We start from the raw sequence: 56,371 nt of genomic DNA, 5'->3' as shown, positions 1-56,371 counted from the left end.
ATGGTGCAAACCGCAGCACTTCGCTGACCAACGCCAGCGTCCACCAACCCGCACCCCACACCAGCAGCACGTCGGACAGCCGCTGCAAACTCAACGCCTCGAACACCGGCGCATGAGGCCGACGCTGCAAGCGCCAGGCACCGACCAGCGCCGCCAGCCCGAGCACCATTGGCGTCCAGAAACCGCTATGGCCCAAAGGACGCAACCCCTCGCTGGCCAGCGGCCCGAGCAGGTCCGGCACCGCGATCAGGAACGAAGCGCCGCCGATCACTTGCAGCAACAACCCGAAGACAAAACTGACGCGCTGTTGCAGGTACAGGCTCAGCCAGATGATCAACAAACCACTGGCCGCCCACACGCCGCTGGCGGTCTCCCACGGCAGCACAAACAGCACCGCCAGGTTGATCAGCACCAACCCGGCGAGCAACACCACCGACAGGCCACGCAACAACCGCACATCGCTGCGCACCATGGTGTCCCGCGCGGCCAGCAGCATGCCGCCGATCAATGCCAGGCCAATCAGCGATGCGGTGAGCAAGCCGCTCCAGCCCGCACTGAACACCGCGCCTGAATCGGCACCCGCTTGCAGGCGCAGCAGGAACAGCGCGCCACCCAGCAGTTGCACGGCAAACGCGGTGAAGAGGAACGTACGCGAGCCGATGCGCAGGCCCACCAGCAAGGTCGCAAGACCGGCAAGCGCCCAACTGATGGCAGTGCCTTGGGTCCACAGCAGCAACGGTGCGAGCAGGTACAAGAAGCCAAGGCCGACGCAGGCCAATACCGGCAAACCTCGACGCTCCCACTGCGCCGCGTGCTCCACCGGCACCTTGCGCAATTGGTCGAAACTGAACAGCAAGGCCGCCCCCAGCAACAACGCACCCAAGGGTGCACCGTCCAGCAGGCTGGTCTCGCCAATCCGCAATTCGCTGAGGAACGCCAGCGCCGAACCGACTTGCAACAGCAAGCCAAACGCCCGTGCCAAAGGCCGCTGCTGACGCAGGCCGAGCCAGAAAATCCCGGCGCCTTCCACGGCCCAGGCCGCCGCGGTCCAGCGTGCGTCGAGGCCCAACGGAATCGCCAGGCTGGCGAAGATCACACCCAGCGCCAGGCAAGTTTCCGCCAGCAGCAAGGCGCGCCCGCCACTCAGCAAACGAGCCAGGCCCATATAGATAATGCCCAGGGCCAGCGCGCTGAACGCAGCGGCAAATTCCAGGTGCTGCACCAGCGCAAACTGCAAACCGAAGCCCACCAGCGGCGGACCGAACAGCATGCTGCCGTCGACATAATCGCCCTTGGCCGCCGACCAGCGCAGCAACGCGCCACGGCTGTCATCGTCCGGCGCGTCGCGCATCTCCAGCAACTTGCGCCGGGCGAACAACAGGCCGATGCCCAGGTACATCAGGAAAAATAGAATCAGGAACGGCTCGGTGCTCCACAGCAGCTCCGGTGTATAGGAGCGCATGCCCCAGGCGAAGCCGATGCCGAAGGTGCCGACAAAACCGATCAAATTGAGCAGGCGCCAGGCCTTGAACCAGGCGATGGCGAGAATGCCTGCGTTGAGCAGGGCGAAATAGCTGAACAGCGCCACATGGTTGCCGGCGCCGGTGGACGTGAGGATCGGTGCCGCAAAACCGCCGAGTGCAGCGGCGCAGGCCAGGCCGAGGGCGTCCTGGGTAATCGCCAGGATCGCCGAGAAAACGGTGACCGCCACCAGCAAGCCGAGTGCCGCGCCGGGGTCGAGCAGCGGGTGCAGGCGCATCGCGGCGAACACCGTGAGGTACAACACCGCAATGCCGGTGCCTTGCAGCATCAACCCGTAATTACTGTTGCGCAGCCGCAGCCACCAACCCAGACCCAGCAGTGCCAATGCGCAACCGGCGACACCTGCGTAACGCAACTCGATTGGCACCACCATGCCTTCAGTGGCATAGCGCAGCAGGAAGGCCAGGCCGAGGAACAACAACACCACGCCGACCCGCAGCACGGTGTTGCCACCGAACAGCCAGTTGCGGGCACCGCTGATTGCGCGCTCGATAAAGTTGGGGCCGCGAGGCACCGCAGGCGCGGCAGGTTGTTCAGGAATTTTCGCGCTCGGTTCGGCCCGCCACACATCAGCCGGCAATGGCTGGCTGGGTTCGGCCACCACACTTGAGTAGGCAGGTTCCAGTTCGGCGGGTAATTCCCAGACGAGTTCAGGCGGCGCCGCTACCGGCAGCGGCTCTTCGACAAACACAGGTCCGGCGGTTTCAACGGCGGCAGGCCTTTCCAGCAAGGCCAGGCGTTGCTCGACCACTTTCAGGGCGTTGCGGGCAGACTCCAGCTGACGGCCTTGTTCCTCCGTACGCGAGGCGAGCATCGACAGGCGAATCGCCTGGCCAATGCCCAAACCGAGCAGCGCACCAATGCCCGCATCACTGAACGACTCGTCGAGTGTCCAGCCGAGCACCAGGCCAATCAGCATGAAAATCCATTGCATGGTCGATATCCCTAAGCAGCCCGAAGCGGGCAAAGGCGATGCTCAGTATATCGACACGGACCCCATGTGGGAGCGGGCTTGCTCGCGAAGGCGGTGGATCAGTCACAAATTTGTCGACTGACGCTGCGCTTTCGCGAGCAAGCCCGCTCCCACATTTTTTATTGCAGTGTCTAATCCAACGCTTTCCAGATTTCCGTCGCGTATTCGCGGATGGTCCGGTCCGACGAGAACCAGCCCATGCGCGCGGTATTGAGCACCGCCGAACGCCACCATTCCTTGGAGTCGTGCCAATGGGCCTCGACCCGCGCCTGGGCATCCCAGTAGGAATCGAAGTCGGCACAGACCAGGAAGCGGTCGTAGTCGATCAGCGAATCCACCAACCCGGCATAACGGCCCGGATCATCCGGTGAGAACACCCCGCCACGAATCGCTTGCAGCACATCATTCAAGCGATGGGACGCGGCGATCTCTGGCCCGGCGTTGAATTCGCCCGCGTGTTTGCGCGCTTCCACCTGCTGGGCGCTGAGGCCGAAGATGAACATGTGGTCGGCACCCACGCGCTCGTGCATCTCGACGTTGGCGCCGTCCATGGTGCCGATGGTCAGCGCGCCGTTGAGGCCGAATTTCATGTTGCTGGTGCCCGAGGCTTCAAAGCCGGCGGTGGAAATCTGCTCCGACAAGTCGGCCGCCGGAATGATGCTTTCCGCCAGGCTCACGTTGTAGTTGGGCAGGAATACCACCTTGAGCAACCCGCGCACGGTAGGGTCGTTGTTGACGGTACGGGCGATGTCGTTGGTCAGCTTGATGATCAGCTTGGCCTGGTGATAGCTGGCCGCGGCCTTGCCGGCGAAGATCTTCACCCGCGGCACCCAGTCGGTGCCCGGCTCGGCCCGGATCGCCTGGTACAGCGCGACGGTGTGCATCAGGTTCAGCAGCTGGCGCTTGTACTCGTGGATCCGCTTGACCTGCACATCGAACATCGCCGCCGGGTTGACCGAAATCCCCAGGCGCTCGTGAATGATGTCGGCCAGTGCCCGCTTACTGTGCAGGCGCTGTTCGGCGAAGGCCTTGCGAAAGGCTTGCTTCTCGGCAAACGGTTCCAGGTCTGCCAGGCGCTGTTCGGGGTTATCCAGCACGTCCGGGCCCAGTGCCTCCACCAGCATCGCCGTGAGCTTGGGGTTGGCCTGGTACAGCCAGCGGCGGAAGGTAATGCCGTTGGTTTTGTTGTTGATGCGGTCCGGGTAGAGCTTGTGCAGTTCGGAGAACACCGTGCTGCGCATCAGTTGAGTGTGCAGGCCGGATACGCCGTTGACACTGTGGGAGCCGAGGAACGCCAGGTTGCCCATGCGTACGCGGCGACCGTTGTCTTCTTCGATCAGCGAGACGGCACGCAGCACGTCGAAGTCATGGATGCCCTTGGCCCGCAGCGAGTCGATATGCTGGGCGTTGATCAGGTAGATGATCTGCATGTGCCGCGGCAGCATGCGCTCCATCAGGCCGACCGGCCAGGTTTCCAACGCCTCGGGGAGCAAGGTGTGGTTGGTGTACGAAAGGGTTTCGACGGTGACGTCCCAGGCGGCATCCCACGGGATGTCGTGCAGGTCCACCAACTGACGCATCAACTCGGCCACCGCGATCGACGGGTGAGTGTCGTTGAGCTGGATGGCCGCGTGCTCGCCCAGGCTCAATACCGAGCCGTGCATGTTCTTGTGGCGACGCAGCAGATCCTGCAACGAGGCGGAGACGAAGAAGTACTCCTGGCGCAGGCGCAGCTCCTGCCCTGCTTCGGTGCTGTCGGCCGGGTAAAGCACTCGGGAGATGCTTTCGGCGCGGGCCACCTCGGCGACGGCGCCCAGGTGGTCACCGGCGTTGAAGCGCTCCAGGTGCAGGTCTTCGACGGCCCGGGCGCGCCACAGGCGCAAGGTGTTGACGCTTGCGCCGCGCCAGCCGACGACCGGGGTGTCATACGCCACCGCGCGTACGGTTTCATTCGGCGACCAGACCTGGATCGACTTGCCGGACGCGTCCAGCACGGTTTCCACACCACCGCCAAAGCCGATCGGGTAGATCACTTCGGCGCGCTCGAACTCCCAGGGGTTGCCGAAATCCAGCCAGCGTTCGGTTTGCTCCTGCTGCCAGCCATCGACAATCGCCTGGCGAAACAGCCCGTGCTCATACCGAATGCCATAGCCATGGCCGGCAATACCCAGGGTCGACATGCTTTCCATGAAGCAGGCCGCCAGGCGGCCAAGGCCACCGTTGCCCAGGGCCGCGTCGGGCTCCAGCAGGCGAATGCGCTCCATGTCCACACCCAACTCGCTCATGGCCTCACGGGCCACGTCCAGCAAGCCAAGGTTGCTCAGGCTGTCGTAGAGCAGACGGCCGATCAGGAATTCCAGCGAGAGGTAATAGACCCGCTTCTGTCCCTTGCGGTAGATGTGCCGCGTGTGGTCCATCCAGTGGTCGACCATGTGGTCGCGGGCGGCCAGTGCGATGGCTTCGAACCAATCGTGGTCGAAGGCGTGGTCGGGGTCCTTGCCCACCGCATAGGTAAGTTTGGTCAAGACGGCATCGCGAAATGCGGCTACCTCTGCTTCTCGTACAAGCGGTTCCTGAGACATCGATGCGACCTCGGGCGAGATAGAAGGAGTTGCTAGAGCCTAGACGGTCTGACAGACGGTAGACGCTCTGGTTCGGCAGTTTTTTAACTCATTCACCTTTGCGGGAATTTGATGCAGGGGCCGTGCCCGTTTGTGGCCCGGCACAGCCTTCGAGCTGAAAGCTGGAAGATATTGTTCAAAAAACCACCAGTTCCGGTATGATCCCGCGCCGGATAACACCCCTCTTGGAAACCTGATGAAGCCTCAACTGATCGCCGCCGCGGAACTCGACCGTCTCGAGACCTGGCAGAAATACTCAAGCCATATGTGTGGCGGCTGTGTGTCGAGCTGCTGCACCCTGCCGGTTGAGGTGAAGATCAAGGACCTGATCCGCATCGGCATCGTCGATGAGTTCGAGCGTGGCGACCCGCCGAAGAACATCGCCAAGCGCTTGCAGAAGGAAGGCATCGTCGAGCGCTTCAACGCCAAATCCGAGATCTTCACCCTGCAGCGCATGAGCAACAACGATTGCCTGTACCTGGATCGTAAGAGCCGCTTCTGCACTATTTATGACAAGCGCCCGGATACTTGCCGCAATCACCCGAAAATCGGGCCGCGCCCGGGGTATTGCGCGTACAAGCCGAAGGAAGTGGTGCGCGAGACCAGGTTCAAGACCCTCGACAAGTTCTGATCCAGATTTTTTATTGCTTGAACTACCGCTTTCGCGAGCAAGCCCGCTCCCACACTTGACCTCATTCATCCTGAAAAAACGCGGTCGAATGTGGGAGCGGGCTTGCTCGCGAAGGGGCCCGCACAGTCACTACAGATATTGCAGGCATAAAAAAACGCCCCCGGCCTTTCGACCGGGGGCGTTTTTCATTCAGCCTGAGTTAACTCAGTTCTTGGCTTTCTTGGCAGCGCGGGTACGCTCGCCTTCGTCCAGGATCTTCTTACGCAGGCGGATCGACTTAGGCGTAACTTCGCACAGCTCGTCGTCCTGGATGAATTCCAGAGCCTGTTCCAGGGTGAAGCGAACAGGTGGAACCAGAGCGATGGTTTCGTCTTTACCCGAAGCACGCATGTTGTCGAGCTTCTTGCCTTTGGTTGGGTTGACGCCCATGTCGTTGTCACGGCTGTTCAGGCCAACGATCTGACCGTTGTAGATCTCTTGACCGTGCTCAACGAACAGCTTGCCACGCGCCTGGAGGGTTTCCAGGGAGTAGGTCAGCGCCTTGCCGGTTTCTACCGATACCAGAACACCGTTCTGACGACCGGACATGTCGCCGGACTTCATGGTGTCGTAGCGATCGAAGATCGAGGTCAGGATGCCAGCACCGTTGGTCAGGGTCAGGAACTGGTTACGGAAACCGATCAGACCACGAGCAGGGATGTTGTATTCCAGACGCACACGGCCTTTGCCATCCGGCACCATGTTGGTCAGGTCGCCCTTACGCAGGCCCATCTCTTCCATGACCTTGCCCTGGGATTCTTCAGGGGTGTCGATGGTGACGTTTTCAAACGGTTCCTGCTTCACGCCGTCAACCTGACGGATGATCACTTCAGGACGACCAACGCCCATTTCGAAGCCTTCGCGACGCATGGTTTCGATCAGTACCGAGAGGTGCAGCTCACCACGGCCGGAAACCTTGAACTTGTCAGCCGAGTCGCCTTCTTCAACGCGCAGAGCAACGTTGTACAGCAGCTCTTTGTCCAGACGTTCCTTGATGTTACGGGAAGTCACGAACTTGCCTTCTTTACCGCAGAAAGGCGAGTCGTTTACCTGGAAGGTCATGGAAACGGTTGGCTCGTCAACGGTCAGAGGCTTCATCGCCTCGACGTTGTCCGGCTGGCACAGGGTGTCGGAGATGAACAGCGAGTCCATACCGCTCACACACACGATGTCACCGGCAAACGCTTCTTCAACGTCGATGCGGTGCAGGCCGTGGTGACCCATCAGCTTCAGGATACGACCGTTGCGCTTCTTGCCGTCGGCGCCGATGGCGACCACCGGAGTGTTCGGCTTGACGCTACCACGAGCGATACGGCCAACACCGATAACACCCAGGAAGCTGTTGTAGTCCAGTGCCGAGATTTGCATCTGGAACGGGCCTTCACGGTCAACTTTCGGAGCCGGTACGTTGTCGACGATCGACTGGTACAGCGGGGTCATGTCTTCAGCCATGTCGGTGTGTTCCAGACCGGCAATGCCGTTCAGGGCCGAGGCGTAGACGACTTTGAAGTCCAGCTGTTCTTCGGTGGCACCCAGGTTGTCGAACAGGTCGAAGATCTGGTCCAGAACCCAGTCCGGACGCGCGCCTGGACGGTCAACCTTGTTGATGCACACGATCGGACGCAGGCCGGCTTCGAAAGCCTTCTTGGTCACGAAACGGGTTTGCGGCATAGGGCCGTCTTGAGCGTCAACCAGCAGCAGAACGGAGTCAACCATCGACATTACGCGTTCAACTTCGCCGCCGAAGTCGGCGTGGCCCGGGGTATCCACGATGTTGATGTGGTAGCCGTTCCAGTTGATGGCGGTGTTTTTCGCCAGAATGGTAATACCGCGCTCTTTCTCCTGGTCGTTGGAGTCCATCACGCGCTCGTCGTTGAGCTCGTTGCGCTCCAGGGTGCCGGATTGACGCAAGAGTTTGTCTACCAGGGTGGTCTTACCATGGTCAACGTGAGCAATGATGGCGATGTTGCGTAGATTTTCGATCACTTGTGTATCTCGATCAGAGGATTCGGTGTGCTGACAGGTCGTGGCAGCGATTAACAGTAGAGTCAGGCCTTGCCGTTACAGCTTGACGGCAGAGTCGGGGGGCCGGTGACGCAGGCCACAGGCAAACAGCCCCGGGCTCTTAGCTCGGTCGATAAACGCGCACATTGGCATGCCCCTCACTGAGCAAATGGTGGGCATGCAGGCGACTCATCACGCCTTTGTCGCAATACAACAGGTACTGACGGCTGTCATCCAGTTCCTTGAAACGCGCATTCAATGCATAGAACGGCAGCGTTTGTACGTCGATGCCAGCAATTTCCAGCGGCTCGTCTTCAGCGGCATCCGGGTGACGGATGTCGATGATGATCTGACCGGCCAGAGCCTCGCTGACTTCTTCGATCTGCAAATCCTGGCCCAATTCGTCGATAACCCGATCGATCGGCACCAGCTTGGCGTTCTCAAGCGCACGCTCGAGCACCGCCATATCGAACTGTTGTTCTTCGTACTCCACGCGGTTGCGTTTGGCGTGGGTCTTGGGGTTCACCGAGATGACCCCGCAATATTCCGGCATGTGCTTGGCGAAATCCGCCGTGCCGATCTGGGTCGCCAGGTCGATGATGTCTTGCTTGTGACTGGCGATCAGCGGGCGCAGTACCAGCTTCTCGGTCACAGAGTCGATCAACGACAGGTTCGGCAGGGTCTGGCTGGACACCTGGGAAATCGCTTCACCGGTGACCAGTGCGTCGATTTCCAGCCGATCCGCGATTCGGGACGCAGCGCGTAACATCATACGCTTCAATACTACGCCCATATGACTGTTATCGACTTTCCCGAGAATTTCTCCCAGGACTTCCTCGAACGGTACGCTGACAAACAGCACCCGTTGCGAGCTGCCGTACTTCTTCCAGATGTAATGCGCGACTTCCATCACGCCCAATTCGTGTGCACGCCCGCCCAGCTTGAAGAAGCAGAAGTGGCTCATCAGCCCGCGGCGCATGATCTGGTAGGCCGCGACAGTGGAATCGAAACCGCCGGACATCAATACCAGGGTCTGTTCCAGGGCACCCAGCGGGTAGCCGCCGATGCTGTCGTGCTGGCTGTGGATCACAAACAACCGTTGGTCGCGAATTTCCATCCGCACTTCAATTTGCGGCTCTTTCAGGGAAATTCCGGCAGCGCCGCACTCGCGACGCAGCTTGCTGCCCACATATTTCTCGACATCCATGGAGCTGAACGGGTGCTTGCCGGCGCGTTTGCAACGCACTGAAAACACCTTGCCTGCCAGCACATCGCCGTAGTGCTGCTTGCACTTTTCGGTGATGTCGTCGAAGTCGCCCAGCGGGTACTCGTCGACCTGCAGGAAATGCGCGATGCCCGGCACGCAGCTCAGGCGCTCGGTCATGTCCTTCAGGGCCTTGGGGTCTGTGAGGCGGGTTTCCAGCTCGAGATTGTCCCACACACCATTCACCACCACAGCCGGGTCCAGATCGCGGAGCACGGCACGGATGTTCTTGGCCAATTGACGGATGAAACGCATCCGTACCGGTCGGCTCTTGATGGTGATCTCGGGGAAGACTTTAACGATTAATTTCATGAAAACAGCGCGCGCAGGCCCAGCCGAAAAAGGGGGGCGCGGATTATAGCGGAAATCGCTCAAGGTTTAACCAGTTAATATGCAACTGACCTTTCGCGCACCAAAACGGGTCATAAACCAAAATAAGCGCTACATTGCGGTGCGCAATTTCTTCCGTTTCAGCGGATTGCACCTTTATAGGGGCGTTTTTGTGGCAAAAAACCCATGTCGGGGCACTGGCATGCAATTTGCTCTCTTGTGAGGCAGGTTGCCTTGGTCGAGTATTCGCGCCGGCATCACCCACATTCTAAGGGCTACTCCACTACCCCAGCCCGAAGCCACCCGGAGGACACTATGTCGAAGTCGGTTCAACTCATCAAAGATCATGACGTCAAATGGATTGATCTGCGCTTCACGGACACCAAAGGCACTCAGCACCACGTGACCATGCCGGCTCGCGACGCGCTGGATGACGCCTTCTTCGAAGAAGGCAAAATGTTCGACGGCTCCTCCATTGCCGGCTGGAAAGGCATCGAAGCTTCCGACATGATCCTGATGCCGGACGACAGCACTGCCGTACTCGACCCGTTCACCGAAGACCCAACCTTGATTATCGTCTGCGACGTGATCGAGCCTTCGACCATGCAGGGCTACGACCGTGACCCACGTGCGATCGCCAAGCGTGCCGAGGAATACCTGAAGTCGACCGGTATCGGCGACACCGTATTCGTAGGTCCAGAACCAGAATTCTTCATCTTTGATTCGGTCAAGTTCAAGTCCGACATCTCTGGCTCCATGTTCAAGATCTTCTCCGAACAAGGTTCGTGGATGTCCGACCAGGACGTGGAAGGCGGCAACAAAGGCCACCGTCCAGGTATCAAAGGCGGCTACTTCCCGGTTCCTCCGTTCGACCACGACCACGAAATCCGTACCTCCATGTGCAACGCCATGGAAGAGATGGGCCTGGTCATCGAAGTTCACCACCACGAAGTGGCGACTGCCGGCCAGAACGAAATCGGCGTGAAGTTCAACACCCTGGTTGCCAAGGCTGACGAAGTTCAGACCCTGAAGTACTGCGTACACAACGTGGCTGATGCCTACGGCCGTACCGCTACCTTCATGCCTAAGCCTCTGTACGGCGATAACGGTTCGGGTATGCACGTTCACCTGTCCATCGCCAAAGAAGGCAAGAACACCTTCGCTGGCGAAGGTTATGCCGGCCTGTCCGACACTGCCCTGTACTTCATCGGCGGTATCATCAAGCACGGTAAGGCCCTGAACGGCTTCACCAACCCGTCGACCAACTCCTACAAGCGTCTGGTCCCAGGTTTCGAAGCTCCGGTAATGCTCGCCTACTCGGCTCGCAACCGTTCCGCTTCGATCCGTATTCCTTACGTGTCCAGCCCTCGCGCTCGCCGTATCGAAGCCCGTTTCCCGGATCCGGCAGCCAACCCGTACCTGGCCTTCGCTGCTCTGGTCATGGCCGGCCTGGACGGTATCCAGAACAAGATCCACCCTGGCGATGCCGCCGACAAAAACTTGTACGACCTGCCGCCTGAAGAGGCCAAAGAGATCCCACAAGTATGCGGCAGCCTGAAAGAAGCCCTGGAAGAGCTGGACAAGGGCCGTGCGTTCCTGACCAAAGGCGGCGTGTTCAGCGACGACTTTATCGATGCCTACATCGCCCTGAAAAGCGAAGAAGAAATCAAGGTCCGCACCTTCGTACACCCACTGGAATACGAGCTGTACTACAGCTGCTGATCCGGTAGCGCTGCGTAACGTGGCGTGATGAAAAAGGCCTCCTTCGGGAGGTCTTTTTTTTGCCCGCAAAACCCTGTGGGAGCGGGCTTGCCCGCGAAAAATTCAAAGGCGCCGCATTTCTTCAATATTTACGCGTTATCGTTAACGACCTTCGCGAGCAAGCTCGCCCCTACAGAAGAGGGATCTGCCTTGAAACTCAAAACTGGGTTCATCTTGCTGGCCATCAGCGCCAATGTATTCGCAGCACCACCCACCCTCGCCCCGCTGCTCGACAGCATTGCCGAACGCCTGGCGATTGCCGACCAGGTGGCCCTGAGCAAATGGGACAGCCACAAGCCCGTCGAAGACCGCCCACGGGAGCAGGACGTGATCGCCAGCGTCGTCGCCCAGGCGCCGAGCTACAAACTGGAACCGGCCCAGGCCGAGCAGTTTTTCTTGGCCCAGATCGAGGCGAACAAACTGGTGCAATACGCCCACTTGTCCGATTGGCAGCTGCAAGGCAAGGCGCCGAATGACCCACGCCCGGATCTGGTCGGCCAGATCCGCCCTAAACTGGACCTGCTGCAAAAACGCCTGCTGCAACAGCTGGCGGACTTCACCCCGGAGCGCACCAACCCGCAATGCCCGCAATGGCTGGCCCAGGCCAATCACGCACCTGCCAAAGACGCGCTGCACCAGCTGGCAATGATCCGCGCCACTGCCGAGCTGTGCCTCTATAAAATCTAAAATTGCGAACGCCATCAAAAATGTGGGAGCGGGCTTGCTCGCGAAGGCGGTGTGTCAGTTGATATATGCATGACTGACACGCCGCCTTCGCGAGCAAGCCCGCTCCCACAATTTAGATCCGACCCATTCAGCCAATCAGTCGCTGCCACCAGCTTCCTGAACAGACTTTTCAAAACCGCACTATATTGGTGCGATACGCTGCACCCTTCCCACTTACGCAACCCATTTTGGTTCGAAACTTCCCGTCCAAGCTGGCAGAACGCCACAGTTTCGCGCCTTAAGCCCCCATTTCAGGGCTTTAACGCTTCTTTTCGGAGCTTTGGTTTGGTTTTTGCATTTTCCTTGTATCAGCGTGTGCCTCAAGCCCGCGCCTTGCTCCAAAAGAGGTCCTAATGACCATCAGCGACGCACTGCACCGCCTGTTACTCGACAACCTGACCACCGCGACCATTCTGCTCAATGACGAACTGCGCCTTGAGTACATGAACCCGGCGGCGGAGATGCTGCTGGCCATCAGCGGGCAGCGCAGCCATGGGCAATTCATCAGTGAGCTGTTTACTGAGTCGGCCGAGGCCTTGAGCTCGTTGCGCCAGGCCGTGGAGCAGGCGCACCCGTTCACCAAGCGCGAAGCGATGCTCACCGCCCTCACCGGCCAGACCCTCACCGTCGACTACGCGGTTACACCAATCCTCAGCCACGGCGCCACCTTGTTGCTGCTGGAGGTGCATCCTCGCGATCGCCTGCTGCGCATCACCAAGGAAGAGGCGCAACTGTCCAAGCAGGAAACCAGCAAAATGCTGGTACGCGGCCTGGCCCATGAGATCAAGAACCCCCTGGGCGGGATTCGCGGTGCCGCACAGCTGCTGGCCCGCGAGCTGCCGGACGAAAACCTCAAGGACTACACCAACGTCATCATCGAGGAAGCCGACCGCCTGCGTAACCTGGTAGACCGCATGCTCGGCTCCAACAAGCTGCCGTCGCTGGCAATGACCAACGTGCACGAAGTGCTGGAGCGGGTTTGCCAGTTGGTGGAAGCCGAAAGCCAGGGCTGCATCACCTTGGTGCGCGACTACGACCCAAGCATTCCCGACGTATTGATCGACCGCGAGCAGATGATCCAGGCGGTGCTCAATATCGTGCGTAACGCCATGCAGGCCATCAGCAGCCAGAACGAGCTGCGCCTGGGCCGCATCAGCCTGCGCACCCGTGCCCTGCGCCAGTTCACCATTGGCCACGTGCGCCATCGCCTGGTGACCAAAGTCGAGATCATCGACAACGGCCCCGGCATCCCTGCAGAACTGCAGGAAACCATCTTTTTCCCAATGGTCAGCGGCCGCCCGGACGGTACCGGGCTCGGCTTGGCCATTACCCAGAACATCATCAGCCAGCACCAGGGTTTGATCGAATGTGAGAGCCATCCCGGTCACACCACCTTCTCGATCTTTCTGCCACTGGAACAAGGAGCCCCATCGACATGAGCCGTAGTGAAACTGTCTGGATCGTCGATGACGACCGTTCTATCCGCTGGGTCCTGGAGAAAGCCTTGCAACAGGAAGGCATGACCACCCAGAGCTTCGACAGCGCCGACGGGGTGATGAGCCGCCTGGCTCGCCAGCAGCCCGATGTGATCATCTCCGACATCCGCATGCCCGGCGCCAGCGGCCTGGACTTGCTGGCGCGGATTCGCGAGCAGCACCCGCGCCTGCCGGTGATCATCATGACCGCGCACTCGGACCTGGACAGCGCTGTCGCGTCCTATCAGGGCGGCGCCTTTGAATACCTGCCAAAACCGTTCGACGTGGACGAAGCGGTGGCGCTGGTAAAACGCGCCAACCAGCACGCCCAGGAACAGCAGAACCAGGAAGCCCCGCCGGCCCTGACCCGTACCCCGGAAATCATCGGCGAAGCGCCGGCGATGCAGGAAGTGTTTCGCGCCATCGGGCGCTTGAGCCACTCCAACATCACCGTGCTGATCAATGGCGAGTCGGGTACCGGTAAAGAGCTGGTGGCCCACGCCCTGCACCGTCACAGCCCACGGGCGGCGTCGCCGTTCATTGCGCTGAACATGGCGGCGATCCCGAAAGACTTGATGGAGTCGGAACTGTTCGGCCATGAAAAAGGCGCGTTCACCGGTGCGGCCAACCTGCGCCGTGGCCGTTTTGAACAGGCCGACGGCGGCACGCTGTTCCTCGATGAAATCGGCGACATGCCGGCCGACACCCAGACGCGCTTGCTGCGGGTCCTGGCCGACGGCGAGTTTTATCGGGTAGGCGGGCACACCCCGGTCAAGGTCGACGTACGTATCATCGCGGCGACGCACCAGAACCTGGAAACCCTGGTGCACGCCGGGAAATTCCGTGAAGACTTGTTCCACCGCCTGAACGTGATCCGCATCCACATCCCACGGATGTCGGACCGTCGCGAGGACATCCCGACCCTGGCCCGTCACTTCCTCAGCCGCGCCGCCCAGGAGCTGGCCGTCGAGCCGAAGCTGCTGAAAAGCGAGACCGAGGAATACCTGAAGAACCTGCCATGGCCGGGCAACGTGCGTCAGCTGGAGAACACCTGCCGCTGGATCACGGTGATGGCTTCGGGGCGCGAAGTGCATATCAGCGACCTGCCGCCTGAGCTGCTGAGCCTGCCGCAGGATTCGGCACCGGTGACCAACTGGGAGCAGGCGCTGCGCCAATGGGCCGACCAGGCCCTGGCACGTGGCCAGTCGAACCTGCTGGACAGCGCTGTGCCGGCTTTCGAGCGAATCATGATCGAAACCGCCCTCAAGCATACTGCTGGACGTCGTCGCGACGCCGCCGTGCTGCTGGGCTGGGGCCGCAATACGCTGACACGCAAGATCAAGGAGCTGGGGATGAAGGTTGACGGTGGGGATGATGATGAGGGCGATGAAGGCTGATTGATCCCTCAAGTACACCGAAGATCCAGTGTGGGAGCGGGCTCGCTCGCGAAGGCGATGGTTCAGTCAACATACGTATCGACTGACGCGCCGCCTTCGCGAGCAAGCCCGCTCCCACATTTGGATCTCCACAAGGTTTCAGCACTGTGCACCGCTTCAATGCACCACGAACCGGCATCGCGCACTTATCCAACGCCTGAAACCCATGCCTTGTTAAGAAAATATTAAAACCCAAAAAAGCCAAAGCCCCGTATTCCGGGGCTTTGCGCTTTCTGAAGAAATTTTTTGGCGCCACTTCGCAATTCTGGCACGCGCCCTGCAATAACCCTGTCACTACCCAGTTTCGGGGACCTTGGTACAGGCAGGCCGAGAATCCCCTCTTTAACACCCGGGGTGCTTGATGCGGATCGCGTCGCGCCCCACACCCGTTTCGGGAACCTCGGTACAGGCAGGCCGGGGATTCCCTCTTTAACACCGAAGCCTTTGGCTTCACCCCGTTTTGGGAGCCCTGGTACAGGCAGGCCGGGAACTCCCTTCTTTACACCCGGGGCTTATGAGGCAACGCGCCCATAGCCCCAGCCCGTTTTGGGAACCTTGGTACAGGCAGGCCGGGGATTCCCTCTTTTATTGCTCCTGGAGATGGATCTCCACCCGCCAGCGTCCATCGGCCTTCTCTCCCGACCACTCCCCGCGCAACGGCCGAGCCGCCACCAGGTTCAGCAGCAAGCCGCCATCGGTCTTGCGTACGCGCCAGTTCACATCCTTGTCATTGACCTTCAATTGGCCGCCCTGGGCCTTGCCAAGCGCGTCGAACAGCAGCGCCACGGTGCCGTCGATATGCTCGCCGTGCAGCTTGGGTTCGCTGTTGAACCACACCACCAGGCCATCGGCGGCGGGCTCTACCTGCTGCAGCTCAACCGGGTCTGGCGTGGTCAGCCGGCCGATCATCAGGCCCACCATCAAGCCGACAATCGCCAACGAGCCTAAAACCCGTGGCAATAGCTTCGGCCTGGGGTCTTCTTCAGGGGTAGAATGCAGCGCATCTTTGCCTTCGGAGCCGTGCATGTTTCACGTCATCCTTTTTCAACCAGAAATTCCGCCGAATACCGGCAACGTTATCAGGCTGTGCGCCAACAGTGGCTGCCACCTGCATTTGATCGAGCCCTTGGGTTTCGACATGGACGACAAGCGCCTGCGCCGCGCCGGGCTGGACTACCACGAGTACGCCACCCTGCAACGCCACGCCGACCTTGCCAGCTGCCTGGAAAGCCTGAACCACCCACGGTTGTTCGCGTTTACCACCAAGGGTTCGCGGCCGTTCCATGATGCCAGCTTTGCCGAAGGCGACGCCTTCCTGTTCGGCCCGGAAAGCCGCGGCCTGCCGGCAGACGTGCTGGACGCCCTGCCAGACGGCCACCGCCTGCGCCTGCCGATGCGCGAAGGCTGCCGCAGCCTGAACCTGTCCAATACCGTGGCCGTCGCGGTTTACGAAGGTTGGCGGCAACTGGGGTTCAAGTAACACTGCATAACGAATGTGGGAGCGGGCTTGCTCGCGAAAGCGGAGTGCCAGTCAACGAAGATATCGACTGAAGTACCGCTTTCGCGAGCAAGCCCGCTCCCACATTGGATCGGCGTCGTTGCTCAGAACAGCTTACTGAACCGTTGGCGAGCCTTCCTGTTGCATGCGCTGCAGCTCTTGCGCATACAGGGCATCGAAGTTCACCGGGGCCAGCATCAGCGCCGGGAACGAGCCACGGGTGACCAGGCTGTCCAGGGTCTCACGGGCATACGGGAACAGGATGTTCGGGCAGAACGCGCCCAGGGTGTGGCTCATGGACGCTTCGTCCAGGCCCTGGATCAGGAAGATACCGGCCTGTTGCACTTCAGCAATGAAGGCCACTTCTTCGCCGTTCTTGACGGTGACCGACAGGGTCAGCACGACCTCGTGGAAGTCACCTTCCAGTGCCTTCTGACGGGTGTTCAGGTCCAGCGCAACGCTCGGGGTCCATTCCTGACGGAAGATGGCCGGGCTTTTCGGCGCTTCGAACGACAAGTCACGTACGTAAATACGCTGCAGGGAAAATTGTGGGCCTTGAGCTTCTTCTGCTGCCGCTTCGGTGTTCTGTTGGTCAGTCATCGCAGATCCTTCGTGATCTTGGGGTCTTTTAGGGGTTAGGAGTCAGACGTGAAGCAGCGCATCCAGTTTACCGGCGCGCTCGAGTGCGAACAGGTCATCGCAACCACCGACATGCTTGTCACCGATCCAGATCTGCGGCACGGACGTGCGTCCCGCTTTCTTGGTCATCTCGGCGCGCACCTGGGGCTTGCCATCAACCTTGATCTCTTCGAAGGCAATGCCCTTTTTCACAAGCAGGGCCTTGGCCCGCATGCAATAAGGGCAATAATCGCTGGAATAAACGACAACCTGGCTCATATCACTTCACCAGCGGCAGGTTATCGCCACGCCAGCTGGAAATACCACCCGACAGTTTGGCGGCGTTGAAGCCGGTTTTCAGCATCTCGCGGGCGTGGGTGCCGGAGTGCTGGCCCTGGGCGTCGACCAGGATAATGGTCTTGGCCTTGTGCTTTTCCAGCTCGGCCAGGCGCGAAATCAGTTTGTCCTGGGGAATGTTCAGCGCGCCGACAATGTGACCGGCGGCGAAATCCTTGGCGGGACGAATGTCCACCACTACGGCCTCATCCTTGTTGACCAGGGCGGTCAGCTCGGACGTGCTGAGGCTGCGGCCACCGCGGCTCAATTCGTGAGCGATCAGCAGCGCCAGCAGTACGACGAACGCACCAGCGAGCAAATAGTGGGTAGTGGCAAATGCAATCAGGTGATCAACCATCAAGGAGGTTCCAGGGCGTTAAAATGGCGGTAAGTATACACAGCCGTCATGGTCGGCCAACCCCCGTAAAGCGGTGACGTGGTCGGAACTTCGCTTTAAACTGCCACTCCCTTTTCTATTCCCTTCATTCATTACCGCCGCGAGAGGATCTATGACTACTACGCCTAAACCTTTGGTCCTGATAATTCTCGATGGCTTCGGACACAGTGAAAGCCACCACGACAACGCCGTGTACTCGGCCAGCAAGCCAGTACTGGACCGTCTGAGCGCTACCGTTCCGAACGGCCTGATCTCGGGCTCGGGCATGGATGTTGGCCTGCCGGACGGCCAAATGGGCAACTCGGAAGTCGGCCATATGAATCTCGGTGCCGGACGAGTGGTCTATCAAGACTTCACCCGCGTGACCAAAGCGATCCGCGACGGTGAGTTTTTCGAGAACCCAAACATCTGCGCGGCAGTGGATAAAGCGGTCAAGGCCGGCAAGGCCGTGCACTTCATGGGCCTGCTGTCGGACGGCGGCGTCCACAGCCACCAGGACCACCTGATCGCCATGGCCGAACTGGCCTTCAAGCGCGGCGCCGAGAAGATCTACCTGCACGCGTTCCTCGACGGCCGCGACACCCCGCCGAAAAGTGCCCAGTCCTCCATCGAACTGCTGGATGAAACCTTCAAGACCCTCGGCAAAGGCCGCATCGCCAGTCTGGTTGGCCGCTACTTCGCCATGGACCGCGACAACCGCTGGGACCGCGTGGCACAGGCCTACAACCTGATCGTCGACGGCCAGGCCGAATTCAACGCCGCCACCGCCCAGGAAGGCCTGGAGGCCGCCTACGCCCGTGGCGAGAGTGACGAGTTCGTCAAGGCCACCACCATCGGCGAACCGGTCAAGGTCGAAGATGGCGACGCCGTGGTGTTCATGAACTTCCGCGCCGACCGTGCCCGCGAGCTGAGCCACGTATTCGTCGATGCCGGCTTCAAGGACTTCGAGCGCGCCCGCCAGCCGAAAGTCGAATTCGTGATGCTGACCCAATACGCCGCCAACATCCCGGCCCCGTCGGCATTCGCCCCGGGCAGCCTGGAAAACGTACTGGGGGATTACCTGGCGAAAAACGGCAAGACCCAACTGCGCATTGCCGAAACCGAGAAATACGCCCACGTGACCTTCTTCTTCTCCGGCGGTCGTGAAGAACCGTTCCCGGGTGAAGAACGCATCCTGATCCCGTCGCCGAAAGTCGCCACCTACGACCTGCAGCCGGAGATGAGTGCCCCGGAAGTCACGGACAAGATCGTCGACGCCATCGAACACCAGCGCTACGACGTGATCGTGGTCAACTACGCCAACGGTGACATGGTGGGCCACAGCGGCAACCTGGAAGCGGCGGTAAAAGCCGTGGAATGCCTGGACCTGTGCGTCGGCCGCATCGTCGACGCGCTGGACAAGGTGGGCGGCGAAGCGCTGATCACCGCCGACCACGGCAACTGCGAGCAAATGTCCGACGAATCCACCGGCCAGGCCCACACCGCCCACACCACCGAGCCGGTGCCATTCATCTACGTAGGCAAACGTGACTTTAAAGTACGTGATGGCGGCGTGCTGGCCGACGTGGCACCGACCATGTTGATGCTGATGGGGCTGGAGAAGCCGAAAGAGATGACTGGCACTTCGATTCTGGTCTGACACAGTTCAGGGGTTGCTCAAAACAGGCAGCCCGTCAATAATGGACTTGAGCGCGAAACCAGTTGCCTCCAGCGGCGATAACTGGCGTAGGAACCCCGCAGATGGCTGGATATCCGCGTAGGGTGAGACCTCCACACCCCTGCTTGAGGGTGTGTATATGAATATCAAGCAAGCACTACTTAGGGCAGTTCGAAAGAGCTGCCCTTTTCTTTGGGCGTCACAAAAGCTCGTAACGCTTGTAGAGCAACTCACCATGACGATACTTGTTCAAGGCCTTGGCGTCTGTCTGCATGAAGTTCCACAGCACATTGCCAGCCTGAATATTGACCACCACCAGCATCTGCCTCCTGGATTCATAAGCCCCAATGAATGCTAAACGGGCGGAGCAATCGCTATAAGCAACACGCCATATTTCCAGAGGCCCCGTCAATGTGTCCAAGGCGAACCTGACATAACGCTCTCTGGCGTCCTGCCGCTTTTCAACAATGTGCTGCAGACAGCTACGCCCGATCGCTATTTGCCCCAAAGGCGAGGCAACTTCCACTTCCGAACAGCTCGAATGGGCAATGCCAAAATGCATTGCGACTATATCGATGGCCGCTTCGACGTCATTGCCGGCGGCCACTTCCTCAAGTGGACGCGCTCGCAAGGCCCGATCCAGACTACGAAGATCGGGAAGCCCATAATCAAGCCACGTATGCTGGCCTTTTGACTCGTGAATACAAGGCATTACTGACTATGCCGACCGTCGGATTAACAGGGCCGAAGAGTCTATTCCGAGCGCAAATGCACCGTCAGGGTGGAGCATTTCAAGGCATTTCGCGAAGCACACAAAACAACTGCAGAAGCACGACACGACGCTCTCTACCGCTCGTCGCCTTCAAAGGGCTATGGGACTTGCCCACAATTGCTTGCAGAATGCGGCCACTGGGCACCTAACTTGCCTGCCAAGCCGAATTGGGCGTTTTTTTTGCAGCGCTTGGCGGGCATACTAGGCCGTCCCTTTCCCTGGTGTCGCCCGCCTCTATGCTTCGCGCCTTGATTACCCTTGCTCTTGTCTGCCTGCTCCAACCGGCGTTTGCCGATGAGCGCGCACAAACCCAACAACAGTTGGACGCTACGCGTCAGGACATTACCGAGCTGAAGAAGCTGCTCGGCAAGCTCCAGGAAGAGAAGTCCGGCGTGCAGAAAGACCTGCGCGGCACGGAAACCGAGATGGGCAAGCTGGAGAAGCAGGTCCAGGAGCTGCAAAAAGAACTAAAGAAGAGCGAGTCGGAACTGGAGCGACTCGACGCTGAGAAAAAAAAACTCCAGAGCGCCCGCGTTGAACAGCAACGCCTGATCGCGATCCAGGCCCGCGCCGCTTACCAGAACGGCCGCCAGGAATACCTCAAGCTGCTGCTCAACCAGCAGAACCCGGAAAAATTCGCCCGCACCCTTACCTATTACGACTACCTGAGCAAGGCCCGCCTGGAGCAACTGAAAAGCTTCAACGAGACCCTGCGCCAGTTGGCCAACGTCGAGCAGGAAATCGCCAACCAGCAGTCGCAGCTGCTCGACCAGAAAACCGCCCTCGACAGCCAGCGCGACGAGCTGGACAAGGTCCGCAAGGAGCGCCAGCAGGCGCTGGCCAAGCTGAATGACGACGTGAAGGCCCGTGACGCCAAGCTCCAGGCCCGCGAGCAAGACCAGGCTGACCTCGGTAAAGTCCTGAAAACCATCGAGGAAACCCTCGCTCGCCAGGCCCGTGAGGCAGAGCAGGCGCGGCAAAAAGCGCTGCTTGCCCAGCAGGAAGCCGAAAAAAAGCGCGAGCGTGAAGCCGCCGAGGCAGTCGCCAGCGCCACTACCGACGCCCCGGCCCCGCGTAAACCGGCGCGTGCAGCGCCTGGCCCGCTGGTTTCCAGCGCCGGCGAATCCTTCGGCGGACCTTTTGCTTCAGCTCGGGGCAAACTTCCATGGCCAGTTGATGGTCGATTACTGGCACGCTTTGGTGAAACCCGTGGCGATGACACCCGCGCCAAGTGGGACGGTGTGATGATCAGTGCCGGTGCCGGCACCCAGGTCCACGCTATCCACGGCGGCCGCGTGGTATTCGCCGATTGGCTGCGTGGTGCAGGTTTGCTGGTGATTCTTGACCACGGTAATGGCTATTTGAGCCTTTACGGCCACAATCAAACTTTGCTTAAAGCGGCAGGTGATGTTGTAAAAGCCGGTGAATCCATCTCCACTGTCGGTAACAGTGGTGGCCAGGACACCCCGGCGCTGTACTTCGCTATTCGTCAGCAGGGCCGCCCGAGCGACCCGGCACAATGGTGCCGTACCCAAGGATAAGGGTCGCATCTACATTAGGAGTTCGTTCGACATGCTGCATTTGTCCCGCCTCACATCGCTGGCCCTGACGATCGCTCTGGTGATCGGCGCGCCTTTGGCATTCGCCGACCAGACCGCCCAGTCGGCCACGGCCGCGACCACCAAGGCCCCGCTGCCGCTGGACGAGTTGCGCACCTTTGCCGAGGTCATGGACCGGATCAAGGCCGCTTATGTCGAACCTGTGGACGACAAGACCCTGCTGGAAAATGCCATCAAGGGCATGCTCAGCAACCTTGACCCGCACTCCGCCTACCTGGGCCCGGAAGATTTCGCCGAGCTGCAGGAGAGCACCAGTGGTGAATTCGGTGGCCTGGGCATTGAAGTCGGCGCCGACGACGGCAACATCAAGGTCGTTTCGCCGATCGATGACACCCCTGCGTCCAAGGCCGGCATCCAGGCCGGTGACTTTATCGTCAAGATCAACGGCCAGCCGACCCGCGGCCAGACCATGACCGAAGCCGTCGACAAGATGCGCGGCAAGATCGGCCAGAAAATCACCCTGACCCTGGTGCGCGACGGCGGCACGCCGTTCGACGTGACCCTGACCCGCGCCACCATCACGGTCAAGAGCGTGAAGAGCCAGCTGCTGGAGTCGGGCTACGGCTACATCCGTATCACCCAGTTCCAGGTCAAGACCGGCGACGAAGTGGCCAAGGCCCTCGCCAAGCTGCGCAAAGACAACGGCAAGAAACTCAGCGGCATCGTGCTCGACCTGCGCAACAACCCGGGCGGCGTGTTGCAGGCCGCTGTGGAGGTGGTCGACCACTTCATCACCAAGGGCCTGATCGTCTACACCAAGGGCCGTATCGCCAACTCCGAGCTGCGCTTCTCGGCCACCGGCAACGACCTCAGCGAAGGCGTGCCGATGGTTGTGCTGATCAACGGCGGCAGCGCCTCGGCTTCGGAAATCGTCGCCGGCGCCCTGCAAGACCAGAAACGCGGCGTGCTGATGGGCACCACCAGCTTCGGCAAAGGCTCGGTGCAAACCGTGCTGCCGCTGAACAACGAGCGTGCCTTGAAGATCACCACGGCGCTGTACTACACGCCGAACGGTCGCTCGATCCAGGCCCAGGGCATCGTGCCGGACATCGAAGTGCGCAAGGCCAAGATCACCAACGAAGCCGACAGCGAGTTCTACAAGGAAGCGGACCTGCAAGGCCACCTGGGCAATGGCAACGGCGGCGCCGACCAGCCGACCGGCAGCGGCTCGAAAGCCAAACCGATGCCGCAGGACGACGATTATCAGTTGGCCCAGGCGCTGAGCCTGCTCAAGGGCCTGAGCATTACGCGCAGCCGTTGATATGCGCCGTGGACTGATCATCGCTTTGCTGTGCTGTCTGGCGGGAGTCGCCCAAGGCAACCCCGCCAGTGCAGCCCCCGCTGAACACAAAGCCTACCTGACCCTGATCATCGACGACCTTGGGCAAAACCTGCCCCGGGATCGTCGTGTGCTCGCCCTGCCCGGCCCGGTGACCACGGCGATCATGCCCGACACACCCCACGCCGCCGAATTCGCCCGCGAAGCCCACAAGGCCGGCAAGATCGTCATCCTGCACATGCCCATGGACCCGGCCACCGGCCCGTTCGCCTGGCACCCCGACCTGCCTATCGAAGAGCTGGGCAAACGCCTGGACGCGGCCTTCAAGGCAGTGCCCTACACCGCCGGCATCAACAACCACATGGGCAGCCGCATGACCGCCCAGCCGGAGGCCATGGCCTGGTTGATGGGTGAGCTGCAACGACGCCACAAGTTCTTCGTCGACAGCCGCACCAGCGCTAAAACCGTCGCCGCCGCCGAGGCGCAAAAGATTGGCCTGGCCAGCGTCTCGCGGGATGTGTTCCTCGACGACGAACGCACTGAAGCGGCCATCACCACCCAGCTGCAGACCGCGATCAAGCTGGCCCACAAACAGGGTTCGGCGGTGATGATCGGCCACCCTTATCCACAGACCCTGGCGGTACTCGAACGTGAGCTGCCCAAGCTCAAGGCCCAGGGCATCGAGTGGATCGACATCAAGTTGATGATCAGCCTGCGCAGCAACCAGGCCATGGCCGGGCACGGAAAAAACGGCACTTACCGCTAGTGCTATATAGCTACCGCGCCTGACCGAGCGGACTCTTCGATAGTGGATCTTCGTATCCACTGGAGAGTCTGTAGATGAACTCACTGCAATACAAAGACCTGCTGATCAACTTCACCACCGAGTTCGTTCCTGTATGGAACGACAAAGGCACTCGCGCCGAAAAACCCGTGACCTTCTGGCGCCCGAGCACATCCTCCGACGCGCTGGGCAACTTCGTCCCGCTGGGTGATGTGGCGGTGGCGGGTTACCACAACATCAATCAACTGAACATCGTCGCTGTTGTCAGCGAAGTTGACCGGGAGAATGGCACCGCCTTGCGGCCCCCCGTCGACTTCGAGAGAGTCTGGGAACACTCGGGACCAAGGGCACGCGCCAATTTCTCAATCTGGCGGCCCACCGCTCCAGAAGGTTATGTGGCGATGGGGCTGGTCTGTGGCCTCGGTAACGACAAACCACCACGCAATACCATCCGCTGTGTCAGAGAAGACCTGGTGACTCAGGCCTATGTCGACCAGTTGATCTGGAGCGACCAAGGCAGCGGCGCCCACCGGGACTTCAGCGCCTGGGGTGTCTCCCCGTCGCAAGCAGCTCCTGGCCAAGCCTACCTGGCACCGGGCACCTTTACCGGCGCCGAGGGCTATGCCAAGCCAACCAGGCAAAGCCCGGTGCACGCCCTGCGGCTGGACCTTGCGCTTCATTCCGAAGATTTGCCGCCACTTTCACCCGAAATGGCACCAGGACGCACGATGCCGGAGCAGGTAACAGAGGGCATTCATGTGTGCGAACTGCCCTGGTTTACCGTGAACGACCCGACCCTGACGCCCCTGGAAAAACTGCAAACCTGCCCGGTATATCGGTTGAAAAGAATCGACCAGTACAGCTTGGTGGCCAGCGGTCAAAACACCACGCCAGCAAGCCAAACCTTCAGTTGGGTATTCGCAAAAGGAGAGATCAGTGACTTCTCCATGGGCCTGCGCTCCTTGACCGGCGTCGATATAAAGGCTGCCTGGGCACCCCGGCATCCGTTGAGTATCAGTGCCAACCTCAATCGCGACTTCACGCATACGGGCTTGACCGCACAAGGCTGGGAACGGGAGGGCGTGGCGGATGTGATGGCTTACATCCCGGCGAATAAATCCATCGCTGCCTACCTGGTCAAAAGCCGATACGAGCTATTGCGGGCTGACGGCAGCCAGCTCGGGCCAACCCTGACCTATGCCAGCGGAGATAACGTCTACTTCAGCGAGCTGCTGCAACCTGAAGCGGCGGTTACTGCTGTTGAGGAGCCAGAGGAAGTACCAGCAGCGGTGCCCGAGCCCACAGAAAACAACCTAGAGATAACGCCCCATGATTTCATCGACGACACCCTCCTGCCGTAACTGATCGAGGGCCGCCTGGAGTTTCGCCACTACGTCATCCGGCACGTTTTTGTTCAGCGCCAGGTACAGCTCCGCGCTGTTGAAACGCAACACAGTCTTGAGCCCGGTCACCCCGACCTGGCGTGCCAGATAACGGCCCGCCGGGTCCCCGGTGGCCCACAGGTCGATCTGGCCATCCACCAGCTTTTTCGCGTTGTCCTGATCCCGCAACACGATCACCGGCTTGAGCCCCTGCTTCTCCAGGCTCTCGGCGATGGCGTCGCCCTTGTAGGCGCCGATCTTGTAGCGCCGCGCCTGCTCAAGGTCGCTCAGCTGGATCTTGCTGTCAGCCTTGGCCAGCAGCACCCAATCGTCCGGGCCGATGGGGCCGACCCATTTGAACAGCGCCTCACGGTCCGGCAAGCGCGCCATCACGAACACGCCGTAACCGGGTTTTTCCAGGGCGAGTTTGTAGATCCGGTCCCAAGGGAACCGCAGGGTCAGGTTGTAGGAAATACCGGCACGCTGGAACGTCTCGCGGACGATGTCCACGGCAATGCCTTCGATGTTCTCTTCCTTGGCGAAGTTCTTGCCGTTTTTCGCCATGTTGTACGGCGGGAAGTTTTCCGTCAGCAACACCAGGGAAGCGCCGTCGGACGGTTCATCAGCGTAAGCCGAACCCGTCAGCAGAACGGTGGTACTGGCGAGGGCGAGCAGCAGGTCTTTGAACATGAAAGTTACCGGAATCCATGGCAAGCCCAGAGAGTGCCGCGAGCCTGCCATGGTGTCCAGTGACGTTTAGCGTACGACGATACCGCGCGCCGCCATGTAGGCCTTGGCCTCAGGCACGGTGTATTCGCCAAAGTGGAAAATACTCGCCGCCAGCACTGCGCTGGCGTGGCCTTCGATCACGCCGTCGGCCAGGTGCTGCAGGTTGCCGACGCCGCCGGAAGCAATCACCGGGATGCCCAGGGCATCGCTGATGGCGCGGGTCACGCCCAGGTCGAAGCCGTTTTTCATGCCGTCCTGGTCCATGCTGGTCAGCAGGATTTCACCGGCACCCAGGGCTTCCATCTTCATCGCCCACTGCACGGCATCCAGCCCGGTCGGCTTGCGCCCGCCGTGGGTGAAGATCTCCCAGCGCGGGGTTTCGCCCGGGCCGGAGACTTTCTTGGCGTCGATGGCAACCACGATGCATTGCGAACCGAAGTGCTGTGCGGCTTCGCCGACAAATTCCGGGTTGAACACCGCGGCGGTGTTGATCGAAACCTTGTCCGCGCCGGCATTCAGCAGGTTGCGAATGTCCTGCACGGTGCGCACGCCACCACCCACGGTCAGCGGGATAAACACCTGGCTGGCCATGCGCTCCACGGTATGCAGCGTGGTGTCGCGACCATCGACGCTGGCGGTGATGTCGAGAAAGGTAATCTCGTCAGCACCCTGTTCGTCGTAGCGACGGGCGATCTCCACCGGGTCGCCGGCGTCACGGATGTTCTCGAACTTGACGCCCTTGACCACGCGACCGTTGTCGACGTCCAGGCAAGGGATGATGCGTTTGGCCAGCGCCATGGTCAGTCCTCAGCCGTTGTAGGCGTCGCAGTAAGCCTGGGCTTCAGCGACGTCCAGGGTGCCTTCATAGATCGCCCGGCCGGTGATGGCGCCGATGATCCCCGGCGCCTTCGCGTCCAGCAGCGACTTGATGTCGCCGAGGTTGTGGATACCGCCGGAAGCGATCACCGGGATCTTGGTGGCAGCGGCCAGCGCAGCGGTGAACGGTACGTTGCAGCCCTGCATCATGCCGTCTTTGGCGATGTCGGTATAAACGATGGCGGAGACGCCGTCGGCTTCAAACTGCTTGGCGAGGTCGATCACCTGGACGGTGCTGATCTCGGCCCAGCCGTCGGTGGCGACGAAACCGTCCTTGGCGTCCAGGCCCACGATCACTTTGCCGGGGAACGCACGGCAGGCTTCGGCGACGAAGGCCGGGTCTTTCACGGCCTTGGTGCCGATGATCACGTAGCTCACGCCTGCTTTCACGTAGTGTTCGATGGTTTCCAGGGAGCGGATGCCGCCGCCGATCTGGATCGGCAGGTTCGGGTAGCGCTTGGCGATCGCCGTCACCACTTCGCCGTTGACCGGCTGGCCTTCGAACGCACCGTTCAAGTCCACCAGATGCAGACGACGGCAACCGCCTTCCACCCACTTGGCAGCCATGCTCACCGGGTCATCGGAGAACACCGTGGAATCTTCCATGCGGCCCTGGCGCAGACGTACGCAGGCGCCGTCCTTGAGATCGATAGCGGGAATAATCAGCATCTGGCAAACCTTATTCGATATTCAGCGTTGCTCGGGAAATCAGGGTTTCTCGAGCGCCCACAAGTCGCTTTCGATGCTTTCGAACCTTTCTTTAAGGTGCGTCTGCACATCGAAAATCGCCCTGTTGTAATAGTGCGGAGCAATTTCAGTGGTGAACAGTTCGAGGATTTCTGCAACCTCGAACGAGCCGAGCTTGAGCTCGAAGCGGTCTTCCATGAAACGCTTGATCTTGTCGGTGGCCTCACTCTCCTGCTGGGGAGTGAGGTTCAAGATCGGCGGCTTGACCTTCTTGGCCATTACCAGCGCCCGTCCCACGCGGCGAAGTTCTGCAGCAATTGCAGGCCATGGGTATGGCTCTTCTCCGGGTGGAATTGCACGGCAAAGCGCGAACCGTCGGCCAGGGCCGCGGCGAAGTCGACGCCATAGTGCCCGCCACCCACCACCTGGCGCGGATTACCGGCGGCGATGTAATAGCTGTGTACGAAATAGAAACGCGCCAGGTCCGGCACTTCGTGCCACAGCGGGTGATCCACGGTCTGGCGCACTTCGTTCCAGCCCATGTGTGGCACCTTCAGGTGCTCGCCGTCTTCGTGCAGGTCCTTGCCGAAAAACTTCACCTGGCCCGGAAACAGACCGATGCAGTCGACGCCGTCGTTCTCTTCACTGCTGTCGAGCAAGGCTTGCATGCCCACGCAGATGCCGAGGAACGGCCGGTCCTGGCTGACTTCACGCACCAGGCTGTCGAAGCCCAGGCGACGAATCTCGGCCATGCAGTCGCGAATCGCGCCAACCCCCGGGAACACTACCCGGTCGGCTTCGCGAATCACGTCGGCATCGCTGGTGATCAGCACCTTGCCGGCACCTACGTGCTCGAGGGCCTTGGCCACCGAGTGCAGGTTACCCATGCCGTAGTCGATAACCGCGACCGTCTGCATTACAGGACGCCCTTGGTCGACGGCATTTGCCCGGCCATGCGGTCATCCAGCTCCACGGCCATGCGCAGGGCACGGCCGAAAGCCTTGAACACGGTCTCGATCTGGTGGTGGGTGTTGGTGCCACGCAGGTTGTCGATGTGCAGGCTGACCAGGGCGTGGTTGACGAAACCCTGGAAGAATTCCTGGAACAGGTCGACGTCGAAGCCGCCCACGGTGGCGCGGGTGTACGGCACGTGCATCTGCAGGCCCGGGCGGCCGGAGAAGTCGATGACCACACGCGACAGCGCTTCATCCAGCGGGACATAGGCGTGGCCGTAGCGACGGATGCCTTTCTTGTCGCCGATGGCTTTGGCAAATGCCTGGCCCAACGTGATACCGACGTCTTCCACCGTGTGGTGGTCGTCGATATGCAGGTCGCCCTTGCTGACGATATCCAGGTCGATCAGCCCGTGACGGGCGATCTGGTCCAGCATGTGCTCAAGAAAAGGTACACCGATATCAAATCGGGCCTTTCCGGTGCCATCCAGGTTGATCGAGGCTTTGATCTGGGTTTCCAGAGTGTCGCGCTCGACGGACGCCTTACGTTCGGCCATCACCAGCTCCGCAAAATCATTGGGCGAAAAAGGCAGCCATTATAGGGGCGCGGGCGCTAAACAGAAACATCGGAGGGGATAAGACTGATGGAGTGTCGGGGATAGACATGTCAGTACAAGTGTGGGAGCAGCTTTGTGCAGGAGCGGGCTTGCTCGCGAAAGCGGTGTGTCAGCCAACATGGGCTGACTGGTCCATCGCATTCGCGAGCAAGCCCGCTCACACACAAGCCCGCTCCCACAAGGGTTACGCGGTGTTAGTGGAACAGTACTGCGGTTTTCTGCAGGGTGACCCACACGCCCCACGCCAACGGAATGCCCACCGCCAGCCAGGCGGCAACCGCCAATGGCACGCTGCCGGAGGAGGCTTTCCACTCCAGCACGGTGCTGGAATCGGCGCCCTTGTCATGGCCCAGCGCCTGCTCGGCAGCCAGTTCGGCGTCGGTCATGAAGTACTTGTCTGCCACCGGCCGTACCAGCAGGTTGCAGATAAAGCCCAGCACCAGCAGGCCGGCGAGGATGTACAAGGTGATGTCGTAGGCGGCAGCGCGTTCAACGCCGATGCTCAACTGATACTCACGCAGGTAGTTCACCAGCACCGGGCCCAACACGCCCGCCGCTGCCCATGCGGTCAGCAGACGACCGTGGATCGCGCCCACCATTTGCGTACCGAACAGGTCCGCCAGGTAAGCCGGGACGGTCGCAAAGCCACCGCCGTACATCGACAGGATGATGCAGAACGCCGCCACGAACAGCGCGACGTTGCCCAGGTGACCCAGGTTCGGGATCAACGCGTACAGGGCAAAGCCCAATGCGAAGAACACGAAGTAGGTGTTTTTACGGCCCAGGTAGTCGGAGAACGATGCCCAGAAGAACCGGCCACCGATGTTGAACAGGCTCAACAGGCCGGTAAAGCCGGCGGCGATGGCCGCGATGGAAGCCAGTTGGCCGGCATCCAGTTGGCCAAATGCCAGGCCGTTACCCAGCAACTTGCCGCCGAACACTTCCTGCAGCAGCGGCGAAGCCATGCCGAGGATGCCGATGCCGGCAGACACGTTCAGGCACAGCACCAGCCACACCAGGCGGAATTGCGGGGTTTTCCAGGCCACGTTCACGTGCACGTGACGATGGGTGATCATCGCGTTGCTGGCTTTTTTCGCCGGGGCAGTCCAGCCCTCAGGCTTCCAGCCGGTAGGCGGAACGCGGTAGGACAAGGCGCCGCCGATCATGAACACGAAGTAGATCACGGCCATGACCACGAAGCTCTGCCACACGCCCACGCTGGTCGGCGAAGCGAAGTGGCCCATCAGGGCGGCTGCCAACGGAGCGCCAACCATCGCGCCGCCGCCGAAACCCATGATCGCCATGCCGGTAGCCATGCCGCGCTTGTCCGGGAACCACTTGATCAGGGTCGAGACCGGCGAGATGTAACCCAGGCCCAGGCCGATACCACCAATGACCCCGGAGCCGATCCACATCAGCCAGATCTGGTGGGTATAGATCCCCAGCGCGGAGATCAGCAGGCCGCCACACCAGCACAAGGCCGAAACGACACCAGCCTTGCGTGGCCCGGCGTGTTCCAGCCAGCCGCCCCAGATCGCTGCGGAGCAGCCGAGGAAGATGAAGAACAGGGTGTAGATCCAGCCCAGCATGGAGATGGGCCAGTCGCATTGCGACGAGAAGACCTGGCTGATGAAGCTCATGTCCGGCGCGCAGGCGACCGGTGCGGTGATCCCCAGCGCCTTGGACAACGGCAGCCAGAACACCGAAAAACCGTAGGCCATGCCGATACACAGGTGGATCGCCAGGGCGGCCGGTGGTACCAGCCAACGGTTGAACCCGGGCTTGGCGATAATGCGTTCCTTGGACAGGAACGCAGGCTGTGCAGCAGTATTACCCGCCGCAGTGCTAGTGCTCATTGATGTTTCCCCCAGTTATTAGTATGTGTCCGTCGGGCGCTCTCTCCCTCGGCCTTACACGCAAGGCGTGGCCGTTTTGTTGAGTAAAGCTCCTTTTAAACGCGACGTTTAGTCGCAGACGGCAGACGAACATGCGCAGATTAGCATCTGTGGATGACAGAAAAACCAAACTGATATCACCTTTCTGGAGTTATCTGATTTGTTTGACGCCATGTAACGATCCCTAAACAGCCATAGGGCTACGAGCGTTATACTCTTCGGCTAAATTTTAAAATCGACATACAAGGACTCGCCCATGAAAGCGTTCGGCAAAATCCTGGGTCTGGTACTTCTCGGGCTGTTGCTGATCATTGTGGCTCTAGGCTTTGCCCTGACCCATCTCTTCGATCCCAACGACTACAAAGACGAGATTCGCCAGATTGCCCGCGACAAGGCCCACATCGAGCTGACGCTCAATGGCGACATCGGCTGGAGCCTGTTCCCCTGGCTCGGTCTTGAATTGCACGAGGCCAGCGTTGCGACCCTGACCAATCCGAGCCAACCGTTTGCCGACCTGCAGATGCTCGGCCTGTCGGTGCGTGTACTGCCGCTGCTGCGCCGTGAAGTGCAGATGAGCGATGTACGTGTCGAAGGCCTGAACCTGCGCCTGAACAAAGACGTGCATGGCCACGGCAACTGGGAAGACATCGGCAAGAATGTGCCGGACCCGGCTACCGCCGCCACCACGCCTGCCGTGGCTGAAGCGGCCACACCGCCCAAGCCTGAAAAGCCGCCGCAGCCGATCCGCCTGGACATCGACAGCCTGACCATCAACAACGCCCGCGTCGAATACAACGACGAGCAGACCGGCAAGCAGTTCAGCGCCGAAAGCATCCAGCTGAGTGCCGGCGCCGTGCACGAAGGTGCAAGCATCCCGGTCAAACTCACCGCGTTCTTCGGCACCAACCAGCCGCTGATGCGCGTCAAGACCGAGGTCAATGGCAACCTGCGCATTCAGCGCGCCCTCAAGCGCTACCAGTTCGAAGACATGAAGGTCACTGGTGAAGCCACCGGCGAGCCGCTGCAAGGCAAGACCGTGACCTTTTCGACCCAGGGCCAATTGCTGGTGGACCAGTCTGCGAATATCGCCGAATGGACCGGCATGAAGCTGTCGCTGAACCAACTGCGCGCCCTGGGCGAGCTGAAGGTCAACGACCTGGACAAGACTCCACAGCTCAGCGGCGCCCTGTCGATTGCCCAGTTTGACCTGGCCAAGTTCCTCGACAGCGTCGGCAACCCGCTGCCACCGATGGCCGCCGGCAGCCTGAGCAAGGTCGAACTGGTCAGCCGCCTCAAGGGCACGCCGACCAGCCTGGCGCTTGAAGACCTCAACCTGAAACTCGACGACAGCACCTTCACCGGTCGCGTGGCCGTGGATGATTTCGCCAGGCAATCCCTGCGGGTGCAGCTCAAGGCCGATACGTTCAACGCCGACAACTACCTGCCGGCCAAGTCCGAAGCCGCCAAGGGCGCCGCGGCCGCACGCCAGGCTGAAGTGCAGAACAGCGAAGCCGGCGCCATGGCGGCCGGTGGCACCACACCGTTGCCGGACGCCCCGACCAAAGCCGCGTGGAGTACCGACAAGCTGCTGCCGCTGACCCGCCTGCGCACCCTGGACGTAAACGCCGACCTGTCCTTTGGCCAACTGACCCTGAGCAAGCTGCCGATCCAGAATGCCGCCCTGAAAGCCTCCGGCCTCGATGGCCAGCTCAAGCTCGAAACCTTGAGCGGCGGCCTCTACAACGGCACCTTCCAGGCCAACGGCAACCTTGACGTGCGCCAGGACATCCCGCTGCTGGCGCTGCAAACCCGCATCAAGCAGGTACCGGTCGAACGCATCCTGCAAGCCCAGGGGCAGAACCCGCCGGTGAAGGGCCAGCTCACCCTCGACGGCAACCTCAACGGCCGCGGCAATAGCCAGAAAGCCCTGATCGACAGCCTCAACGGTACCGCCAGCTTCGCGATCAACAACGGCGTGCTGCTCAACGCCAACATCGAGCAACAGCTGTGCACCGGCATCGCCCTGCTCAACCGCAAGACCCTCAGCGGCGACCAGCGCGGCAAGGACACCCCGTTCCAGGAACTCAAGGGCAACCTGACCTTGCGCAATGGCGTGGCCAGCAACCCCGACCTGAAAGTGCGCATCCCGGGCCTGACCGTCAACGGCGACGGTGACGTCGACCTGCGCGTGCTGGGCATGGACTACCGCGTCGGCATTATCGTCGAAGGCGACCAGCGCGACGTGCCGGACCCGGCTTGCCAGGTGGGCTCCAACTTCCAGAACATCGAAGTCCCGCTGCGCTGCCGTGGCCCGCTGGAACTGGGCGCCAAGGCCTGCCGCCTGGACAAGGACGGCTTGAGCCAGGTCGCCATCAAGGCGGCAGGCAACAAGCTCGGCGAGAAGCTTGAACAGAAGCTCGACAAGGTCAATCCACAGCTGAAAGACGCGCTTAAAGGCCTGTTCAAACGATGAGAAACGAGCAGTTTTCAACGGCGGTGCTCGACTGGTACGACCGCCACGGTCGCCATGACCTGCCCTGGCAACAGGGCATCACGCCATACCGGGTGTGGGTCTCGGAGATCATGTTGCAGCAGACCCAGGTCAGCACCGTGCTGAACTACTTCGACCGGTTCATGGCGTCCTTGCCAACGGTCGAAGCCCTGGCTGCCGCGCCGGAAGACGAAGTGCTGCACCTGTGGACCGGGCTGGGTTACTACACCCGGGCGCGCAACTTGCAAAAGACCGCGAAGATCGTCGTTGCCGAATATGGCGGCGAGTTTCCCCGTGACGTCGAAAAACTCACCGAACTGCCCGGCATTGGCCTGTCCACCGCGGGTGCGATTGCCAGCCTGAGCATGGGCCTGCGAGCGCCGATCCTCGATGGCAACGTCAAACGCGTGCTGGCGCGCTTTACCGCGCAAGAGGGTTACCCGGGCGAGCCGAAGGTCGCCAAACAGCTGTGGGCCACCGCAGAGCGCTTTACGCCCCATGACCGCGTCAACGCCTACACCCAGGCCATGATGGACATGGGCGCCACCCTCTGCACCCGCAGCAAGCCCAGCTGCCTGCTGTGCCCGCTGGAAAAGGGCTGCGAAGCGCACCTGCTCGGCCTGGAAACCCGCTACCCGATCCCCAAGCCACGCAAGACCGTGCCCCAGAAGCGCACGCTGATGCCGATGCTGGCCAATGGCGAGGGCGCGATCCTGCTTTACCGTCGCCCCTCCACAGGCCTGTGGGGCGGTTTGTGGAGCCTGCCGGAGCTGGATGACCTGGCCGACCTGGAACACCTGGCCAACCAGCACTCGCTGGCGCTGGGCAAACACCAGGAGCTGCCGAGCCTGATCCACACCTTCAGCCACTTCCAACTGGCTATCGAACCCTGGCTGGTCCAGGTCCAGGAGTCTGCCCATCACGTGGCCGAGGCTGACTGGCTCTGGTATAACCTCGCCACCCCGCCGCGCCTGGGCCTTGCCGCCCCGGTCAAGAAACTGCTGAAGCGCGCGGCTGAAGTATTGAACGCAGGAGTTCCGTCATGACCCGCACCATCATCTGCCGCAAGTACCACGAAGAACTGCCCGCCCTGGAGCGCGCCCCGTTCCCTGGCGCCAAGGGCCAGGACATTTTCGACAACGTCTCCGCCAAGGCCTGGGCTGACTGGCAAAAGCACCAGACCCTGTTGATCAACGAAAAGCGCCTGAACATGATGAACGCCGAAGACCGCAAATACCTGCAGGACGAGATGGACAAGTACTTTTCCGGCGAGGATTACGCCAAGGCCGACGGCTACGTGCCACCTGCTGAATAATTGATCAAATTTGGGGGTTGGCCCGTAAGCGACGGTAATAATTAAATATTTTTTGAAAACTTGCTTGACGACCCCCTGAAAAACCCGTTTAATGCGCCCCGTTGCCCAGATAGCTCAGTCGGTAGAGCAGGGGATTGAAAATCCCCGTGTCGGCGGTTCGATTCCGTCTCTGGGCACCACCTTTAGTTTTCAGGTGATGCCAAGCACACCTGAAAGCACCCAAGAAACCCGCCTAGTGCGGGTTTTTTGCTTTCTACGGTTCCCAACCGTTCCCTTGTAAGCCCAAACATATGTGAGTAGATTTGTGAGTAGATCCAGTTCGGTCTAGAAATCTACTCACACCAGGACGGCAATACGCCCGCCTGGTGCGGCCTGCAAGGAGGCTGCGTGCCACTCTCAGATACCACCATCCGTACTGCCAAGCCGAAGGACAAGCTGTACCGGCTGACTGACGCCAATGGCCTGTGCCTAGAAGTGACCCCGACCGGCTCCAAGCTGTGGCGCTATCGATACCGCTTCAACGGCAGCGCGAAGATGCTGGCGCTCGGCGCATACCCATCGGTCACCCTGCTGAAAGCTCGTCAGCTTCGCGATGGGGCACGCCAGCTACTAATTGAGGGCACAGACCCCGGCGAGCAGAAAAAAACCGCCAAACAAGCACAGAAGGTCGAGGGACTAACTTTCGAGACACTGGCTCGCGAATGGTTTGCCTATAACGCCCCTCGGTGGGCAGAAAGCACAACCTACAAGGCCAAGCTGTACCTGGAGAATGATTTGATTCCAGGTATTGGTTCTCGCCCTGTAAAAGCGATCACCCGGCCAGACCTGGTAGAGCTGGTGCGTAAGGTAGAGGCAAGAGGCACACTCAATGCCGCTGGCAAGATCCGTCAATGGCTACACCAGATATTTCGGTACGGGCTGGCCAAGGGCGTCGTTGACGCCAACCCAGCTACGGATCTGAGCGTGGTAGCAGCACCACCGAAAGCTGCCCGCCATCATCCGCACGTCACCTTTGCTGAACTCCCTGAAATGTTGGCCAAGAGCGAAGCTGCGAATATCCATTCGCTTACCCGGCACGCCATCCGCCTGCTGACGCTAACGGCCGTTCGACCGGGCGAGCTTCGCCAAGCTCCCTGGACAGAGTTCGACTTGGAGCGCGCAACTTGGACAATTCCAGCCGAACGCATGAAAGCCCGCCGCCCTCACGTTGTCCCCCTGCCCCGTCAGGCTGTTGCAATCCTGCGCCAGCTTCAAGAGGTCACTGGACGCTATGAGCTAGTTTTTGCAGGCGCCAACCCTCAGCGCCCCATGAGTGAAAACACCGTCAACAAAGCGCTTCGCCTCATGGGCTACGAAGGACGTCAGACCGGCCACGGGTTCCGGCACTTGCTCAGTACCGAGCTAAATGGCCGTGGGTACAACAAGGATTGGATAGAGCGACAGCTTGCCCATGGCGATACCGACGAAATACGCGGCACCTACAACCACGCAGCCTATGTAGAGCAGCGCCGGGAAATGATGCAGGCTTGGGCCGACTCGATTGACGCCCAGTGCGCTGGCGCCAATGTGGTGAATATCAAGCGAGCTTGAAACGTTGAATTCTAATTAATCTTTCCCAGTGAGCACCAAGGGCTCCTTTTTCAAGTCTTGGGCGGTTAACATATTGGTCACGGCTGGATATTCATACAGCGGACACTATGCGAGCTAGTCAAATGGCGGGAGCCGACGGAGATGATCAGATATTACCGTTCGGGCGAATCAAGCTCGACGGGATCTATCCTGGGTGGGTGTCAGGCCATCACCTCAACCCTCGCTTACTTGCATCCGAACTCGCCGCTGCTCTCGAAACATTGGCACCATCAAATCAACCGGTTCAGCCCTTACACGTTAGCGTCTTTACGAAGGGCAGATCCGACAGAAATATCCAAATCACGTACGGCGCTCTGACGGACTATTTTGAAGCCGCTGGCAACGGCAGACCAGCAGCAACTATTTCAACTAGCTCCGGCCAGATACCCGCCAATAACATAGTCGTATGGCGTAAATGGGTTGAGAGCCTTGTCGACGAGGTCACAGCCCGAGCGGAGCTAGCAGTTGGTTTCGCCCAACCTGCAAACGATCACGGGCGACTCTCCATCGCCTTCGGCGGCTCTGCTGAAGCCAAGCTTGAACCACCAACGCACCTCTCTGGCAGCGCTCCAATCGTTCTGAAAGCGCTGCAAGTCCAATTACGCCGTGAGGGTGAGAAGACTGCTAGCGAAAAACTCGACGAGGCTTTAACTGACAGGCAGCGTTTAGAGCAGGAGAACATTGAACTCAAGGCACAGCTTTCAATTGAGAAAGCACGGTCACAGCAGTTCATGGAAGAGGCTGAAAACTTCCGAAGAGAATCAAGCGATGAACGTCGGACCAGGCTAGAACTCTCGGAGTCTCTTCTGTCCATGGAAGAGAGGCTAGAGGAAGTTATGGCCCTGGCCGAGATAATGCGTGTCGATAACGAATTCTCCCCACCCGAGTTGCGCCTCATGGTTCAGTGCTGCCGCGAGCTCAGCAATGATTGCTCCGTCGATGCTGTGGCCGAAAAAGGCATTGGGCTCCGTGAGCAGGTCAAACGATGGCTCGAAAAACGAGTGGAGAAGCTCGCAGAAATTCAAATTGATCGGTTTGCCACAGCGCTGACGATCCTTTCACGTAAAAAAGGCGGCGCTCCGAGCCGTAACTCTCGAAAAAAGGGGTGACCCGTTGTAAGCCTTCTGATTCAAGGCTTACGTTCTTTATCCGAATCTAGATAGGGTAACCCCTCACCCCTTGAGTGCAACCCCTCACCTATTCCCTCCAATATTCGATAGCCAATCTATGCCCATGTTCTCAACGCCACCCAAGGAGGCGCTAGCATGGCAAACACAACCCACCCAATCCGCAAGCAAACCGAACAACCCTCAACTCCACAGGAGAGGCCACTTCGTTTCATAAAACTGGGTGAGGTCAAGGCTCTGACCACCCTCTCCACATCCGAGATCTATCGCCGTATTGCCGCTGGGCGCTTCCCCAAACAAGTAATGCTTGGGCCAAAGTCCGCCGTCTGGATCGAGGCAGAAATTATTGCCTGGTGCGACTCGTTGGTCGCTCTGCGAGTGGAGGCTGCATAAATGGCCGACCAAAAAAAAGGCCAACCCAATAAGGCCAGCCCAGAAAAAACTCACGTAGAGAATACCAGCGGAACGGCACAGCGCGCTCGCCTTTTGGAACGCCTGCAAGCTGGTCCGGTTGATACCTTCACCGCAATCCGCGAACTAAACATCGTTCGCCCTGGTGCCCGCATCAATGAACTGCGCAGCCTGGGCCACAAGATCCTGACTCACCGCCTCACCCTGACCGACGATCAAGGGCGCACTCACCAGGGCATGGCGCTCTACTACCTCAGCACCAACCCGCCGGTGGGGGTGACAGCATGAACACAATCATAGTGACTCAGATCGGGGGCGAGCCTCGCGTGGATAGCCGACAACTCGCCGAGCAGTTGGACAACAAACACAAGAACTCCATGGCACTGATTGAGCGCTACTCCGAAAAATTCAAAGAGTTCGGCTTGCTCGCGTTTGAAACGGAGGCAAGGCCGGCGGGCCAGCATGGCGGTGGTGATGTGCGCTTCGCCCTGCTCAATGAGGATCAAGCGTTCTTCCTGCTGTCGTTGTCCCGCAATACCGATCGTGTTGTGGAACTGAAAGCGAGCCTCATCATGGCGTTCCGCGAAGCACGGTATGGACACGCCTGCCAGACGCTGGAGGCTCGCAAGAAGGAAGCTAGCAGCAGTGGTCGACGCCTGGCCCACTGGCGCTATGACAAGCCAGGCGTATACGCGCACGTCGCTCATTTGAGGGAGCAACTGAAGCTGCCAATCGATTCTGAGGACTTCCGCCCATGACAGCTATGCTCATGATCAGCGATAAACGGTCGATAACTTTTGTTGCAAGCAGTCGTGCTCATCGGTATGGTTTGCCCGTCGCTGCAAATTCAGCGACCGGGCGTAGGAACCCGATGAGCAAAAGGCGCAACAGCGCCCAGATCACCACTGCCGGCGTTTTTTTTCGCCTGCAGTTTTGTGTTATGGCGGCTGTGTGCGGGCAGGCTTCGGCCTGGCCGGGTTCCTTTTGCCCCGGTATTCCTACCCCGTGCACAGCTGCCACCCAATCCCGTAGGAAGGATCGTGGCAGCTCCTCCAAAGCAAAAGGAGCTCCACGTATGCCCGCCCTAAATCCGTCTGCGATTCGCGCATTTGCTCACCGCCGCATGGCACTGAGCGCCCTCCGCGCAAACTCATCACTTTCCGTACGTCTCGCCCGTTACAACTCCCACATGGCAATCGCTCGTACCCTGGAGTCTGCCGGGAGAGCGCAATGAATACTCCCGCCCGCACCATCCAAGAAATCGCCCACGACACGCTTGAGGATCTCGAAAGCGCCCAGATCGCCCTGCGCAAGGTTGAGGCCGTTCTCTATGCCGCATTGGCAGACGAGGGCACGAGTCAGCACGTCCGCAATCTGGTAGATGTCGCGTGGAACCTAGCCGCTGACGGCGCCAACACCGCCGACTGCAACCGCGAGCAAATCGTCGCCGCGCTGTCCGGGTGTGTTGCGCTGGGCGCCGGGGGTGATCAATGAGCCGCTCCTACAAGGCAATCGCCGAGACTGCCGTCCAGGATCTGTACGAAGTGACCAGCGCCTTCGATAGCGTGAGCGCAATATTCACGCTGATGCTTGAGACCTACCCCGAAGACAGTACACCTCACGCGTTCGCGCAACTGGGCACCCTCGGCCTAAAGGACTGGTACGCCAAGGTTTATCAGTGGTGCGAGTGCATGGAAAACGAACTGGATGATGCGAACGCGGAGGCGCAAAAGGCACCGCCATTGCCTCATTACCTACTGGACCAGCGCAGCAACGATGTGGCCGAGGCGATTTCTGCCGAGCGCTCACACGCTACCCGGTGGTGGACGCACTTGAACGAGATGCGGCGCCGCAAAGAACTGCCTGACTGGGTGGCGACGGGTGTCGGCACGCATGATGAACACGATCTGATGCTGGAAAGCCGGAAGGCCGTCAATCAAGCCCTATTCGGATCGGACGACCTGGGCGGCGCTCAGCAATACCGCGAGGTCGCTCTATGAGCCAGCACATGCGTTCACATTCGATCCTTTTTATCAGCCCCACATTTTGTCCACCGCGTACTCACGCGACCGCCGACGCACTGACCTAAGAGGTTAAGCATGAAAATTCAAAACGGCGCATCTGCGTCGACGGGATCGGCTTGCCTGAAAAAAGCCGCCGAACTGTTTTACGTCACGCACCCGAAGGTGCCCAAGGCATTGCTGGGACCGTTCTTGACCGAGGCCGACGCCGAGTGCGGGCGCGTTGTTATGCGAAGTGCTGGCGCTCAGGTGACGGCCTGTCTGGTTGACTCAATCGACGACATTACCCGCTGGCACGGTGTGAACAACGGTCAAGTTTGCCGGGCCTTTTCTGGCGCTGATCGCCGGGAGGTCGGCCATGGGTAACGTCACCCCCATCAAGCGCAAGGGCAGCAGCGTGCCGCCCACTACGGGCGCCCACATCGACAGCGCCAGCTATGTGCTGCTGGTGGAAACCCTGGTTGGCTTCCTGGAGCTGCGCATCTCGGAAGGCGATCAAAGCCGCCACTGCGATGAGCTGGAGCGCCTGACTCAGAAACTGGAGAACTTGGCCAAGCGGTTTACCCCGCCGAAGGGGGCCGCATGACAGACGCAACGATCCAATTCCGTGATGCGCTCCAGGCCGTCTATGGCCCTCTCGACTGGCTACCAGAGCCCGACGGTGCAATCCACCGATTCCGTGTGCCGGAGGATAAGCCTGGCTCGCTCAACGGCTGGTATGTGCTGTACCTGGACGGCATTGCATCCGGCGCTTTCGGCAGTTGGAAAGCCGGTGGCGCCAGCACCTGGTGTAGTCGCGAACCGGTGGACGCTAGCGAAGCCGCACAAATCCGCGAGCGGGTTGATCGAGCCCGGCGCCAGCGCGAAGCCGAGCAACACCAGCGCCAGCAGCAGGCCGCCGAGAAGGCCAACCACTGGTGGCGCAATGCGCGCCGCGCCTCCCCCGACCACCCGTATCTGGTAGCCAAGGCAGTTCGCTCCTACGGCCTGCGCCAGCGTGGCGCTGACCTGCTGATCCCGCTGTACCTGGATGGGCGCTTGGTCAACCTGCAAAAGATCGGGCCGGACGGCGACAAGCGCTTCCTGTTCGGCGGCCGGATCAAAGGCACCTATTCGCCGCTGGGCATCATCGAGCCAGGTTCTGTGCTTTGCATCTGCGAAGGTTGGGCGACGGCCGCCAGCCTCCACCAGCACGGCGGCTATGTCGTTGCCGCTGCCATGAACGCGGGCAACTTGATCCCGGCGGCGATGGCCCTTCGCGCTCGATACCCGGGCCAACCAATCGTCATCGCCGGCGACGACGACCGGCTCACCGATGGCAACCCGGGGCGCGCAGCGGCAAACGCAGCGGCGGCGGCCGTGGGTGGCCAAGTGGCTTTCCCCGAGTGGCCCGAAGGCGCCCCCGATGACCTCACCGACTTCAACGATCTCGCCAACTGGAAAATCGCCCATGTCCAAGCCTGACACCAACGTGATCAACCTTCGGCCGGACGCCGCGACCATTGCGCCAGATCGTCCCTGCTGGGCGGTGTATGAGCATTGGGTGATCAATGAGAAGGGCCGCAAGCTGCGCCCGGGCGTCTACTGGCACAGCTTCAAGCGCGCCGCCGCTGATCAGGATGACACCGAAGCAGACACCGGTGACCGACCTATCACCGATGAGTGGATCTCCAGCCCCGTCACAGTCGTCGCCCGCACCACCAACAGCGACGACGGCAGCGAGGGCCGGTTACTGCGCCTGGTCACTGAGGGAGGCATCAAGGAATGGATCATCGCCATGGAGGTGTTCGGCGGCAGCGGCGAGGACGCCCGGCGCGCCTTGTTCGGGATGGGCGTAATTATCGCCCTCAAGAAACGCGGCACGTTCATGGAATACCTGCTCGACCAGCATCCTGCAGAAGTGTTTGCCACCACCAGCCGGCCGGGATGGCATGAGTCGGGCGCGTTCGTGCTGCCTGGGAGAACCATCGGCAGCGCCAATGTGCGGTACCAGGCCAGCAACAAGGCTCAGGTACTTTTCAGCCGGCGCGGCGAGCTGGCGCTGTGGCAATCGGAGGTGGCCGCTAAGTGCGCGGGCAACCCGGTGCTGACACTGGCGATCGGCTGTTCACTGGCTGGCCCACTGCTGAGTTTGGTGGGCGTGCTGGGCGGTGGTGTTCACCTGGTGGGCGACAGCTCGAGCGGTAAGTCGCTGGCGCAACTGATCGGATCGTCGGTATGGGGTGACCCGGGCGTGTTCGCCGCCAGTTGGGACATGACCAAGGGCGGCCTGGAGATCGAGGCATCGAGCCGCAATGACACCATCCTGCCCTTGGATGAGATCAAGCGCGCCGACCCCAAGCGCGTACAGGAAATGGCGTATTCCCTCGCCAACGGCCAGGGCAAAGGCACCATGACCCGCGAGCGCGAAGGCCGCGCCAAATTGAGCTGGCGCCTGCTGACACTCTCCAGTGGCGAGCGCTCACTCTCTGAACACGCGGCCATATCCGGTAATGCCGCCCACGCTGGCGCCGAGCTGCGCATGGTCGATGTGAACGCCGGTACACGTACACACCGGGCCTTCGACGAATTGCACGGGCTTGAGGGAGCGGACTTTCACCGACAGCTCACCGTGGCGGTCGGAGCCCACCACGGCCACCTCGGGCCAGCGTTTGTGGAGCGCCTGGTCGCCGACGACGATAAGCCCGGGCTGCTCAGTGACTTTGACGGCATCCGCGCCCAGTTCGTCGAGGACAACGCCCAGGCCGGCCGCGTGGCTGACCGGTTCGCCGTGATCGCACTGGCGGGCGAAATGGCCATCGCCTACGGCTTGCTCCCTTGGGCGCCCGGCACCGCCCTCTCCGACTGCCGTTTGCTCTACGGGGAATGGCTCTCCCGTATCGGCGGGGGCAACGCAGAAGACCGCCAGATCCTGGCCGGCATCATCGACTTTATCGACAAGCATGGTAGCAGCCGATTCTCCGATGTCGACGCAGCAGAGGTGGACGCCAAGGTATTCAACCGCGCCGGGTACTGGGAGCTGGTGGCCGGCAAACGGTTGTACCTGTTCAACAAGTCCGCGCTGATCGAGGCAGCCCATGGGTTCGGCCTCACCCGCGTGGTCAAGGCACTGGAGGTTGGCGGAGCCCTGGCCAAACGCGACACCGACCGCGATAGCCGCAAAACCAAAAAGTACCGCATCCCTGCCGGCGGATCGGCGCGCCTGTACGTGATCGACCCAGAAGCCATGGACAGCGAAGGGGGCGGCGCATGACCACCATATCCATCAAGTATGAATGCCCGAGTTCACAGGAACCTATAAACGTGGGGAACAGGGGGAACGGGGGAACAGCCAGTAAAACCGTGGGTTGTGGCCGTTCCCCCTTATTGAATGTATGGGGAACAGGGGGAACACAAACATGTTTTTGAATATAAACGTGTCCGCGTTTCCGAGTATTTGGTTATCACTGTTCCCCACAAAAAAACGCGGGGAACAGAAACCCCCTCTGAAAGGCCCGGAAACATTGGCTGTTCCCACTGTTCCCCCGTTCCCCCGATTTTTTTCTAGAAACACATATGGGCAATGGAGCAATCAGGCCGAGGTGACGCCATGAGTCTCCTTTCCGGCTTGCTCGATCACATGCCGCCAGCCATTGCCAGTACCACCGCGCCAAAAATAAATAGCCGGCCTCGCCCGCGCCTGGTGCTGGCCAGCCCTGTCGAGCGCACTCCCCGGCTCATCACAAGCCCACACGCAAGCGCCGCCACCGCCACGCCCGAATGGCGGCAAGCCCGAGACTTGTACCTCAACCACATCATGGTTTGTCGGAGCTGCTACGCGCCAACCGGCCGCTACTGCACGGCTGGCGCCCACCTGCGCGCCAGCTACGACGCCACACCTATGGAGGCGCACCAATGACGCCCAGCCTTATCACCCGACTGTGCAACATCGGTATGAAACCCGGCATCAGCACCGCCACGCAGCTCATCACCACACGGCGAATATGCCGCGCCATTGCTGACCAGCTCGACGTTATCCGTAGCGAACGGCGAGCCCTACGCCGGCAAGCGGGAAAGTTGAAAGCGTTTCTCCCATTCACCCGGCAGGCCATTGCTGAATTGGAGGTGCGAGCCCAGGAACACCAAGAGGCTATCCGCAGCGGAGCATGGAGCGCACTTGCTGGGTTTGGCCAATCACTGATGTTCGACCGTGAGGGGCTGGCGCAGGCGCTGGGCTTCGACCAGGTGTGCGACCTGCTTGGCGTCAACCCAGTACATCGCGATCGGGCCAGCACAGACGGTGACATCAGCCTTCGCGGACTGGCCTACCTATCCCAGCTGGAGGACAGCGCCGACCGCAAGAGCGACGAATGGGGCGCCGGTGGCCCGCTGTATCGCGCCTGCCACGCCGCCATGATCAGGTTCATCAGGGAGTGCCCAGAAGACCAACTACCCGACCCATTCGCCCCTGGTGCGTCGTTCGGCCCAAAGCTGCCACCAGCCCTCAGCATTGTCGGCAACTGACTATTTTCCGCGCCACGTTTTGCGAATCACGAAAACGTGGCGCGACACAGAGCAACAACACCGGGCACCAGCCCATGATCAGCGCCAGCGGCGCACAGAGGAAACCATGACAGATCAAGACACCAACACCGCGGAGCATAAACCCACGTACCAGGAGCGATTCACCCTTGCGTGCGACACGCAGAAATTCAAACCCTACGAACTGATTCAAGGGCCAGACGCAGGCTACTTGGTATGGGAGGTCCAGCACGTACGCAATGGCCAGCAAGTGACCATCGACGGTCCCTACTTCACCGAGGAAGAAGCACGGGTTTCGGCGGACCTTATGCGGGGAACATTCCGCGGCGCCAAGGCAAGCGAAACGATCTACAACCGGGTGTGGAACTACGATCCGCGCCAGGAACAACTGACCATCGACCAGGCGCATATGTCGCGCGCAGTGCTCGCCATTCGCCTTGGGCTATCTGCCCCGTCGATCACCGTATAGGAGGCCCTATGGCCGCTACAGCATTCGATAACTCCCCTATGACCACCATCAAACTTTACGGGCAGCTCCGGCAGTTCGGCAGGTCCTACGACCTTGCTGTGCGGACGCCAGCGGAAGCCTTGAAAGCGCTGTGCGTGCAGATTCCCGGCCTTGAGCGATTCATCTCAAACGCCAGGTCGCGCGGACTTGTGTTTGCTATTTTCCGAGGAAAGAAAAACATCGGGGAGAGTGAACTCAATTACCAAGGCCAGGGCGACATCATCATCGCTCCCGTGATCGTAGGCAGTAAGCGGGCGGGCATCTTACAAACGATCATAGGGGCTGTACTGATCGTTATGAGCCCTTTCACTAATGGTGCGACTCTTGCGCCAGGCATCGCCTTGGCCGCCGGCGGCGTAATTCAGATGTTGAGCCCGCAAGCCCAGGGCTTGAAGTCTAGCGCCGCGCCCGAGAACACTCCTGGATATGCCTTTGGTAGTGCAAAAAACACCGTGGCATCAGGCTTGCCCGTACCTCTTTGCATCGGCCATCGCCGCTGGGGTGGCGCGATCATCAGCGCTGCTATTTACGCTGAGGATCGGGTATGACTGCCATCGAGTACACCCCAAAAACAACCATCCTTCTCAGCGGCTCTTTGGCCAAAAAGTACGGAAGGAGGCACACATACGCGCTATCTGCTCATGGCGATACCAGGGAGGCCCTGAGGGCAATCGATGTGAATCACCCGGGCTTCCTGAGCGATATCGCGCGGGCAAGGTCTGTCGGCCTGGAGTTCGCAGTTTTCCGCGACAGGAATAACGTAGGCGAATCCGAGTTGACTCTCGGCGGGGCCAGGGAAATACGGGTGGTTCCAGTGATCACCGGGAGCAAACGCGCCGGGATACTTCAGACCATCGTCGGCATCGTGCTGATCGTGGCCAGCGCATTTACCAATGGCGCAACGCTTGCCCCAGGGATTGCGCTCGTGGCCGGCGGCGTAATCCAAATGCTCAGCCCGCAGGCCGGCGGCCTCAAGACCAGTGCCGCACCCGAGAATACACCCGGCTACGCCTTCGGCAGCGCCAAGAACACCACCGCATCGGGCAATCCCGTGCCGCTCTGCTACGGCAAACGTAGGGTCGGCGGGGCGATTATCAGCGCCGCCATCTACGCCGAAGACCAGATGTAGGAGTGCTGGTGTAAAGTGATCCATCAACCCCGGAGGAAGAAATATGCACAGGATTTTGCTCGCCACCGCCACCTTCGCACTACTGGCTGGATGTTCAAGCACACCAGTAGCGCCTGGCTCCGCAAAGCAAGTGCCCGCCGACCGGGTCTACGCTTATCAAGCAGACATTCCTGGTGGTGCGACACTGGCAGTTAGTCGAGACGACGGTTTTTGGGCGTCTGGCGGCTGCTTGGCCACCGTGCTTATCGACGGAAAAAAGGTCGCCCGTATCGACACCGGCGAAATTGTGAAATTCAAGGTCAAGCCAGGTCGGCATATCGTTGGCATTGCTGGCGATGACGAAGGCAACGGCCTCTGTGCAATGCAGATCGGTCAGCCCGTGAAGGAAACGGCAGCCGAGGTAAGCTCAGGAGAAACCCAAAAATTCCGAATTTCGGGTACTCAGAATGGAACTGATATTCGCCCAACATCAATATAATTAGAAACCTCGAAAACCACCGCTAAAGCGAACAGTAAAAAAGCACTCTTGCAATAAATTAAAAACGGAAGCAAAAAAATGGATGACAACAAGTATCTAGGCAAAACCTTAGCATATTCAAGATTTAAACTTACAACTTGGAAGACCGAGAGCATGCTGTCTCTTGGCGTTGTGGGCATTGATGAAAAAATTACAAATTCATATAGTGGCCTCCTGAATAAATTTGACGGGATAAAAGGGGTTCCAGGACCGAAGCCTAAAGACTACAAACCCCAAGTTTCTTCAGAAAGGATGGAAGACGGAGATATTTTAGTTACACTAGATGATAGAGCTGCCGCTTTTCTTAAGAAAGTACTCCTAAATGACAAGAAAAGGCATGACGACCTCAGATTTTTCCTATATTCGAACATATTCGTTAGCGTCTGGGGAAGCTTTGAAACCTATACACAAATGTTATTTGAAGAACTTTTACAAAAAAAACCTGAAATGCTAAAAAGCAAGGAGACAATGCTTCTCGATGATATAATAACCCATCGAAACAATATCATACCCCACCTAATCGAAAGACAAGTTGAGGCTATAGGGCACTTCAAAATTGACGACCTACTTAGCTATATAAACAAAAAAATCAATGTAACCCTAGAGCCTGCCGACTCAAAACACATCAAAGACCTTTATACAATTCGAAATATCATTGCTCACAAATCTGGCCTTGTCAGAGAATCACAAATCAAGAAAATACCCGCTGGAGTAAAAGTAATCGGCGGCGAACTTAGAATTTCCGAGGCATACCTTAAAAAAATGATTAAGTTCATGGAGAAAATTGTTGCCATGATCGAAAGAGCTGTTGATGACAAATTTTTCCATAACGACAAGTAAGCGTTAGGTCACATTAACTTGAATCAGGGCATTCCGTTTTTACTAAGTATTTTGTCTTAGATACGTTGCTCCTACCAAGCTCCTTTGGAGTGGTGACCAATACCGATCACCACTCTCCTTGGCTACTAAGTCATCAAATTCATCGCAGACTTAGTGGAAGGCTGCGGCAGGTTTCGCCCTGCGTATTTCGCGCTTCCCTCCGCCCGCACCACCGCACCGTTGACCAGTACGTGAAGCCATCAACACGGCAAAATTTCACGCCAGCCGTCACGCAGCATCTTCACGCATGTGGATCGCACAAGCTTCCTGCAGGAGCGAACTGTTTGGCGTTGGTGCGCGCCCTCCGATGAGTATCAGCACCAAGTTCGCACCCCTGGTTCGCACCCTCTTACGCGAACCTGGTGCGAACCAGGCCGCCAGCCTGTTATCAAAAGTTATGGTTGCCACGCGTTGGTTTCCACTGTGGTTTCCAGGGTTTTGCAGTGGTTTCCACTGGCAACCAGGCCACTTTGGTTGTGACCATACAAATAAGCACAGGGAGCGACGCTCAATACTCTCCCCGGCCAGCTCAGATATCTGTGTACATGCCAGCCAGGCAAGATTGTTGCCGATGATGTCGAAACATCATGTCCAAAAAAGTCTGTGCTACGTTGATTGTGGTGAGCGTAACTCCGCCCCGGAGCCCAGCCCAAAAAGGACAACTATATGCCTGCTAAACCCGTCGTGCTGCCAAGTCGAACTTTTGCGACCCAAGGAGAGGCAACGGCATTTTTCAAGGCCATGCTCGCGCGGTACGGCGATGGGGAGTTTCTTAACTCTGATGATGAAGACATCCTTTACGAACTCTTGCAGCGCCACCCCGAAGCTGATGAAAAAATCGGAGCGGGCGTTCAAGCTTTTTATCGTCAAAGATCGCCTGACCATCCTACAAGTTGCTTCCATGTTTTGCGGGTCGACGGAAAAAAAACGGATTTCGGGTATCCCGCCTGTATCACGGGCCGGGCTCCCAGTCTGCGCCATGGGTTTTATGAAGCCTGTAGGCGTTCAGTTGTGCCTGAATTAATGCACCAAAAACAGCAGATATTCGACTTATCGCCGAGTGGAATACGCTGCGTGAAAACTGGTGAGTTGACGACGATCCACACGTCAGAATATCGGCACACCGAGCCGAGATTTAGGGACATTGTGTCGGGATTCATTCAGGCAAAAAACCTGGTTATCACCCCCTCAATGGTGACCGTAAGCCAGGATATGCAGTATCAAACCGTTTTCACTGATCCGGCAATGGCTCGTGAATTCATCGACTTTCATAGGGCAGTCGCAAAGCTCGAAATCTTTAAAAAATATGTACGATAAAATTGGCCTTTTTGACCAACAATGCCGACCTTTAATATCTCTTAGGCGGTTGTATCCGCGTTCAGCAAGTCGGCACGCACCGGTGCGCCTCGACAGTAGGCTGCTGCTAAATATCACATAGTTGTAAGGCCAACACCCCGGCGAACACCGCAAACTTACTAATATGGTAGCCCATTTAAAAGCCAGAAAAACATGTAGAGATCACGCACTATTTGAAGTTATGCATTACCAACCTTGAAACGATAGCCACCATACTAAGGCCATATATTAAAATAATCGCAATGTGTGCGACCGGCTTGAGCTTGGCCTCATTCAACTTACGCATTCCATGCCGCTCATTGACCACAATTAAAAACAACCCAATGAACACAACACAGGTGCCACTGACTATACGCATCCACTCAAAAAAACCGCTCTCCCCTTCCTCAAACAGCAAAGAAATCCCCACCGCGAGAATCACTGCAGCAACTGCAAAGTTCTTATAGTGATCAAAAATAAACTTTACGGCATTATCATTTCCAACTAGCTTTTTAAACATAAACCCCTCGATACATTGAAAGCCAACTTCTTCATCAATCAGCCAAACACGACCACTGAAATACTTAATTATATAAACCAGCAGAACTTTAAATTTTTGCTGAATTCCCCTGTCACTGACAAAAATCCGGATAATGATTTTTCGTCCCTTTACACCTCGGGAAACGCTTGCACCCCCAGAACTTCCCGCCAGCATTTTTGCCTACCATGGCGGTTCTTACTGACATACCTCCACCACAAATTGGGCATTTAACTTTGGTCGAACTCTTGGGGCTAGCTGCCTTTGGGCGCGGGACTAGGCTATTCGCTGGCGGCGGGATAACCTTCAAATCGATAGTGGGGATTTCGGTGGCGGTGGTTGGAATTTCACTATTTGTTCGAAGCTTGGCTAACCATTTTTCCCTCCTTGCGCTGTATGCGACCACTGCCCAGACAGTCGCACCAATGCTAAGCAAGAATTTGATGGCACCGACTGTTCGATCCACACCGCCATGGGAGGAGCATGCTCCTCGCCGACCTATCGACACAGAAGCCCAGCCGTCACTACAAACGGCTCCTCCAAGAAGAATCGACAACAAAATCATCGTTCCTAAAAAGACGATAATTCCCACGAGCCAGGTCCGGTCCTTGGAATACAAAATCAGGTCCCTCATCACACATAATCGGGATCGGGCGTAATGACCCGAACAAGCTTGGCGTTTTGATATCACATCGAATTTGATTGGTCATCAATAGCTGTCTCGACCATGCCCACCGTGAGCGTGAATTCAACGCAACGTGTAGATCCCAAAATGCTGGCGCCGGCAATTACTTTGACCACACTTTGACGGAATGCGAGACGCCCATCAGACCAAATCCACGCCGGGTGGGCGTCTAAGACTGATCGCGTGGCCAGCCCGTCAAACAAGCGCACCGTGGCCGCTGATACCCCTGACAGACCCCAGACGGATACGGCGCTTTCGGCCCGCCTACTTTTACCTGGCTTTTACCGAATCGCTGGCGAATGTGAGACAGGCATGAGACGGATTCGGCGGGCGTGGCCGCCTGAGAACGCCCATCGGCCCATGCGGGCGGGGCTCAAGCGGTAGATGCGGGGAAATCCCGTATCACATCACCAGGCCACTTTGCCGCCGGCAGACGCAAACCACTTAAAGGTGATTCCGGGCATCCACGGCGCTGGTGCTACGCGCTCTCGAAACACGGAGAACCACCATGACGGATACCAAGCTAATTGCCAGCCTATTCGACCGCCTCAATCAAAACCAGCTCGCCCTGGGCGCCGCGGTAGAGGAGCTTCCCAACTGGGTCGAACGGCGCGGATCGGCAGACATTGCCAATAACGTGCGCGGGGCGCTGGAAACGCTGGATGAGAACCTGGTGTTCATTCGTCAGGGCATTGCTGAGCTGGCCGTCGCCGGCAGCCTTGGGCAGTCGTGACACAAGCTAGGATTCTGGACAGGCTCTGGACGGCTGGAGAGGCTGCAGTTCATCCAGGTCGGCCCTCGGGCCAAATTGAGCAAAGGCTGGCGGCAGATCGGGCATGCCGCCGGATAGCTACCTCGTCCAGAAACAGGGGGCGAGCCGAGACAGTTACTTGCGGGACAAGTGGCAGTCGGTCGAACCGGGCAAACGCGACCGCTATCCTTGACCAGCCTTGACGAAATTCTTGACAGGTCTTGACGGATTTATCTGGCGCCACCAGCAGCAGGATCGCTTAAAGCCAAGCGTGGCAGGGCTTTGCGGGCATTCTCGCAGCTTGGCCAGCACCAGCCTCGTCAAGAACTCTAGAAGTACCCGTCAAGGTAGCTGCTCGATCAATATCAAGGCCCTGCTGGCGGGATGGGGGGTGAAATACCGGGCCAGACAAATCCTTAGCGCGTCAGGTAATACTAGACAGGCACTTGACGGATGTTCATCGGAAAGTGGCGCTTAATTCGCCCGCAGACTAAGCGCTGGGAGGCTCTCAGCGTGAAAGGAAAAGTGATCGAGCCAGATGCTTGTCAAGAGTTTGCGAAGGTCTTCGGCGACCTGACAGTAAGCTGGAGCACATAGTGATTATTTCGCAAACCAATCTCAAATGCGCTCGGTGCTGGCGCCAGGTAATTCAACGTGGCATAAGCTTCGAATGAAGCTCACAAATGTGACGCCCCGCATAAACAAGCACCGGTGCTAAACATGGACGAAAAAGAACGCTTCAGCTTTTACGAAAAAATCTATTTTTACGAAATGGATAGGAAAGAAAAGCTGATTTCTCGATTAAACCTGCCGCTGGCAATGATGGTTGCAGTGGCTTCCTTTCTCTCTTATATGCTTAACAAGGCGCCTACGACTCAGGACGGCCCATCTGGTGTTTTTTTCTGGATCTTTTATTTGTTCACTATCTTCCTGCTTCTCTGTGGCGCGCGTTACTTCTGGTCGTCGTGGCAGCTGAAGGATTACGACAAAGGCCTGCCTACGCTGATTGAGCTCGAGAAGTACCGTGAATCTTCAAATCTTCACTTCAAAACCTATGGGAAGAACCCAGATGACGGTGATACCTACTTTAGGCTGGTAATTCAGAACTATTACATTGAAGGGGCTGCCACCAATACGGCCAACAACGATAAGCGGACCGAGTACCTTGGCTCCCTCGCTTCGTATGTGACACTGACTATCATCCTGGCGCTGTGCTCCTTTCTCCCCTTTTACATCCACCACCACCCCGAGGTCAGTCCAAATGAGCGATCAGAAACCACCGCCACCGCCACCGCCGCCACCAATGAGATTTGTGAAAAATAACGAAGACGCTAAACGTCCGCCTCCGCCGCCCCCAACAAAGAAAGGTTAATCCCGCCAACGATGGGGTAGGAGTTGGCTACCCCATACCACTGCCCCGTAAATCGAGGGATTAGTCGATGTCCGTTATTGACTGTGATTATCTACCCGCCGACAAGGTGGTGTTTCCGCCGGAGCTGGCGCTGCTGATCGTCAGGAAGGCCAGCGCAATGGCGGCAGCATTCGAGGAGCAAGCGCTCGACCAGCTTACCAAGGACGCCCGGCGCGCCCTGTCGCGGGGAGCTGAGCTAAGGCGAGTCATCAGGGAAATGCGCTTGTAGCCGCGAGAGTGAACTGCCGGGATCTCGCTGGCTTTTCCGGCACCTGCCATACCGAAATGGGAGCCCAGGTTAATTACAGAGAATCCTGAACACCTCCCTTTCGCGAAACACCCCATGAATGACCGCTACCCTGATCCGGGGTAGTGTCCGTCCGCAGAAATCGAGGCAAGGGCAGCCTGTGTTGCAAGCCCCCCCCGAGGCGAAATTACCTAATATTGGAAGATCTTTCGACAAAGTAATCGCAATGCTCAGTGTTAGCTAAGCTATTTGCAACAGCCCTGCTCGCTATTACCAATAGCCCTAAAGGCTGGCATATATAGCCATCCGTGACGTCAAGAATAATCAGGGACAGAGAATGACAGCCGAAATCGCAATCATGAACCGTACCGCTGTCGTATTAGCTGCAGATAGTGCCGTTACCGTCACCTCGTGGAAGGACGGTAGACAGGAGCGCAGGTATTTTAAGGGAGCCAACAAGCTATACGAGCTTGCTCGATCCGGCCCCGTAGGCTTAATGATTTACGGTTCTGCTGGGCTGCAAGGTGTTCCCTGGGAGCTGCCAATCAAAGCTTTCCGAGAGTCGCTCGGAAAGGAACAGTACGACAATCTCAAAACTTATCCCGAGCGTTTTTTTGAGTTCATTCAGCACAATGACAAGTTTTTCTCCGATGAGGCGAAGGACAAGGCGCTAGTCAGCCTAATCGGAGCAGCTCACTTTCGCCTTCAGATGCTGGTCGCCAATCACGCGGGGGTTGAGGATATTGAGGGGCTCGCTGAAAAAAGTAATGCTGAAATTGAAACGGCACTGACGCTCACAGAGGAAGAAATCGACGCTCTGCTGCTTCCGGATCTCTTAACTGAAGCAGATATTGCCAATGCCACTGCCAAAACTTCGGCTGTACTCACAGAGGAGGCGCCGACGTCAGTTCTGTTATTTATACAGTCAGACTCACGCAGATACCTCATCCCTCGTTTCATCGTTGCGCTGGTGAAGCTAGCCGTCAAAGAGTTCCTCAATTTCGCCGACGAAACAGGTGTGGTAGTCGCAGGCTACGGCAAGGAGGAATATTTCCCTTCGCTCGAAGTCTATGTTTGCTACGGGCTGTTGGGTGATCGGCTGATATTCAAGCGAAATGAGCCAAGGGTGATGGACGCGAATTCGCCCGCCGTCATCCAGCCGTTTGCTACAACGCATATGATCGATACGTTTCGAATGGGGGTCGCACCAGACGTTTTGGGCAATACCTACGGCTCGACTCAACAGGCGCTTACCGACTTGGGTAGGCGAGTGATCGCAGAATGCGGGGCCCAGAGCCCGCTTACAGAGGAGCGACTCGCGGAACTAGTAGGTGCTGCCCACCAAGAGCATACAGACAGGTGGTATCAGGAAATCAGAAACCAGCATGTATTTCCTCTGTCCAATATTATACATTCGCTTCCTTTGCCAGACATGGCGGCCTTGGCAAAAAGCCTGATTGAGCTAGAGTCACTCAAGGAAAGGGTTACGAAACCTAGCGAATCGGTGTCAGGCCCCATAGATGTTGCAGTGATTAGCAAGCATGATGGGTTTGTGTGGATAGATCGGAAGCATTATTTCCGGCCTGAATTGAATCCCCGTTTTTTCAACCGAGCAGATTAAGGAGCCTGATATGACCTTCTCAACAGAACGCTTAGCGGATTCTGATACTTCGGCAGTAGCCAGAAGCGCAATGAGCCTTGAGAACCAGCAAGTGCGCCCTGCTCGCGAGCCAAAGGATTTGAACCAGTACGATGCAATGATTCGTCGCCTGGATCAAAAGCCAAGTGTTCACGAGATCTTGACTGCGTTTTCTCCGGTGTAAACGTCGAAAACTTTTCGTACAAGAAGCCCGGCCAAGTGCCGGGCTTTTTTCATTCTGGCTAAAGATCCTTTCGGCTTCCCTCAACTGCTCGATAGACCATAGCTGCTCGCTGGTTACCGTTCGTCGCAGCTAACCAGCTAGTCCCGTGGTTTGATTTTTCCCGACACCGGCTCGTTCAAAAGCGAGCGAAATTGTAAAAAGAGAGTAGATTTGTGAGTAGATACGGAATCCACCACGATATAAACCCTTTAAAATCAACAACTAATTCCAACTGTTCGATTCCGTCTCTGCACCACTAATTAGTTTCAGGTGGTGCAAACGTCATCTGAAACACACAAAAAACCCGCCTGGTGCGGGTTTTTTGTTGCCTGCCGTTTTTGACTCCTTCAGCCCCCGCCCCGCATCAACGTCAACACCGCAACCCGCTCCTGCTCGGAGATGTGAAAACCACTCTCCTCCACGCGCGCAATCCAATCCTGCGCCGAGAGCGACTCGCCAAAACGCACCAGGCGTCCGTAGCGCCTGAACACAGCCTCCAGCACGCTGATCATCGAGGGGTAGCTGCAGCCTCCGTCAAAACAGATGCTGAGGCCGCCAAGCCAGGAACGGCCGATCACGTGGGCACTACCGACGCTCTCGGCACCGGCATACTCAAAATCCATTTTTACTGCTTCCATGTCGCACCCAAACTCATCACCACGAAAGTACCCAAGCCTAGCAGGCGCCTGTTTTGCGGCAGGCTGCAAAGCGCTCCAATCAGACCAACCGGTCATCCAGGCGGCGACCATACAGTAAGACGATCCAAAGCGCCGGTTATCAACACCTCATTCCGACCCCATTGATCCATCCTTAATTCCCCAGTGATCGCCACTCTTGTCGGCGTTACCACCGACAAGGATGTCAAGGCGACTGAGTCACTTCACCAGGAACACCAGCAGCGGGTTGTCATTCAACCGCCCATTGAACACCGGCGCCATATGCTCCAGCGGCGTGCCGCTGAGCAATGCGGTTTGCTTGCGCTCCACAATCACCCAGGCGGGGCGCGGCAGTGTATCCACCAGCAAGGGTTGGTTGCGCCCGATGAACAGCGGCTGCTCGTCGTGATCCAGGTTCATGATGTAGCGAATCGCCCAGGTGTCCTTGGCCAGATCGACGAACACCAGGGTCCCGGGGTTATCGGCACGCAGCTTTTGCACCGCGCTTACGAAGTTCCTGGTGTCGAATTGCAGGTCCTTGGCCGGCTCCACAACCTTCACCAGCACCAGCCATTGGGTGGCCAGCGCAATCAGGCTGAGCACCACTAGGCGCTGGCCGAGATTGCCCTGCAAACGGCGCCAGGCAATCACGGCTGCGAGTTGCAGCACGATCAGCACACCCACCAGCGCCGGCACTGAAACGTCCGGCCAGTAGCCGTGCTTGTGCCACAGATGCCGACAGACAAACACCACGACAATGCCCAGCACCGGCAGGACCGCCACCAGCCACTCATAGCCACGCCGCACGCCGAGCAACCAGCCCTGGGCCTGGAGCAAGCCATAGGCGGCCACCGCGGCAAACATCGGGACCATGGGGACGATGTAATAGGCGCGCTTGAAGTGCGGCACCGACAAGCCCAGCAAAATCATCAGTCCGCAGGCGGCCAAACGCAGCATCAACTGCACATCGGCATCGTCGTGGCGGGCCGACCATTTGTGGCGCAGGGCAATCATCGTCGCCAGGGCCAGCGGCACCACCGGGAAATAGCGGTACAGGCTCAGCTTGAAGTAGAAGTAGAACGCCTCACCGGTTTCATCAAGGCGCCCGGTGAATTGCATCCGCAGCACATCATCGACGAAAGCATCGCCCCCGCTGATCCGCGCCAGTTTCAACAGCGCCCACCAACAGCCGGCCAGCAGGATCAAACCGACCACGCCGTGGGCAATCACCTTTTTCAGCAGTGCAATCCGCTCTTGCCGCGTACGAGCGGTGCCCAGCGCCCAGTAGACACAGGCCACCCCGCACACCTCGATCAACCCCAGCGGCCCGCGAATGGCAAACGCCACCACGAACAACGGAAAGATCGCATATTGGCGCAGCCGCGAGCCCAGGCGCTCACCGGTATGCAGCAGGTAGAAACACCCCAGGCACAACAA

At 58.9% G+C, this 56,371-nt stretch carries 57 protein-coding genes and 1 tRNA gene (2 of these 58 cut by a window edge); 39 read left to right on the top strand and 19 right to left on the bottom strand.

Going from position 1 to position 56,371, the window contains the following annotated elements:
* Together HX815_RS15295 and HX815_RS15290 are read right to left on the bottom strand one after the other, a co-directional pair.
* On the bottom strand, positions 1 to 2,476 hold the 5' portion of the coding sequence (locus HX815_RS15295) for a DUF2339 domain-containing protein (RefSeq protein ID WP_177028522.1). The gene continues 1,061 nt to the left of window position 1, outside the view; only the first 2,476 of its 3,537 coding nucleotides appear in the window; the start codon lies at positions 2,474 to 2,476; its stop codon lies off the left edge, out of view.
* Between the two features lie 170 nt (positions 2,477 to 2,646).
* Complete coding sequence (locus tag HX815_RS15290) at positions 2,647 to 5,097, bottom strand: glycogen/starch/alpha-glucan phosphorylase (RefSeq protein WP_003217995.1); 2,451 nt, start codon at positions 5,095 to 5,097, stop codon at positions 2,647 to 2,649.
* A 235-nt stretch (positions 5,098 to 5,332) separates the two neighbouring features.
* Here HX815_RS15290 and HX815_RS15285 point away from each other — a divergent pair, with 235 nt between their 5' ends.
* The gene (locus tag HX815_RS15285; protein ID WP_003217996.1) at positions 5,333 to 5,767 is read left to right on the top strand and encodes a YkgJ family cysteine cluster protein; all 435 of its coding nucleotides are present in this window, start codon (positions 5,333 to 5,335) and stop codon (positions 5,765 to 5,767) included.
* Between the two features lie 204 nt (positions 5,768 to 5,971).
* Here the strand turns inward: HX815_RS15285 and typA are convergent, their stop codons facing one another.
* Positions 5,972 to 7,792: a translational GTPase TypA gene (typA, locus tag HX815_RS15280; protein WP_003217997.1), complete on the bottom strand. Its 1,821-nt coding sequence runs from the start codon at positions 7,790 to 7,792 to the stop codon at positions 5,972 to 5,974.
* 139 nt (positions 7,793 to 7,931) lie between these two features.
* Entirely contained in the window at positions 7,932 to 9,386 is a 1,455-nt protein-coding gene (gene thiI, locus HX815_RS15275) for a tRNA uracil 4-sulfurtransferase ThiI (RefSeq protein ID WP_177028521.1), read from the bottom strand.
* 333 nt (positions 9,387 to 9,719) lie between these two features.
* On the opposite strand from thiI, the gene glnA reads away from it, so the two are divergent.
* The 4 genes from glnA to ntrC all read left to right on the top strand — a co-directional run bounded on the left by glnA (position 9,720) and on the right by ntrC (position 14,763).
* On the top strand, positions 9,720 to 11,126 hold the full coding sequence (glnA, locus tag HX815_RS15270; RefSeq protein ID WP_003217999.1) for a glutamate--ammonia ligase: 1,407 nt from the start codon (positions 9,720 to 9,722) through the stop codon (positions 11,124 to 11,126).
* Between the two features lie 189 nt (positions 11,127 to 11,315).
* Entirely contained in the window at positions 11,316 to 11,852 is a 537-nt protein-coding gene (locus HX815_RS15265; protein WP_177028520.1) for a chorismate mutase, read from the top strand.
* 392 nt (positions 11,853 to 12,244) lie between these two features.
* Positions 12,245 to 13,330, top strand: coding sequence for a nitrogen regulation protein NR(II) (gene glnL, locus HX815_RS15260; protein ID WP_003218001.1), 1,086 nt, complete (start codon positions 12,245 to 12,247; stop codon positions 13,328 to 13,330).
* Positions 13,327 to 14,763, top strand: coding sequence for a nitrogen regulation protein NR(I) (gene ntrC, locus HX815_RS15255; RefSeq protein ID WP_003218003.1), 1,437 nt, complete (start codon positions 13,327 to 13,329; stop codon positions 14,761 to 14,763). Before glnL ends, ntrC begins: the two co-directional genes overlap by 4 nt.
* A 624-nt stretch (positions 14,764 to 15,387) precedes the next feature.
* Here ntrC and HX815_RS15250 read toward each other — a convergent pair.
* Positions 15,388 to 15,828 (bottom strand): hypothetical protein, encoded by a 441-nt coding sequence (locus HX815_RS15250; protein WP_003218005.1) that lies wholly within the window; start codon positions 15,826 to 15,828, stop codon positions 15,388 to 15,390.
* Between HX815_RS15250 and HX815_RS15245 the strand changes: the two genes are divergently transcribed.
* Complete coding sequence (locus tag HX815_RS15245) at positions 15,827 to 16,282, top strand: tRNA (cytidine(34)-2'-O)-methyltransferase (protein ID WP_003218007.1); 456 nt, start codon at positions 15,827 to 15,829, stop codon at positions 16,280 to 16,282. The two genes, HX815_RS15250 and HX815_RS15245, sit on opposite strands and share 2 nt — an antisense overlap.
* 132 nt (positions 16,283 to 16,414) lie before the next feature.
* Here HX815_RS15245 and secB read toward each other — a convergent pair whose 3' ends face one another.
* Genes secB through HX815_RS15230 form a run of 3 tightly spaced genes read right to left on the bottom strand, consistent with a single transcriptional unit; the run spans position 16,415 to position 17,612 of the window.
* Positions 16,415 to 16,900, bottom strand: a complete 486-nt coding sequence (secB, locus tag HX815_RS15240; protein ID WP_003218009.1) for a protein-export chaperone SecB — start codon at positions 16,898 to 16,900, stop codon at positions 16,415 to 16,417.
* A 42-nt stretch (positions 16,901 to 16,942) separates the two neighbouring features.
* Entirely contained in the window at positions 16,943 to 17,197 is a 255-nt protein-coding gene (grxC, locus tag HX815_RS15235) for a glutaredoxin 3 (protein WP_177028519.1), read from the bottom strand.
* Position 17,198: 1 nt separating this feature from the next.
* The gene (locus tag HX815_RS15230; protein ID WP_003218014.1) at positions 17,199 to 17,612 is read right to left on the bottom strand and encodes a rhodanese-like domain-containing protein; all 414 of its coding nucleotides are present in this window, start codon (positions 17,610 to 17,612) and stop codon (positions 17,199 to 17,201) included.
* A gap of 151 nt (positions 17,613 to 17,763) precedes the next feature.
* On the opposite strand from HX815_RS15230, the gene gpmI reads away from it, so the two are divergent.
* Entirely contained in the window at positions 17,764 to 19,290 is a 1,527-nt protein-coding gene (gene gpmI, locus HX815_RS15225) for a 2,3-bisphosphoglycerate-independent phosphoglycerate mutase (protein ID WP_087693337.1), read from the top strand.
* 217 nt (positions 19,291 to 19,507) lie between these two features.
* On the opposite strand, the gene HX815_RS15220 is transcribed toward gpmI, so the two are convergent.
* Positions 19,508 to 19,939, bottom strand: a complete 432-nt coding sequence (locus tag HX815_RS15220) for a PBECR2 nuclease fold domain-containing protein (protein ID WP_256351109.1) — start codon at positions 19,937 to 19,939, stop codon at positions 19,508 to 19,510.
* Between the two features lie 377 nt (positions 19,940 to 20,316).
* On the opposite strand from HX815_RS15220, the gene HX815_RS15215 reads away from it, so the two are divergent.
* The 4 genes from HX815_RS15215 to HX815_RS15200 all read left to right on the top strand — a co-directional run bounded on the left by HX815_RS15215 (position 20,317) and on the right by HX815_RS15200 (position 25,123).
* Positions 20,317 to 21,621: a murein hydrolase activator EnvC gene (locus HX815_RS15215; protein ID WP_003218021.1), complete on the top strand. Its 1,305-nt coding sequence runs from the start codon at positions 20,317 to 20,319 to the stop codon at positions 21,619 to 21,621.
* 31 nt (positions 21,622 to 21,652) lie between these two features.
* Positions 21,653 to 22,960, top strand: a complete 1,308-nt coding sequence (locus HX815_RS15210; RefSeq protein WP_003218023.1) for a S41 family peptidase — start codon at positions 21,653 to 21,655, stop codon at positions 22,958 to 22,960.
* Position 22,961: 1 nt separating this feature from the next.
* Positions 22,962 to 23,744, top strand: coding sequence for a divergent polysaccharide deacetylase family protein (locus tag HX815_RS15205; protein ID WP_177028517.1), 783 nt, complete (start codon positions 22,962 to 22,964; stop codon positions 23,742 to 23,744).
* Between the two features lie 74 nt (positions 23,745 to 23,818).
* Positions 23,819 to 25,123: a Vps62-related protein gene (locus tag HX815_RS15200; protein WP_134325589.1), complete on the top strand. Its 1,305-nt coding sequence runs from the start codon at positions 23,819 to 23,821 to the stop codon at positions 25,121 to 25,123.
* Here the strand turns inward: HX815_RS15200 and HX815_RS15195 are convergent.
* From HX815_RS15195 to HX815_RS15165, 7 genes are all read right to left on the bottom strand, one after another.
* Positions 25,076 to 25,834 carry an ABC transporter substrate-binding protein gene (locus tag HX815_RS15195; RefSeq protein WP_003218028.1) on the bottom strand — a complete coding sequence of 253 codons (759 nt, stop codon included), beginning with the start codon at positions 25,832 to 25,834 and terminating at the stop codon, positions 25,076 to 25,078. The genes HX815_RS15200 and HX815_RS15195 overlap by 48 nt on opposite strands.
* A 66-nt stretch (positions 25,835 to 25,900) precedes the next feature.
* Entirely contained in the window at positions 25,901 to 26,671 is a 771-nt protein-coding gene (gene hisF, locus HX815_RS15190; RefSeq protein ID WP_003218030.1) for an imidazole glycerol phosphate synthase subunit HisF, read from the bottom strand.
* A 9-nt stretch (positions 26,672 to 26,680) separates the two neighbouring features.
* Entirely contained in the window at positions 26,681 to 27,418 is a 738-nt protein-coding gene (hisA, locus tag HX815_RS15185) for a 1-(5-phosphoribosyl)-5-[(5-phosphoribosylamino)methylideneamino]imidazole-4-carboxamide isomerase (protein WP_003187784.1), read from the bottom strand.
* Between the two features lie 39 nt (positions 27,419 to 27,457).
* The gene (locus HX815_RS15180) at positions 27,458 to 27,715 is read right to left on the bottom strand and encodes a DUF2164 domain-containing protein (RefSeq protein ID WP_003218033.1); all 258 of its coding nucleotides are present in this window, start codon (positions 27,713 to 27,715) and stop codon (positions 27,458 to 27,460) included.
* Positions 27,715 to 28,353 carry an imidazole glycerol phosphate synthase subunit HisH gene (gene hisH, locus HX815_RS15175; protein WP_003218034.1) on the bottom strand — a complete coding sequence of 213 codons (639 nt, stop codon included), beginning with the start codon at positions 28,351 to 28,353 and terminating at the stop codon, positions 27,715 to 27,717. Before hisH ends, HX815_RS15180 begins: the two co-directional genes overlap by 1 nt.
* Positions 28,353 to 28,946 (bottom strand): imidazoleglycerol-phosphate dehydratase HisB, encoded by a 594-nt coding sequence (gene hisB / locus HX815_RS15170; protein ID WP_003218037.1) that lies wholly within the window; start codon positions 28,944 to 28,946, stop codon positions 28,353 to 28,355. Before hisB ends, hisH begins: the two co-directional genes overlap by 1 nt.
* 254 nt (positions 28,947 to 29,200) lie before the next feature.
* Complete coding sequence (locus HX815_RS15165) at positions 29,201 to 30,862, bottom strand: OFA family MFS transporter (protein WP_003218039.1); 1,662 nt, start codon at positions 30,860 to 30,862, stop codon at positions 29,201 to 29,203.
* A gap of 295 nt (positions 30,863 to 31,157) precedes the next feature.
* Here HX815_RS15165 and HX815_RS15160 point away from each other — a divergent pair, with 295 nt between their 5' ends.
* The 23 genes from HX815_RS15160 to HX815_RS15045 all read left to right on the top strand — a co-directional run bounded on the left by HX815_RS15160 (position 31,158) and on the right by HX815_RS15045 (position 48,766).
* Complete coding sequence (locus tag HX815_RS15160) at positions 31,158 to 33,374, top strand: AsmA family protein (protein ID WP_177028516.1); 2,217 nt, start codon at positions 31,158 to 31,160, stop codon at positions 33,372 to 33,374.
* On the top strand, positions 33,371 to 34,438 hold the full coding sequence (gene mutY / locus HX815_RS15155) for an A/G-specific adenine glycosylase (RefSeq protein WP_008435691.1): 1,068 nt from the start codon (positions 33,371 to 33,373) through the stop codon (positions 34,436 to 34,438). The genes HX815_RS15160 and mutY overlap by 4 nt, the downstream gene beginning before the upstream one ends.
* On the top strand, positions 34,435 to 34,707 hold the full coding sequence (locus HX815_RS15150) for an oxidative damage protection protein (protein WP_003218046.1): 273 nt from the start codon (positions 34,435 to 34,437) through the stop codon (positions 34,705 to 34,707). Before mutY ends, HX815_RS15150 begins: the two co-directional genes overlap by 4 nt.
* Positions 34,708 to 34,810: 103 nt before the next feature.
* Positions 34,811 to 34,886: transfer RNA gene (locus tag HX815_RS15145), tRNA-Phe, on the top strand.
* Between the two features lie 208 nt (positions 34,887 to 35,094).
* Entirely contained in the window at positions 35,095 to 36,297 is a 1,203-nt protein-coding gene (locus HX815_RS15140) for an integrase arm-type DNA-binding domain-containing protein (RefSeq protein WP_177028515.1), read from the top strand.
* A 122-nt stretch (positions 36,298 to 36,419) separates the two neighbouring features.
* Positions 36,420 to 37,445 carry a hypothetical protein gene (locus HX815_RS15135; RefSeq protein ID WP_177028514.1) on the top strand — a complete coding sequence of 342 codons (1,026 nt, stop codon included), beginning with the start codon at positions 36,420 to 36,422 and terminating at the stop codon, positions 37,443 to 37,445.
* Between the two features lie 156 nt (positions 37,446 to 37,601).
* Positions 37,602 to 37,856 carry an AlpA family phage regulatory protein gene (locus HX815_RS15130; protein WP_177028513.1) on the top strand — a complete coding sequence of 85 codons (255 nt, stop codon included), beginning with the start codon at positions 37,602 to 37,604 and terminating at the stop codon, positions 37,854 to 37,856.
* Positions 37,857 to 38,162 carry a helix-turn-helix domain-containing protein gene (locus HX815_RS15125; RefSeq protein ID WP_177028512.1) on the top strand — a complete coding sequence of 102 codons (306 nt, stop codon included), beginning with the start codon at positions 37,857 to 37,859 and terminating at the stop codon, positions 38,160 to 38,162.
* A complete protein-coding gene (locus HX815_RS15120) occupies positions 38,159 to 38,632 on the top strand; it encodes a Rha family transcriptional regulator (RefSeq protein WP_177028511.1) in 474 nt (157 codons plus the stop codon). Before HX815_RS15125 ends, HX815_RS15120 begins: the two co-directional genes overlap by 4 nt.
* Positions 38,633 to 39,104: 472 nt before the next feature.
* Positions 39,105 to 39,368, top strand: coding sequence for a hypothetical protein (locus HX815_RS15110; RefSeq protein WP_177028509.1), 264 nt, complete (start codon positions 39,105 to 39,107; stop codon positions 39,366 to 39,368).
* The gene (locus tag HX815_RS15105) at positions 39,365 to 39,874 is read left to right on the top strand and encodes a hypothetical protein (protein WP_177028508.1); all 510 of its coding nucleotides are present in this window, start codon (positions 39,365 to 39,367) and stop codon (positions 39,872 to 39,874) included. Before HX815_RS15110 ends, HX815_RS15105 begins: the two co-directional genes overlap by 4 nt.
* Positions 39,875 to 39,973: 99 nt before the next feature.
* Positions 39,974 to 40,261 carry a hypothetical protein gene (locus HX815_RS15100; RefSeq protein WP_177028507.1) on the top strand — a complete coding sequence of 96 codons (288 nt, stop codon included), beginning with the start codon at positions 39,974 to 39,976 and terminating at the stop codon, positions 40,259 to 40,261.
* The gene (locus HX815_RS15095; protein ID WP_177028506.1) at positions 40,254 to 40,481 is read left to right on the top strand and encodes a hypothetical protein; all 228 of its coding nucleotides are present in this window, start codon (positions 40,254 to 40,256) and stop codon (positions 40,479 to 40,481) included. Before HX815_RS15100 ends, HX815_RS15095 begins: the two co-directional genes overlap by 8 nt.
* Positions 40,478 to 41,359 (top strand): toprim domain-containing protein, encoded by an 882-nt coding sequence (locus HX815_RS15090; RefSeq protein WP_177028505.1) that lies wholly within the window; start codon positions 40,478 to 40,480, stop codon positions 41,357 to 41,359. The genes HX815_RS15095 and HX815_RS15090 overlap by 4 nt, the downstream gene beginning before the upstream one ends.
* On the top strand, positions 41,346 to 43,148 hold the full coding sequence (locus HX815_RS15085; RefSeq protein ID WP_177028504.1) for a DUF927 domain-containing protein: 1,803 nt from the start codon (positions 41,346 to 41,348) through the stop codon (positions 43,146 to 43,148). The genes HX815_RS15090 and HX815_RS15085 overlap by 14 nt, the downstream gene beginning before the upstream one ends.
* A gap of 336 nt (positions 43,149 to 43,484) precedes the next feature.
* On the top strand, positions 43,485 to 43,793 hold the full coding sequence (locus HX815_RS15080) for a hypothetical protein (protein ID WP_177028503.1): 309 nt from the start codon (positions 43,485 to 43,487) through the stop codon (positions 43,791 to 43,793).
* Positions 43,790 to 44,398: a hypothetical protein gene (locus tag HX815_RS15075; protein WP_177028502.1), complete on the top strand. Its 609-nt coding sequence runs from the start codon at positions 43,790 to 43,792 to the stop codon at positions 44,396 to 44,398. The genes HX815_RS15080 and HX815_RS15075 overlap by 4 nt, the downstream gene beginning before the upstream one ends.
* Positions 44,399 to 44,504: 106 nt before the next feature.
* Complete coding sequence (locus HX815_RS15070; RefSeq protein WP_177028501.1) at positions 44,505 to 44,885, top strand: hypothetical protein; 381 nt, start codon at positions 44,505 to 44,507, stop codon at positions 44,883 to 44,885.
* Between the two features lie 8 nt (positions 44,886 to 44,893).
* Positions 44,894 to 45,472: a tail assembly protein gene (locus tag HX815_RS15065; protein WP_177028500.1), complete on the top strand. Its 579-nt coding sequence runs from the start codon at positions 44,894 to 44,896 to the stop codon at positions 45,470 to 45,472.
* Complete coding sequence (locus HX815_RS15060) at positions 45,469 to 46,053, top strand: tail assembly protein (RefSeq protein WP_177028499.1); 585 nt, start codon at positions 45,469 to 45,471, stop codon at positions 46,051 to 46,053. The genes HX815_RS15065 and HX815_RS15060 overlap by 4 nt, the downstream gene beginning before the upstream one ends.
* Positions 46,054 to 46,096: 43 nt before the next feature.
* The gene (locus HX815_RS15055; protein ID WP_177028498.1) at positions 46,097 to 46,531 is read left to right on the top strand and encodes a hypothetical protein; all 435 of its coding nucleotides are present in this window, start codon (positions 46,097 to 46,099) and stop codon (positions 46,529 to 46,531) included.
* A 78-nt stretch (positions 46,532 to 46,609) separates the two neighbouring features.
* The gene (locus HX815_RS15050; RefSeq protein WP_177028497.1) at positions 46,610 to 47,410 is read left to right on the top strand and encodes a hypothetical protein; all 801 of its coding nucleotides are present in this window, start codon (positions 46,610 to 46,612) and stop codon (positions 47,408 to 47,410) included.
* 705 nt (positions 47,411 to 48,115) lie between these two features.
* Positions 48,116 to 48,766, top strand: a complete 651-nt coding sequence (locus tag HX815_RS15045) for a DCL family protein (protein ID WP_177028496.1) — start codon at positions 48,116 to 48,118, stop codon at positions 48,764 to 48,766.
* A gap of 208 nt (positions 48,767 to 48,974) precedes the next feature.
* Here the strand turns inward: HX815_RS15045 and HX815_RS15040 are convergent, their stop codons facing one another.
* Positions 48,975 to 49,499, bottom strand: a complete 525-nt coding sequence (locus HX815_RS15040; protein ID WP_177028462.1) for a hypothetical protein — start codon at positions 49,497 to 49,499, stop codon at positions 48,975 to 48,977.
* Between the two features lie 1,016 nt (positions 49,500 to 50,515).
* Between HX815_RS15040 and HX815_RS15030 the strand changes: the two genes are divergently transcribed.
* The 5 genes from HX815_RS15030 (at position 50,516) to HX815_RS15010 (ending at position 54,239) form a co-directional block, all read left to right on the top strand.
* Positions 50,516 to 50,740: a hypothetical protein gene (locus HX815_RS15030; RefSeq protein ID WP_177028494.1), complete on the top strand. Its 225-nt coding sequence runs from the start codon at positions 50,516 to 50,518 to the stop codon at positions 50,738 to 50,740.
* Positions 50,741 to 51,478: 738 nt separating this feature from the next.
* A complete protein-coding gene (locus HX815_RS15025) occupies positions 51,479 to 52,081 on the top strand; it encodes a hypothetical protein (RefSeq protein ID WP_177028493.1) in 603 nt (200 codons plus the stop codon).
* Positions 52,082 to 52,197: 116 nt separating this feature from the next.
* Positions 52,198 to 52,398, top strand: a complete 201-nt coding sequence (locus HX815_RS15020) for a hypothetical protein (protein ID WP_024072858.1) — start codon at positions 52,198 to 52,200, stop codon at positions 52,396 to 52,398.
* Positions 52,399 to 52,753: 355 nt separating this feature from the next.
* Complete coding sequence (locus HX815_RS15015) at positions 52,754 to 54,037, top strand: hypothetical protein (protein WP_177028492.1); 1,284 nt, start codon at positions 52,754 to 52,756, stop codon at positions 54,035 to 54,037.
* A gap of 10 nt (positions 54,038 to 54,047) precedes the next feature.
* Entirely contained in the window at positions 54,048 to 54,239 is a 192-nt protein-coding gene (locus tag HX815_RS15010; protein WP_024072856.1) for a hypothetical protein, read from the top strand.
* Positions 54,240 to 54,625: 386 nt separating this feature from the next.
* Here the strand turns inward: HX815_RS15010 and HX815_RS15005 are convergent, their stop codons facing one another.
* Positions 54,626 to 54,901: a hypothetical protein gene (locus HX815_RS15005; protein ID WP_008435692.1), complete on the bottom strand. Its 276-nt coding sequence runs from the start codon at positions 54,899 to 54,901 to the stop codon at positions 54,626 to 54,628.
* A gap of 252 nt (positions 54,902 to 55,153) precedes the next feature.
* On the bottom strand, positions 55,154 to 56,371 hold the 3' portion of the coding sequence (locus HX815_RS15000; protein ID WP_177028491.1) for a glycosyltransferase family 39 protein. It continues 423 nt past the right edge of the window; 1,218 of the gene's 1,641 nt are visible here — the last part of the coding sequence; the start codon falls outside the window, past its right edge; its stop codon occupies positions 55,154 to 55,156.

This window comes from Pseudomonas sp. E6002 (assembly GCF_013385565.1).
Classification (GTDB): domain Bacteria; phylum Pseudomonadota; class Gammaproteobacteria; order Pseudomonadales; family Pseudomonadaceae; genus Aquipseudomonas.
This window is presented reverse-complemented; position numbering and strand designations above follow the sequence as displayed.

Excerpts from the sequence above, each read along its gene's own strand:
- HX815_RS15290 (WP_003217995.1), bottom strand. The coding sequence starts at position 5,097 with ATGTCTCAGGAACCGCTTGTACGAGAAGCAGAGGTAGCCGCATTTCGC.
- HX815_RS15285 (WP_003217996.1), top strand. The coding sequence starts at position 5,333 with ATGAAGCCTCAACTGATCGCCGCCGCGGAACTCGACCGTCTCGAGACC.
- thiI (WP_177028521.1), bottom strand. The coding sequence starts at position 9,386 with ATGAAATTAATCGTTAAAGTCTTCCCCGAGATCACCATCAAGAGCCGA.
- glnA (WP_003217999.1), top strand. The coding sequence starts at position 9,720 with ATGTCGAAGTCGGTTCAACTCATCAAAGATCATGACGTCAAATGGATT.
- glnL (WP_003218001.1), top strand. The coding sequence starts at position 12,245 with ATGACCATCAGCGACGCACTGCACCGCCTGTTACTCGACAACCTGACC.
- ntrC (WP_003218003.1), top strand. The coding sequence starts at position 13,327 with ATGAGCCGTAGTGAAACTGTCTGGATCGTCGATGACGACCGTTCTATC.
- HX815_RS15245 (WP_003218007.1), top strand. The coding sequence starts at position 15,827 with ATGTTTCACGTCATCCTTTTTCAACCAGAAATTCCGCCGAATACCGGC.
- HX815_RS15250 (WP_003218005.1), bottom strand. The coding sequence starts at position 15,828 with ATGCACGGCTCCGAAGGCAAAGATGCGCTGCATTCTACCCCTGAAGAA.
- secB (WP_003218009.1), bottom strand. The coding sequence starts at position 16,900 with ATGACTGACCAACAGAACACCGAAGCGGCAGCAGAAGAAGCTCAAGGC.
- grxC (WP_177028519.1), bottom strand. The coding sequence starts at position 17,197 with ATGAGCCAGGTTGTCGTTTATTCCAGCGATTATTGCCCTTATTGCATG.
- HX815_RS15230 (WP_003218014.1), bottom strand. The coding sequence starts at position 17,612 with ATGGTTGATCACCTGATTGCATTTGCCACTACCCACTATTTGCTCGCT.
- gpmI (WP_087693337.1), top strand. The coding sequence starts at position 17,764 with ATGACTACTACGCCTAAACCTTTGGTCCTGATAATTCTCGATGGCTTC.
- HX815_RS15215 (WP_003218021.1), top strand. The coding sequence starts at position 20,317 with ATGCTTCGCGCCTTGATTACCCTTGCTCTTGTCTGCCTGCTCCAACCG.
- HX815_RS15210 (WP_003218023.1), top strand. The coding sequence starts at position 21,653 with ATGCTGCATTTGTCCCGCCTCACATCGCTGGCCCTGACGATCGCTCTG.
- HX815_RS15205 (WP_177028517.1), top strand. The coding sequence starts at position 22,962 with ATGCGCCGTGGACTGATCATCGCTTTGCTGTGCTGTCTGGCGGGAGTC.
- HX815_RS15200 (WP_134325589.1), top strand. The coding sequence starts at position 23,819 with ATGAACTCACTGCAATACAAAGACCTGCTGATCAACTTCACCACCGAG.
- HX815_RS15195 (WP_003218028.1), bottom strand. The coding sequence starts at position 25,834 with ATGTTCAAAGACCTGCTGCTCGCCCTCGCCAGTACCACCGTTCTGCTG.
- hisF (WP_003218030.1), bottom strand. The coding sequence starts at position 26,671 with ATGGCGCTGGCCAAACGCATCATCCCTTGCCTGGACGTCGACAACGGT.
- hisA (WP_003187784.1), bottom strand. The coding sequence starts at position 27,418 with ATGCTGATTATTCCCGCTATCGATCTCAAGGACGGCGCCTGCGTACGT.
- HX815_RS15180 (WP_003218033.1), bottom strand. The coding sequence starts at position 27,715 with ATGGCCAAGAAGGTCAAGCCGCCGATCTTGAACCTCACTCCCCAGCAG.
- hisH (WP_003218034.1), bottom strand. The coding sequence starts at position 28,353 with ATGCAGACGGTCGCGGTTATCGACTACGGCATGGGTAACCTGCACTCG.
- hisB (WP_003218037.1), bottom strand. The coding sequence starts at position 28,946 with ATGGCCGAACGTAAGGCGTCCGTCGAGCGCGACACTCTGGAAACCCAG.
- HX815_RS15165 (WP_003218039.1), bottom strand. The coding sequence starts at position 30,862 with ATGAGCACTAGCACTGCGGCGGGTAATACTGCTGCACAGCCTGCGTTC.
- HX815_RS15160 (WP_177028516.1), top strand. The coding sequence starts at position 31,158 with ATGAAAGCGTTCGGCAAAATCCTGGGTCTGGTACTTCTCGGGCTGTTG.
- mutY (WP_008435691.1), top strand. The coding sequence starts at position 33,371 with ATGAGAAACGAGCAGTTTTCAACGGCGGTGCTCGACTGGTACGACCGC.
- HX815_RS15150 (WP_003218046.1), top strand. The coding sequence starts at position 34,435 with ATGACCCGCACCATCATCTGCCGCAAGTACCACGAAGAACTGCCCGCC.
- HX815_RS15135 (WP_177028514.1), top strand. The coding sequence starts at position 36,420 with ATGGCGGGAGCCGACGGAGATGATCAGATATTACCGTTCGGGCGAATC.
- HX815_RS15130 (WP_177028513.1), top strand. The coding sequence starts at position 37,602 with ATGGCAAACACAACCCACCCAATCCGCAAGCAAACCGAACAACCCTCA.
- HX815_RS15125 (WP_177028512.1), top strand. The coding sequence starts at position 37,857 with ATGGCCGACCAAAAAAAAGGCCAACCCAATAAGGCCAGCCCAGAAAAA.
- HX815_RS15120 (WP_177028511.1), top strand. The coding sequence starts at position 38,159 with ATGAACACAATCATAGTGACTCAGATCGGGGGCGAGCCTCGCGTGGAT.
- HX815_RS15110 (WP_177028509.1), top strand. The coding sequence starts at position 39,105 with ATGAATACTCCCGCCCGCACCATCCAAGAAATCGCCCACGACACGCTT.
- HX815_RS15105 (WP_177028508.1), top strand. The coding sequence starts at position 39,365 with ATGAGCCGCTCCTACAAGGCAATCGCCGAGACTGCCGTCCAGGATCTG.
- HX815_RS15100 (WP_177028507.1), top strand. The coding sequence starts at position 39,974 with ATGAAAATTCAAAACGGCGCATCTGCGTCGACGGGATCGGCTTGCCTG.
- HX815_RS15095 (WP_177028506.1), top strand. The coding sequence starts at position 40,254 with ATGGGTAACGTCACCCCCATCAAGCGCAAGGGCAGCAGCGTGCCGCCC.
- HX815_RS15090 (WP_177028505.1), top strand. The coding sequence starts at position 40,478 with ATGACAGACGCAACGATCCAATTCCGTGATGCGCTCCAGGCCGTCTAT.
- HX815_RS15085 (WP_177028504.1), top strand. The coding sequence starts at position 41,346 with ATGTCCAAGCCTGACACCAACGTGATCAACCTTCGGCCGGACGCCGCG.
- HX815_RS15080 (WP_177028503.1), top strand. The coding sequence starts at position 43,485 with ATGAGTCTCCTTTCCGGCTTGCTCGATCACATGCCGCCAGCCATTGCC.
- HX815_RS15075 (WP_177028502.1), top strand. The coding sequence starts at position 43,790 with ATGACGCCCAGCCTTATCACCCGACTGTGCAACATCGGTATGAAACCC.
- HX815_RS15070 (WP_177028501.1), top strand. The coding sequence starts at position 44,505 with ATGACAGATCAAGACACCAACACCGCGGAGCATAAACCCACGTACCAG.
- HX815_RS15065 (WP_177028500.1), top strand. The coding sequence starts at position 44,894 with ATGGCCGCTACAGCATTCGATAACTCCCCTATGACCACCATCAAACTT.
- HX815_RS15060 (WP_177028499.1), top strand. The coding sequence starts at position 45,469 with ATGACTGCCATCGAGTACACCCCAAAAACAACCATCCTTCTCAGCGGC.
- HX815_RS15055 (WP_177028498.1), top strand. The coding sequence starts at position 46,097 with ATGCACAGGATTTTGCTCGCCACCGCCACCTTCGCACTACTGGCTGGA.
- HX815_RS15050 (WP_177028497.1), top strand. The coding sequence starts at position 46,610 with ATGGATGACAACAAGTATCTAGGCAAAACCTTAGCATATTCAAGATTT.
- HX815_RS15045 (WP_177028496.1), top strand. The coding sequence starts at position 48,116 with ATGCCTGCTAAACCCGTCGTGCTGCCAAGTCGAACTTTTGCGACCCAA.
- HX815_RS15040 (WP_177028462.1), bottom strand. The coding sequence starts at position 49,499 with ATGCTGGCGGGAAGTTCTGGGGGTGCAAGCGTTTCCCGAGGTGTAAAG.
- HX815_RS15030 (WP_177028494.1), top strand. The coding sequence starts at position 50,516 with ATGACGGATACCAAGCTAATTGCCAGCCTATTCGACCGCCTCAATCAA.
- HX815_RS15025 (WP_177028493.1), top strand. The coding sequence starts at position 51,479 with ATGGACGAAAAAGAACGCTTCAGCTTTTACGAAAAAATCTATTTTTAC.
- HX815_RS15020 (WP_024072858.1), top strand. The coding sequence starts at position 52,198 with ATGTCCGTTATTGACTGTGATTATCTACCCGCCGACAAGGTGGTGTTT.
- HX815_RS15015 (WP_177028492.1), top strand. The coding sequence starts at position 52,754 with ATGACAGCCGAAATCGCAATCATGAACCGTACCGCTGTCGTATTAGCT.
- HX815_RS15010 (WP_024072856.1), top strand. The coding sequence starts at position 54,048 with ATGACCTTCTCAACAGAACGCTTAGCGGATTCTGATACTTCGGCAGTA.
- HX815_RS15005 (WP_008435692.1), bottom strand. The coding sequence starts at position 54,901 with ATGGATTTTGAGTATGCCGGTGCCGAGAGCGTCGGTAGTGCCCACGTG.